A 54972-nucleotide genomic window follows, 5' to 3' on the forward strand; every position below is an offset into this window, starting at 1 on the left:
AATTATAGACGTTTTGTTCGCAAATATCCGCGACTTTTTGAGCGATTTCTTTATACACTTTCCCTAAACGATGAGACTTGTCATACACAGATGGAGCAAAGTCTTCTTCATTCCAATCTGGTTGACTTAAAGGAAGCTGGCCTAATAGCTTGGTTTGAAGTTCTTCAGCTAATTTTTGACCGCCACCTTTTCCAAATACATATTCCTTCTCACCAGTCAACTTACTCTCAAAAAAGGACATGTTTTCAACCACTCCAATTACTTCATGATCCGTCTTCAATGCCATTGCGCCGGCTCTTGCTGCAACGAATGCTGCAGTTGGATGTGGAGTCGTAATAATAACCTCTTTACAAGATGGAAGCATCGAATGAATATCTAACGCAATGTCACCTGTCCCTGGAGGTAAATCTAATAATAAATAATCTAATTCTCCCCATTCAACTTCTGTAAAGAAGCTTGTCAACATTTTACCAAGCATGGGGCCACGCCAGATAACTGGTGAATTATCCTCAACAAAGAATCCCATTGAGATTACTTTAACCCCTAATCTTTCTACAGGAATAATACGTTCTCCTTGTACCGTAGGACGCTGTGTAATCCCCATCATATCCGGAACGCTAAATCCGTAAATATCAGCGTCAATTAAACCTACTTTTTTTCCTAAACGTGCTAGAGATATCGCTAAATTTACAGAAACCGTTGATTTCCCTACGCCACCCTTACCACTCGCAACTGCGATAAATTGCGGAGGGTTAAGACTCGTAAGTAAGTTACCATCGTTCTTTTGCTCAGCGCGAAATGGTGCTAATTCTTCAGGAGTAAATTCAATAAAGCGAATTCCTACTGTTGCAGCACCAATTTCTTTTAGTTTTTCAACGATAGTTGATTGTAATGAAAGTTGTTCGCTCGTACCTGTTTTAGCTACAGCAACTTTTACACTAATATGCTTTTTCTCTTCTTTGATTGAAATTTCTTTAATTGCATCTGTTTCGTTTAATGATCTGTTTAAAAACGGATCTACAATTTCCCCTACTGCATCTTTTACCTGTTGTTCCGTAAGCATATTCCCACCACCATGTTAAAAGTCATTTTCCACTTTTAGTATACCATACTCTAATACATACAAGGTTACATGTTACCCTATTTTGCTTTTTCACCTGCAAAATAGCGACTTACTCCTTCATAGATAGATTCTGATACCTTTTGCTGATACTTTTCAGTTTCTAACAGCTCACGTTCAGAAGGATTGGATAAAAACCCGACTTCAACTAAGGCACCCGGTGGATCTGCATGCTTTAATAAGTAGAGAGTTTGCATGACTTTAGCTTCTCTTGTTGTGTTCTCTAGGTTTGCTTTTAGTTCATTTTGAATTAACTTCGCTACTTGTTCATTCTCTTTTAAAGAACCATGGTAAAACGTTTGAGCACCTCTCCAAGCTGGAGATGGAATAGCATTAAGATGTATGGTTAAATACAAATCTGCATTTGATTCATTAATGATATCAAGTCGCTTTTTTAAATCTTCAACCTTACGCCTGCTATATCCTTTTGTTTCTTTTTTAGCTAAATCCTTGTCTGTTTCTCGCGTCAATATCACTAAAGCACCTTGTTCTTGAAGGTAATCTCTGAGTTCAAGTGACATTTTTAACGTAATATCTTTTTCCAACGTTTCTTTTCCACCAACAGCTCCACCGTCAGGACCTCCATGACCAGGGTCAATTACAATGATTTTCCCGCTTAGAGGCAAAGAGAAAGAGCCTGACGATATCTTGGTACCAAATTGATATTGAATGATAAATGCAATAACAACAAACGCTAATAGCCCGCTTATAATTTTTACTTTAGACAAAAAATCCCCTCCCATTCCCACATACCTATTTACTTCTATATGGGACAAGGGGGCAATTTATGATTATTTTTCAACTAAGGCGAAGACGATGTCTACGAATACCCGTTTCGTATCCTTCATTCCACCACTCTTCTACATAAGACTGGCACAGATAATAAAGGCTGTCCTTAGAAACTTCATTTGAAGCGGAACATAGTACTTCAAATAGCGTGTCTGCTAACAGTTTCTCTTCATTTACACTGCGCAGCTTTGATTGTTCTGCTGTTTCTCCCCAAGTGAAAAACTTACTTGTTCTTGCTCCTAGCAAAAACGATTCGATAGCAATATCCATACAGTACTCTTCAACGTGGTATTCGCTCATCACATGCCACTGAAAAATAGGTCGGAATGTTTTATCAGCTTTTCTGTGTAGTTCCTCAATGGACAAATCTCGTAAGATTTTGCGCTCATACTTCATTTCTTTTTCGTATCGCTTCTCTTTAAACGTGTTCGCTTCATACATAAATATGCAAGACTCCTTTTTCTCATATTGTCTACACAACCTGTAATCTCATTCATTAAAAGCTAAGACAATATAAAAAAACCCTCGGTCTTTGAGACCAAGGGCTGAAACGATAATAGAAATTAACGTTTTGAGAACTGAGGTGCACGACGAGCGCCTTTAAGACCGTATTTTTTACGTTCTTTCATACGAGCGTCACGAGTTAATAGGCCAGCGCGTTTTAATGTTACGCGGTATTCTGGATCAGCTTCTAATAAAGCACGAGAAATACCGTGACGGATAGCACCAGCTTGACCTGCGTAACCTCCACCATCAACGTTTACAAATACGTCATAGTTACCTACAGTTTCAGTTAAAGCAAGTGGTTGCTTTACTACTTCACGTAGTGCAGCGAATGGGATGTACTCTTCGATTTCACGACCGTTAATTACAACGCGACCGTTACCTGGTACTAAACGTACACGAGCAACAGAGCTTTTACGACGACCAGTTCCATAATATTGTACCTGTGCCAAGATAATAACCTCCTTATTAATTATCCGCGAAGTTCGTAAACTTCTGGTTTTTGAGCTTCATGTGGATGTGTGTTACCAGCATATACATGAAGTTTTTTGAACATTTGACGACCTAAGCTACCTTTTGGAAGCATGCCTTTGATTGCTAATTCAAGCATTTTTTCAGAGTAGTTAGTACGCATTTCTAATGCTGTACGTTGCTTTAAACCACCTGGGTGCATGCTGTGACGGTAGTAAATCTTGTCAGTTAATTTCTTACCTGTTAATTCGATTTTCTCAGCATTGATAAGGATAACGTTATCACCAGTATCAACGTGTGGTGTAAAAGTTGGTTTATGTTTACCGCGTAAGATAGATGCTACTTCACTAGCAAGACGACCTAAAGTTTTACCTTCAGCATCAACAACATACCATTTACGCTCTACTTCGTTTGCTTTCGCCATGAAAGTTGTACGCATGAGTTTCCCTCCTAATTTTCATCAATAATAAAATTATTTCAACCTTATATTTCAACACGATTAATTTCCGGGGCTAACCGTGGGGTTAAAATACATACCATATGATATATTATATGTTTACACTACTAATGTCAAGAAAATGTTACACCAGGTTTAGTTGTCATAGAAAACTTGCCACAAATAGAGCCCTTCCGCCGGAGCTGTTTTCCCCGCTAAAGGCCGTGATTTGCTCTCTAATACTGCTTTTATATCAACAGGATCTATTTTACCTTGTCCTACATCTAACAATGTACCAACAAGAATACGTACCATATTGTATAAGAAGCCATTTCCCTTAAACGTAAGTACAAGTTGGTTACCCTCTTCGACCAAATCTATATTATAGATTGTCCGCACCTTATCTTCCACTTCTGTTTTTGCAGAACAAAAACTCGTAAAATCATGAGTGCCGATGAGATAATGACTTGCTTCTTTCATCTTCATGTAATCAAGCTTATAAGGATAGTGGTATGCATAATAACGAGTGAAAGGATTGCGATTTTCCTGCCTATCAATATAATAACGATACTCTTTCGCCTTCACATTGAAACGAGCGTGAAACTCAGAATCGACTTCACTTACATACTTAATTACAATATCATCTGGGAGCATTGAATTCAATGCTTTTTTCCACTTATTGAGTGGAATATTTAGGTCTGTATCAAAGTGAATAACTTGACCTTCAGCATGAACCTGTGCATCCGTTCGACCAGATGCATAAATGGTTATTTTCCTTTTATGCATCTGTGTTAAAACCTTCTCTATTTCACTTTGAACTGTTCGTTTCTCCGGCTGTACCTGATACCCAGCAAAAAGAGAACCATCATACGCCACGATACATTTTAAGCGTTTCATTTTTTTCACCAAACCAGTTTAATTTCGAATAAATAATAGACCCACGGCTAAACAAACGAGCGTAATCAGCATAATGGTATCAGCTGCTCCCCAGGTTAGCTGTCGATACTTTGTACGCCCTTCTCCCCCTCTATATCCTCTAGCCTCCATTGCAATGGCTAGCTCTTCAGCTCGCTTAAACGAGCCAATAAAAAGTGGGACAAGCAACGGAACTACTGCTTTTAGTCGATCCATAATAGGTCCGCTACTAAAGTCGACACCACGAGCTGTTTGAGCCTTAATAATTTTATCTGTTTCATCCATTAAAGTAGGAATAAAGCGTAATGATATAGACATCATTAATGCTAGTTCATGAACAGGGAATTTTAGCTTCTTTAAAGGGCCTAGTAAACTCTCAATACCATCTGTTACTTGAATTGGCGTTGTTGTTAACGTCAGCAAAGTGGTAATTAAGATTAAAAATAAAAAGCGCAGAGATATTAATAAACCTTGAATAACTCCACCTTGATGGACAGATAAGAAGCCTAATTCAAGCAAGACAGGTCCTTCTTTAGTCATAATGATATGCAAGATAAACGTAATAATAATAATCCATATAACCGGCTTTAAGCCTCGTAGGATAAATGAAAATGGAACCTTGCTCATAAAGACCAACAGGGCTGTATAGGCTCCTAGTAACACATAACCACCTGCATTATTAGCCAGGAAAACGATTAGGATATAAGCAAATACGAGTAAAAGCTTAGCTCGAGGGTCCATTCTATGAACAACTGACTCCCCCGGGGCATACTTCCCTATAATCATGGAATTCATCATGGCTTCTCACCCTTTAACATTAATCCTTGTACCTGCTGAATAACCTCTTGAAAAGTGAGGGGAACCTGATTATCTCTACGCTTGAATTTTTCTTGTAGCTTTAAGGAGAAACGAAGCGTCTCGGGAACCTGTAGTCCGTATTCATTTAATTTCTCATATTGACTGAATACTTCTTTAGGCGTACCTTTAATAGCAATAGTTCCTTTATTCATAACCAAGACTTCATCTGCATACATTGCAGCATCTTCCATGCTATGAGTAACCAGAATTGTTGTAAGGCCCTTTTCTTTATGAAGCGTATAAAGCATATCCATAATCTCTTTTCGACCTCTTGGATCTAAACCTGCTGTTGGTTCATCTAAAACAAGAACTTCAGGTTCCATTGCTAAAATTCCAGCAATAGCTACCCTTCTCATTTGCCCTCCACTCAAATCAAATGGAGAACGCTGCAACATATCTTGTGATAGGCCTACTAATTCAATTAGCTCTCTTGCTTTTTTCTGTGAATCTTCCAAGCTTGCTCCGTAATTCATTGGCCCAAAGCATATATCCTTCTCAATTGTTTCTTCAAACAGCTGATGCTCTGGAAACTGAAAAACGACTCCTACCTTTTGACGAATCGGCTTTAATTGCTTTTCCTTACGGTTAGATTCTATGGTACGAGCTCCGATTGTAATGGAGCCAGACGTAGGCTTTAAGAGAGCATTTAGATGCTGAATAACCGTTGATTTACCAGAACCCGTATGCCCGATTACTGCTAGAAACGTCCCAGATTTAATAGTGAGGTTTAAATCATGGAGCGCCATGCGTTCAAAAGGAGTATTTAGTTGATAACGATGCTCTACGTCTTTGAATATAATGTCCATAGTTCGTTCACCAAGTCCTCATCCGTTAAATGAATTTTTGATAGCGGAATGCCTAAAGATGCAATCTTTTCACTTAGCTTCACTGAAAATGGTAAGTCCAAGCCAATTCTCGTTAACTCAGAGCCTAAAGCAAAAATTTCCCTAGGTTCTCCACTCGCAAAAACTTTTCCTTTGTTTAAAACAATTACACGATCAGCCATAGCTACCTCATCTAAATCATGAGTAATGGAAATAACCGTGAGTTTTTTTTCTTCTTTTAATTTTCGAACAGTTTCAAGTACTTCGGTTCTACCTATCGGATCTAACATTGAAGTAGCTTCATCTAAAACAATAATATCTGGCTGGACTGCTATAATACCTGCAATAGCCACACGCTGCTTTTGGCCTCCAGATAAGGAATGTGGCTCTTGATTAACATAATCGCTCATATTGACGAGCTGAAGAGCTTCAGGAATACGCTGAGCCATTACCTCGTATGGAATACCGTTATTCTCTAAGCCAAATGCAATATCGTCTTGTACAGTAGAGCCTACAAATTGGTTATCAGGGTTTTGAAACACCATTCCAATCTGTTTACGAATTTCCCAGATAGTATCAGCATCAAGAAACGTATCCATCACTTTAACACATCCAGATTCCGGAAGAATCAAACCATTTAAAATTTTTGCCAGCGTTGATTTACCCGAGCCATTATGCCCCGCAATTGCCAACCATTCACCTTTATAAGCAGAGAAACTAATTTGATCGAGTGTTAGATCATCATTTGACTCATAGCGAAAACATAAATTCTTTACTTCAAGTGATGTCTCTTTCAACGTAACGATCCCTCTAATCTTTACTCTTCATATAAAAAGGTTGAAGAGTTAATGGTATAAAAAAAGGGCAACGACTAGTTTCAAACTGTCTCGCCCTTTTCCACATGTATAAATTATTAAACTAATTCAATGATAACGACTGGAGCACCGTCACCACGGCGTGGTCCAACTTTTAAGATACGAGTGTAACCGCCTTGGCGATCTTCATATCGAGTAGCGATATCGCTGAATAGTTTTTGTAATGCGCTTTGGTTAGCTTCTTCGTTAGCTACTTCATTACGGATGTAAGCTGCAGCTTGACGACGAGCATGTAAATCTCCACGTTTACCTAAAGTAATCATTTTTTCAACAGTTGAACGTAACTCTTTAGCGCGAGCTTCAGTAGTTTGGATACGCTCGTTGATGATTAAATCAGTTGTTAAATCACGAAGAAGCGCCTTACGTTGTGCGCTTGTACGACCTAATTTACGGTAAGACATGTGAGGTCCCCTCCTTTGTTAAGTAGTTAAACAGATTAATAAGATATCAATCGTCTTTACGTAAGCCTAAGCCCAGCTCTTCAAGTTTAGCTTTCACTTCTTCTAAAGATTTGCGGCCTAAGTTACGAACTTTCATCATATCTTCTTCTGTTTTGTTAGCAAGCTCTTGTACAGTGTTAATGCCTGCACGTTTTAAGCAGTTATAAGATCGAACAGATAAATCTAGTTCCTCGATAGTCATCTCAAGAACTTTTTCTTTCTGATCTTCTTCTTTTTCTACCATAATCTCTGCTTTTTGGGCTTCATCAGTTAAGTTAACAAAGATGTTTAAGTGCTCAGTTAAGATCTTTGCACCTAAAGCTACTGCTTTTTCTGGCTCGATGCTTCCATCAGTCCATACATCAAGTGTTAACTTATCATAATTCGTCATTTGCCCCACACGAGTATTTTCTACATAATACGAAACACGCGTAACAGGAGTATAAATAGAATCAATTGGAAGAACTCCAATTGGTTGGTCTTCACGCTTGTTTGCATCGGCAGGATTATAACCTCGACCAGTGCGAGCAGTTAGTCTCATACGGAAATGAGCATCTGATTCAAGTGTAGCAATATGAAGATCTGGATTTAGAACTTCAATATCACTATCTGCTTGAATATCAGCAGCCGTGACAGTACCAGGACCTTTAACATCAATCTCAAGAGTTTTCTCTTCATCAGAGTAAATCTTTAACGCCAATTTCTTAACGTTTAAAATGATGTTTGTTACATCTTCAACAACCCCAGGGACTGTTGAGAATTCATGTAATACACCTTCAATTTGAATAGATGTTACAGCTGCACCAGGGAGTGAGGATAATAGGATACGACGTAAGGAGTTACCCAAAGTAGTACCATATCCACGCTCAAGTGGTTCGACGACGAATTTACCGTACTTTCTATCATCGCTGATTTCTACCGTTTCGATTTTTGGCTTTTCAATCTCTATCATAATAAACCCTCCTTCAAAACGTCGAAACCTCGGCTAGACTGAGTCTTCTCAAGGCCTAACCGAAATTCCCTATTAGACAGTTCCCGAATGTGCACAACAAATGAAAAAACATTTCGTTGCATGAATAAATTCTATACCATCATCATTATCGACAATTGTACAGAATCTATACATATTAATTATACACGACGACGTTTTGGCGGACGGCATCCGTTATGAGGAACAGGAGTAACATCTTTAATAGCTGTTACTTCTAAACCTGCAGCTTGAAGAGCACGGATAGCAGCTTCACGACCTGCACCAGGTCCTTTTACTGTTACTTCTAAAGTTTTCATACCATTGTCCATTGATACTTTAGCAGCTGTTTCAGCAGCCATTTGAGCAGCAAATGGAGTAGATTTACGAGAACCTCTGAAGCCAAGTGCACCTGCACTAGACCAAGCGATCGCATTACCGTGAACATCTGTAATAGTTACGATAGTGTTGTTGAACGTAGAACGAATGTGAGCAACACCAGATTCAATATTCTTTTTCACGCGACGTTTACGTGTATTAGTTTTACGTGCCATCTGTTAATGACCTCCCTTACTAATTATTTCTTCTTGTTCGCTACAGTACGGCGTGGGCCTTTACGTGTACGAGCATTGTTTTTACTGTTTTGACCACGAACTGGTAAACTACGACGGTGGCGGATACCACGGTATGAACCAATCTCAATTAAACGTTTGATGTTTAAAGAAACTTCACGACGAAGATCGCCTTCTACTTTATAGCTATCTAAAATATCACGAATTTTACCTAATTCTTCTTCTGTTAAGTCACGAACGCGAGTATCTTCAGAAACTCCAGCTTCAGCTAGAACTTTTTCAGCAGTTGGACGACCAATACCGAAAATGTATGTTAAAGAAACGACTACGCGTTTGTCACGAGGAATATCAACACCAGCAATACGTGCCATGTGAACAGTGCACCTCCTTATGATTAACCTTGTTTTTGTTTATGCTTAGGGTTTTCACAAATTACCATTACTTTCCCTTTTCTGCGGATTACTTTACATTTTTCGCAGATCGGCTTTACCGATGGTCTGACTTTCATGTTTCATACCTCCTTGATAGTACGGAGTGCATAGGTTTTATTTGAAACGGTACGTAATTCTACCGCGAGTTAAATCGTATGGTGATAATTCTACAGTTACTTTGTCACCAGGTAAAATGCGAATGAAGTGCATACGAATCTTACCAGATACATGAGCAAGTACTGTATGACCATTTTCTAATTCTACCTTGAACATTGCATTAGGTAAAGTCTCTAGGACTGTACCTTCTACTTCAATTACATCGTCTTTTGCCATTAAAGTGCTCTCCTTTCTTTGCAACAGTAACAAGCTATCATTAATTGACTTAAAAAGAACCTGTTCTGAACATCCGGAGATCGTAATCATTAAATTCAAGATGGATCACGTTTGTAATATACATCTTTACCATTTTAACAGCAATTCAGACGAAAAACGAGCATCGTGAATTTAGATAATTACTGTTTAACTGTCCAGTGCATCTAGCGAGGAATGGATAGAGATAACCTTAACTACCAACTACAGCGTTGTTAGAATTTCATATCCCGTCTCAGTGATTGCAATTGTATGTTCGAAATGCGCACACATCTTTCCGTCGACTGTTACAACAGTCCAGTTATCAGATAATGTTTTGACATATCGAGTTCCAGCGTTCACCATTGGCTCTACTGCCAACACCATGCCTGGACGTAGACGCGGTCCTTTATTTGGTGGACCATAATGTGGAATCTGCGGATCCTCATGTAAATCTTGGCCAACACCATGACCAACATATTCTCTTACAATTGAAAAGTTTTGAGATTCTGCATACGTTTGAATAGCATGTGAAATATTCGATAATCGATCGCCGGGCTTAGCTTGCTCTAAGCCTTTATAAAGAGATTGCTCTGTGACATCTAGAAGCCGTTGATTTTCTTCTGAAATCTTTCCAACTCCGTACGTCCAAGCAGAATCACCGTGATAGCCATTGTATTTAGCACCAATATCAATGCTGATGATATCTCCTTCTTGCAGCTTTCTGTTTCCTGGAATACCATGAACTAATTCTTCGTTTACAGAAGCACAAATACTACCGCGAAAACCATTATACCCTTTAAAAGACGGAATTGCATCATGTTGACGAATAAATTTTTCAGCAATTGCATCCAATTCTTCCGTCGTAATACCAGGTTGAATATGTTTTTTTAACTCTTGATGAGTTAAAGCTACAATTTTCCCTGCTTCACGCATGATTGCAATTTCACGCGGCGTCTTGCAAATGATCATTGCTTGACTCCCCCGAGTAAATTACGGATGTCGTCAAATACAACGTTAATGTCTTGATTACCATTAATATTGCGTAAATAACCTTTTTCTTCATAGAAATGAAGTAATGGTTTTGATTGTTCAACGTTAACTGAGAGTCTAGTTGAAACAGTTTCCTCATTATCATCTGCACGCTGGTACAGCTCTCCCTCACACTTGTCACAAACGCCTTCTTTAGCAGGAGGGTTGAATACAAGGTGGTAAGTAGCTCCACAGTCTTTACAAATGCGACGCCCTGTAAGGCGTTCCATAAGGATACTTTCATCTACATCAATATTAATAACATAATCAATCTTTTTGTTTAATTCTTCTAAGATTGTTTCAAGAGCGTCTGCCTGTGCTACTGTTCTTGGGAATCCATCAAGTAAAAAGCCATTTTCACAATCTTGTTTGTTTAAACGTTCACGAACAATACCGATTGTTACTTCATCTGGTACAAGATTACCTTGATCCATAAATGATTTAGCTTTTAAGCCTAGAGGCGTTCCTTCTTTAATTGCAGCTCGGAACATATCTCCTGTTGAGATATGAGGGATATCGTAATGCTCAACGATCTGTTCTGCTTGAGTACCTTTCCCAGCACCAGGAAGGCCCATTAACACTAAATTCATTTTTTGCTTCCCCCTCAGTATCTATCTGTTTAATGGGAAAGCAAGCTGCTTCCCACTAAACCCTTTATTTAATAAACCCTTTATAATGTCGTTTCACTAATTGACTCTCAAGCTGTTTCATTGTCTCAAGAGCTACACCGACAACGATTAACAAACTAGTACCACCAATCTGTGCAGACTGAGGTAAATTTGCAACCTGGATAAAAATCACTGGTAGTACAGCAATTAACGCAAGGAAAATTGAACCGATTAATGTTAAGCGGTACAACACTTTTGTTAAATATTCTTGTGTGCTTTTACCAGGGCGAATACCTGGAATGTATCCACCTTGCTTCTTCAAGTTTTCTGCTACTTGCTCTGGGTTAACCTGAACAAATGTATAGAAATATGAGAAAGCAATGATTAACGCAACATATACTATCATACCAATTGGCTGAGTATAGTCAAACGTCTTTTGAATCCAATCTGTCACATCATTCGGACCGAAGAATGATGCAATCGTTGGTGGAGTAATAATGAATGAAACTGCAAAGATAACAGGAATAACCCCAGCAGCATTTACTTTTAACGGTAAATGTGTGGACTGACCACCAGTAGGATTACGACCGGCTGAACCCTTTGCATATTGAATAGGTATTTTTCGTAAAGCTTGTTGGAAATAAATAACACCAACTACAATAGCTAATACAGCAAGTGCAATTAAAACAACTGTCACAATACGAATAAATAACTGATCCCCAACATCTTCGAATTGCTGAGCGTAGATCTGGTTGAGTGTTGTAGGGATCCCAGCAGCGATACCAGCAAAGATAATGATGGAAATACCATTACCGACGCCTTTCGCTGTAATCTGTTCGCCTAACCACATTAAGAACGCTGTTCCTGCCGTTAGTACGACAGCAATTAAAAGATAAGTAGCGACTCCGGGATTAGCAATTAATTGCCCACCCGACATATTGTTAAATCCTATAGACATACCTAATGCCTGGATAAATCCAAGCACAATTGTTCCGTAACGAGTTACTTGGGCAAGTTTACGACGCCCAACCTCTCCTTGCTTTGACCATTCTGTAAACTTAGGTACAACATCCATCTGCAATAATTGAACGATGATGGATGCTGTAATATAAGGCATAATGCCCATTGCAAGTATAGAGAAGTTTTGAAGAGCCCCACCGCCAAATGTATTTAGAACTCCAAATACATTTAACTCGTCTTGCAACTTCAGTACATCCGTATTAACACTAGGTACAGGAATAAAAGTACCAATTCGGAAAATAACTAACATTAACAATGTGAAAAAGATTTTTTGTCTAATTTCACGTACGCGCATTAAATTGGAGATTGTTTGAAACATTATTAGATCACCTCTGCAGTTCCGCCAGCAGCTTCAATAGCTTCTTTAGCAGATGAGGAGAACTTAGCAGCTTTAACAGTTAGCTTAGTAGATAATGTACCGTTACCAAGCACTTTAATACCAGCCTTCTCTTTGCTTACTAAACCAGTTTCAATTAATAGTTCTGGTGTTACTTCAGTTCCATCTTCAAAACGATTTAAAGCTTCAAGGTTAACAATCGCATACTCTTTGCGATTGATGTTAGTGAAGCCACGTTTTGGAAGACGACGAAATAAAGGCGTTTGACCACCTTCGAATCCAGGTCTTACGCCACCGCCAGAACGAGCGTTTTGCCCTTTGTGACCTTTACCTGAAGTCTTTCCGTTACCTGAACCAGTACCACGACCTACACGATTACGCACTTTACGTGAACCTGCAGCTGGTTGTAATTCATGAAGTTTCATTCCGGAGCACCTCCTTAGAGTGACAATTTATAATTATTGCTCTTTTACTGTAACAAGGTGAGCTACTTTGTTAATCATACCGCGAATTGCAGGATTATCGTCTTGAACGACAGTTTGGTTTACTTTACGTAAGCCAAGTGTACGAACAGTTACACGTTGATCTTCTGGACGACCAATTACGCTACGAGTGAGGGTAATTGCTAATTTGTTTGCCATTCTGTGTCCCTCCTTATCCTAACAGTTCTTCTACAGACTTACCACGTAGTTTTGCAACTTCTTCTGCACGTTTTAGGTTAGCTAAACCGTTAAGAGTTGCACGTACCATGTTAATTGGAGTATTTGAACCTAAAGATTTAGATAGAATATCACTTACGCCAGCTAATTCTAATACCGCACGAACTGGACCACCAGCGATAACTCCCGTACCTTCAGAAGCAGGTTTCAAGAAAATTTGACCTGCACCAAATTGTCCAAGGATTTCGTGTGGAATTGTAGTACCAACCATAGGTACAGTGATTAAGTTTTTCTTCGCATCTTCAATTGCTTTACGGATTGCATCTGGTACCTCTTGTGCTTTACCAGTACCAAATCCAACATGACCGTTTTTGTCACCAACTACTACTAAAGCAGCAAAGCGGAAACGACGTCCACCTTTAACAACTTTAGCTACGCGGTTAACGGTAACAACACGTTCTTCAAGCTCTAATTTATTTGGATCAATACGACGCATGATTTTCCCTCCTTTTACAATTAGAATTGTAATCCAGCTTCACGAGCAGCGTCAGCTAAAGCTTTTACGCGACCATGATATAAATAACCGCCACGATCGAATACTACTTCTTTCACGCCATTTTCTACTGCGCGTTTAGCAACTAATTCGCCAACTTTTGTAGCAGCTTCAACGTTACTAGTACTTTCTAAAGAAAGATCTTTATCTAAAGTAGACGCACTAGCGATTGTTACTGAATTTAAATCGTCAATGACTTGTGCATAAATATGTTGGTTAGAACGGTACACGTTTAAACGTGGACGAGTTGCAGTACCAGACAATTTAGCACGAACACGAGCATGTCTTTTCTTACGAACTTTGTTCTTATCTTGCTTCGTGATCATTTCGGTCACTCCTTTCTTTTACCTAACTGGCATTACTTCTTAGCAGTTTTACCTTCTTTACGACGAACATATTCACCTTCATAACGAATACCTTTACCTTTGTAAGGCTCTGGTGGGCGAACGTCACGGATATTTGCAGCTAATGCACCTACACGCTCTTTATCGATACCTTTAATAACAATTTTAGTTTGAGAAGGAACCTCAACTTCGATACCTTGCTCTGGAGTGATCTCAACTGGATGAGAGTATCCAACACTCAATACTAATTTGCTACCAGATTTTTGCGCACGGTAACCAACACCGACTAATTCTAAACCACGTTCGAAACCATTTGTAACACCTTCAACCATGTTACCTAATAGGCTACGAGTAGTTCCGTGAAGAGCACGGTGCTCCTTGTTGTCGCTAGGACGAGTTACAACTAATACGTTATCTTCAACTTTGATTTCAATCTCAGGGTGGAATGTACGAGTCAATTCACCCTTTGGCCCTTTTACAGTTACAGTGTTGTTTTCGTTTGTAACTGTAACACTTGCAGGAAGTTCTAAAGGCTTTTTACCAACACGTGACATAACTTACACCTCCATTCACTTTAAAAACTTATTACCAAACGTATGCTAATACTTCTCCACCTGTTTGTTTTTGACGAGCTTCTTTGTCAGTTAAAACACCTTGAGAAGTAGAAACGATTGCAATTCCTAAACCGTTAAGTACACGAGGTACTTCGTTTGTTTTTGCATATACACGTAGACCAGGTTTACTGATACGTTTTAAGCCTGTAATTACACGCTCATTGTTTGCACCGTATTTTAAGAAGATACGGATGATACCTTGTTTGTTATCTTCGATGTATTCTACATCACGCACAAAACCCTCACGCTTAAGGATTTCTGCAATTTGCTTCTTAATGTTTGAAGCAGGAACTTCGATTTTTTCATGACGAACCATGTTCGCATTGCGGATACGAGTTAGTAAATCTGCAATAGGATCAGTCATTACCATATTAATTTACCTCCTTCCCAAACTTGGGTTTTACCAACTAGCTTTTTTAACACCAGGAATTTGACCTTTATAAGCAAGCTCACGGAAACAAATACGGCAAAGCTTGAATTTACGTAGTACTGAGTGTGGACGTCCACAACGTTCGCAACGTGTGTACTCTTGTACTTTGAACTTCTGCTGGCGTTTTTGCTTCGCAATCATTGATTTTTTAGCCACATTTTCGCCTCCTCTGCTTAACGTTGGCAGTTATTACTTCTGGAATGGCATACCGAACTGAGTTAAAAGCTCACGAGCTTCTTCATCAGTGTTTGCTGTTGTAACAATAACGATATCCATACCACGAACTTTACTCACTTTATCATAATCGATCTCTGGGAAGATCAATTGCTCTTTAACACCTAATGTGTAGTTTCCACGACCATCAAATGCTTTTTTAGATACTCCACGGAAATCACGTACACGTGGAAGTGAAACTGAAACTAATTTATCGAAGAACTCATACATGCGCTCGCCGCGTAAAGTTACTTTAGCACCGATTGGCATACCTTCACGTAGACGGAAACCTGCAATAGATTTCTTAGCACGAGTTACGATAGGTTTTTGACCAGTGATTTCTGCTAATTCTTCAACAGCGTTATCTAAAGCTTTTGAGTTAGAAACAGCTTCACCGATACCCATGTTAATAACGATCTTTTCGATCTTTGGCACTTGCATTACAGATTCATAATTAAACTTGCTCACTAGAGCAGGTGTAATTTCTTTTGTAAATTTCTCTTTAAGACGGTTCATGTGAACTATACCTCCCTTCACATTTCAATAATTATTTATCTAAAGTTTCACCAGATTTTTTTGCTACACGTACCTTTTTGCCGTCGATTACTTTGTAACCAACACGTGTTGGCTCACCAGATTTCGGATCTAATGGCATTACGTTAGATACGTGGATAGGTGCCTCTTGGCTAACGATTCCACCTTGTGGATTTACTTGAGAAGGTTTAGAGTGTTTTTTCACTACGTTTACGCCTTCTACAAGTACACGGTTTTTCTTTGGAAAAGCAGCAAGTACTTCGCCTTGTTTGCCTTTATCTTTACCAGAGATAACCACTACTTTGTCGCCCTTTTTTACATGCATCCTATTCGCACCTCCTTAAAAGGCATTTTGTTTTTATTCATTAATATATAATTAGATAACTTCTGGAGCTAAAGATACGATCTTCATGAAGTTGTTGTCACGTAATTCACGAGCAACTGGTCCAAAGATACGAGTACCACGTGGACTCTTATCGTCACGGATGATTACGCAAGCATTTTCGTCAAAACGGATATATGAACCGTCGTTACGACGAACACCGCGTTTTGTACGTACTACTACTGCTCTAACAACGTCACCTTTTTTAACAACGCCTCCTGGTGTTGCTTGTTTCACCGTACAAACGATAACATCACCAATATTAGCTGTCTTACGACCAGAACCACCTAATACTTTGATAGTAAGTACTTCACGCGCACCAGAGTTGTCTGCAACTTTTAAACGAGATTCTTGTTGAATCATGTACGAAACCTCCCTTCGGATGAATCATTCTTATCCGATCTGTCTTTCACTATTAGATAATAACAGCTTCTTCTACAACTTCTACTAGACGGAAACGTTTAGTAGCTGATAACGGACGAGTTTCCATGATTTTCACGATATCGCCCACTTTAGCTGTGTTATTCTCATCGTGAGCTTTGAACTTTTTTGAGTACTTTACACGTTTACCGTAAAGCGAATGCTTTTTGTATGTTTCTACAAGAACAGTAACAGTCTTATCCATTTTGTCAGAAACTACGCGGCCAGTGTAAACTTTACGTTGATTGCGTTCACTCATTCTGAAAGCCTCCTCTCAGACTTATTATTTATTAGCAGCGATCTCTCTTTCACGAACTACAGTCTTCATGCGAGCAATCGCTTTGCGTACTTCGCGAATACGAGTAGTATTCTCTAATTGTCCAGTCGCTAATTGGAAACGAAGGTTGAATAACTCTTCTTTTAAAGCTTTAACTTTTTGTTCAATTTCGGCAGTGGTAAGGTCACGAATTTCATTAGCTTTCATTAGATTCACCACCAATTTCTTCACGTTTTACAAACTTACACTTTACTGGTAGCTTGTGAGCTGCTAAACGTAATGCTTCACGAGCAACTTCTTCAGATACGCCTGAGATTTCAAACATTACTTTACCAGGCTTAACAACAGCTACCCAACCTTCAGGTGCACCTTTACCAGAACCCATGCGCACTTCTAGTGGTTTAGCAGTATAAGGTTTAGAAGGGAAAATTTTAATCCATACTTTACCGCCACGTTTCATGTAACGAGTCATAGCGATACGAGCAGATTCGATTTGACGGTTTGTAATCCAAGAAGCTTCTAAAGCTTGTAAACCGAACTCACCGAAGTGTACTTCAGTACCACCTTTTGCACGTCCTCGCATTTTTCCGCGGTGTTCGCGACGATATTTAACGCGTTTTGGCAATAACATTATTATTTTCCTCCTTCCTCAGATTTCTTTTTAGTAGGAAGGACTTCTCCACGATAGATCCATACTTTCACGCCAAGCTTACCGTAAGTTGTATCTGCTTCAGCATGAGCATAATCGATATCAGCGCGAAGTGTATGAAGTGGAACTGTACCTTCACTATAGTATTCAGAGCGAGCAATGTCAGCTCCGCCTAGACGACCAGATACCATTGTTTTGATACCTTGTGCACCAGCACGCATTGTGCGTTGAATTGATTGCTTTTGCGCACGACGGAATGATACACGATTTTCAAGTTGACGAGCGATGTTTTCAGCAACAAGCTTAGCATCTAAGTCAGCTCTTTTAATTTCTAAAATGTTGATGTGTACACGCTTGCCTGTTAATTGGTTAAGAGCTTTACGAAGTGCTTCAACTTCAGTACCACCTTTACCAATTACCATACCAGGTTTTGCAGTGTGGATCGTTACGTTTAAACGGTTAGCAGCACGTTCGATTTCTACTTTAGAAACAGCTGCATCGTTAAGACGTTTAGCGATATATTCACGTACTTTTAAGTCTTCATGTAATAAGTCAGCATAGTCTTTACCAGCGAACCATCTTGATTCCCAATCACGGATGATGCCGACGCGTAGACCAACTGGATTTACCTTTTGACCCATGAATTATCCCTCCTTCTTTTCTGATACCACGATTGTAATGTGGCTTGTGCGTTTGTTAATTTGGCTTGCACGACCTTGAGCACGTGGACGGAAACGTTTTAAAGTTGGACCTTCGTCAACAAAAACTTCAGAAACAACTAAGTTGTTAGCGTCCATTTCATAATTGTGTTCTGCATTGGCAATAGCAGATTTTAATAGTTTCTCAACAACCGGAGAAGCAGCCTTAGGCGTGTGAAGTAGCACTGCTAATGCTTCACCCACTTGCTTACCTCGAATTAAATCTACAACTAAACGAACTTTACGAGGAGCAATACGTACTGTTCTCGCAACAGCTTTAGCTTGCATTTAAAAGCCTCCTCTCATATTAGCGTCTTGTTTTCTTATCGTCACTTGCGTGACCTTTATAAGTACGAGTTGGTGCGAATTCACCAAGTTTATGACCTACCATATCTTCAGTTACATAAACAGGTACATGTTTACGACCGTCATATACAGCAATAGTGTGACCAATGAATTGAGGAAAAATAGTTGAACGACGAGACCAAGTCTTAACAACTTGTTTGCTGTCTGTTTCATTTAACTTCTCAATTTTATTAATTAAGTGTCCATCAACAAAAGGTCCTTTTTTTAAGCTGCGACCCATAAGTGAACCTCCCTTCGTGATTGTTCTACGGTTCGCTTGAACCGTAGCTCAATCCCGTTATTTTTTACGACGACGAACGATAAATTTATCGGATTTATTTTTCTTCTTACGAGTTTTAAATCCAAGTGTTGGTTTGCCCCATGGACTCATTGGAGACTTACGTCCGATAGGTGAACGTCCTTCACCACCACCGTGTGGGTGATCATTAGGGTTCATTACAGAACCACGAACAGTTGGACGAATACCTAACCAACGAGAACGACCAGCTTTACCAATGTTGATTAGTTCGTGTTGTTCATTACCTACTTGACCTACAGTAGCGCGGCAAGTAGCTAGGATCATGCGAACTTCACCAGAAGTTAAACGTACTAATACGTATTTACCTTCTTTACCAAGTACTTGTGCAGAAGCACCCGCTGAACGTACTAATTGTCCACCTTTACCTGGTTTTAATTCGATGTTGTGTACTACTGTACCAACAGGAATGTTTGCTAGTGGAAGAGCGTTACCTACTTTAATGTCAGCTTCAGTACCTGACATAACTTCCATACCTACTTTAAGGTTTTTAGGAGCAAGAATGTAACGTTTTTCACCATCAGCATAATTGATTAATGCGATGTTTGCTGAACGGTTTGGATCATACTCGACTGTAGCAACGCGTCCAGGTATTCCATCTTTATCACGTTTAAAGTCGATGATACGGTATTGACGTTTGTGCCCACCACCTTGGTGACGAACAGTGATTTTACCTTGGTTGTTACGACCACCTTTGCGTGTAACAGGTGCAAGTAACGATTTTTCTGGTTTGTCAGTAGTGATTTCAGCGAAATCTGAAACCGACATACCACGACGACCATTTGAGGTTGGTTTGTACTTTTTAATCGCCATCTCAATTTCCCTCCTTCTCTATTAATCTTAAGCTTCGAAGAATTCGATTTCGTTGCTTTCTTGAGTTAGCGTTACTACCGCTTTACGACGACGGTTTGTAAGACCGCTATAACGACCTACACGTTTGAATTTACCTTTGTAGTTCATGATGTTTACTTTTTCAACTTTTACGTCAAAGATTCTTTCGATCGCATCTTTAACTTCAGTTTTATTAGCTTTTACATCAACTTCAAAAGTGTATTTCTTCTCAGTCATTAAGTCTGTTGAACGTTCTGTAATTACGGGGCGCTTAATAATATCACGAGGATCTTTCATTATGCAAGCACCTCCTCTACTTTTTCAACTGCGTCTTTAGTGATTACAAGCTTATCGTGATTAACAACGTCTAATACGCTTAATCCGTTAGCTGTAACAACTGTTACACCAGGAATGTTACGTGCTGAAAGTGCAACATTTTCGTTAAGATCAGCAGTTACTACTAATGCTTTGCGCTCTACTGTTAGGTTTTTAAGAACTGCTACCATCTCTTTTGTTTTTGGAGCATCAAAAGATAAAGCTTCAAGTACAACAATGCTGTTATCTTGAACTTTTGTAGATAAAGCAGACTTAATAGCTAAACGACGAACTTTTTTAGGTAATTTGTAGCTATAGCTTCTTGGAACTGGACCAAATACTACGCCACCACCACGCCATTGTGGAGAACGGATAGATCCTTGACGTGCACGACCAGTACCTTTTTGACGCCATGGCTTACGACCACCACCACGTACTTCAGAACGATTTTTTACTTTAGAAGTACCTTGACGCATCGCTGCACGTTGCATGATGATTGCATCAAAAAGTACTTTGTTATTAGGTTCGATACCGAATACGGCATCTTGTAATTCGATTTCACCAACGTTTTTACCGTCTTGGTTAAACAATGCTACTTTTGGCATTGGTTATTCCTCCTTTCTCGAAGAATTATTATTTAGATTTAACCGCAGATTTCACAGTTACTAGAGATTTTCTAGCTCCTGGCACGTTACCTTTTACTAATAAAAGGTTGCGTTCTACGTCAACTTTTACGATTGATAAGTTTTGAACTGTAATGCGCTCTCCACCCATGCGTCCTGGTAATAATTTACCTTTGAATACGCGGTTTGGAGCAACAGGACCCATTGAACCTGGGCGACGGTGGTAACGAGAACCGTGAGACATTGGTCCACGAGATTGTCCGTGGCGTTTAATAGCACCTTGGAAACCTTTACCTTTTGAAACTCCTGTTACATCGATTACATCGCCTTCTGCGAAAATATCAACCTTGACTTCTTGACCAACTTCATATTCTGAAGCGTTCACTCCGCGTAACTCACGGATGAAGCGCTTAGGAGCAGTATTAGCTTTAGAAGCGTGTCCTTTAGCAGGTTTGTTAGATAATTTCTCACGAATATCTTCAAAACCTAATTGGATTGCTTCGTAACTGTCTGTCTCAGCGTTTTTAACTTGAAGAACTACGTTTGGAGTAGCTTCAATTACTGTTACAGGGATTAAATCACCGTTTTCAGCGAATACTTGAGTCATACCGATCTTTCTTCCTAAGATTCCTTTGGCCATTAGTCACACCTCCTAAGTATGTCTTCATTCTTTATTTTAAATTAAAGTTTAATTTCGATATCTACACCAGATGGTAAATCTAAACGCATTAATGAATCAACAGTTTGTGGTGTTGGATTCACGATATCAATTAAGCGTTTATGCGTGCGCATTTCGAATTGCTCACGAGAATCTTTATATTTGTGCACAGCACGTAGAATTGTATAAACTGATTTCTCAGTTGGTAACGGAATCGGACCAGATACTGTAGCGCCAGAGCGTTTAGCAGTTTCTACGATTTTCTCAGCTGATTGATCAAGAATTCTGTGATCGTATGCTTTTAAACGAATGCGAATTTTTTCTTTTGCCATTATTTTCCCTCCTTTTTCGCCTATCTTTCTAAATAGACATTCTCCGCGGAAATTTCCCCACACTCGCCATGGCAAAGCGGCCGGGTGTGTCGGCAACCTTCCGCATCATCGCAGTCAAAGACCAACATTCTTATTGTACTAAAAATGGGTCGGTATTGCAACAGTCTTTTATATAAAATATAAAACTTTTTTTCTGTTGCGCACTTTTTTCATTATATATAAAACAAATACACAATGCAAGTGTAATCATAAATTCTCTATTTACCTTTTATGACCAAAAAAAAGAAGCAGGAAATCCTGCTTCTTTTTTAAAGAGTAAAAGATTACTCAGTGATTGTAGCTACAACGCCAGCGCCTACTGTACGTCCACCTTCACGGATTGAGAATTTAGTACCTTCTTCAATCGCGATTGGAGCAATAAGTTCAACAGTCATTTCGATGTTGTCGCCAGGCATTACCATTTCTACGCCTTCTGGTAAGTTACAAATACCAGTTACATCAGTTGTACGGAAGTAGAACTGAGGACGGTAGTTGCTGAAGAATGGAGTGTGACGTCCACCTTCTTCTTTAGAAAGAACGTATACTTCAGCTTTGAATTTAGTGTGTGGAGTGATTGTACCTGGTTTAGCTAGTACTTGTCCACGTTGGATATCTTCACGAGAAACACCGCGAAGTAAAGCACCGATGTTGTCACCAGCTTCAGCATAGTCAAGAAGCTTACGGAACATTTCTACACCAGTTACAGTAGTAGATTTTGATTCTTCAGCTAAACCGATGATGTCTACAACGTCACCAACTTTAACTTGTCCACGCTCAACACGACCAGTAGCAACTGTACCACGACCAGTGATTGAGAATACGTCCTCAACTGGCATCATGAATGGTTTTTCAGTGTCACGCTCTGGAGTTGGGATGTACTCATCAACAGCGTCCATAAGCTCGATGATTTTAGCTTCCCAATCAGCATCTCCTTCAAGAGCTTTAAGAGCAGAACCTTTGATTACCGGTACATCGTCACCTGGGAAGTCGTATTCAGAAAGAAGGTCACGTACTTCCATTTCTACTAATTCAAGTAACTCTTCGTCGTCTACCATGTCACATTTGTTTAAGAATACAACTAGGTATGGAACACCTACTTGACGAGAAAGAAGGATGTGCTCACGAGTTTGTGGCATTGGGCCATCAGCAGCAGATACTACTAAGATACCGCCATCCATTTGTGCAGCACCAGTGATCATGTTTTTAACGTAGTCAGCATGTCCTGGGCAGTCAACGTGTGCATAGTGACGAGTGTCAGTTTCATACTCAACGTGTGCAGTTGAGATTGTGATTCCACGCTCGCGCTCTTCTGGAGCAGCGTCGATCATGTCATAAGCCATAGCTGCACCTTTACCGCTTTTCTTAGCAAGTACAGTAGTGATAGCAGCTGTTAAAGTTGTTTTACCATGGTCAACGTGACCAATTGTACCAATATTGGCATGTGTTTTTGAACGGTCGAATTTTTCTTTACCCATTCGTAACGCCTCCTTAATTTCTTATAATGTAAATTTATGAGGCCGTGAAAAGGAATCAACTCCACTTTCACAGCGTACATAAGTAGTTATACTTTAATAAAGAGTGAAAATCAATTATTCACCTTTATTTTTTTTAATAATTTCTTCTGAAATAGACTTTGGTACTTCTTCATAATGATCAAAGTGCATTGAGTAGTTTCCACGACCTTGAGTATTAGAACGTAATGCAGTTGCATAACCAAACATTTCAGAAAGTGGTACGAATGCGCGTACTACTTGAGCGTTTCCGCGAGCTTCCATACCTTCTACACGTCCACGACGAGAAGTGATGTCACCCATGATGTCACCTAAGTACTCATCAGGAATTACAACTTCAACTTTCATCATTGGCTCAAGAATAACTGGGTTACATTTTGAAACTGCGTTTTTAAGTGCCATAGAAGCAGCAATTTTAAACGCCATCTCACTTGAGTCAACGTCATGGTAAGAACCGTCTACTAAAGCAGCTTTAACATCGATTACTGGGTAACCTGCTAATACACCGTTTTGAAGTGCATCTTCAAGACCAGCTTGAACTGCAGGGATGTATTCACGTGGAACTACACCACCAACAATTTTGTTTTCGAATTCGAAGCCTTTACCTTCTTCGTTCGGTTCAAACTCAATCCAAACGTGACCGAATTGTCCACGACCACCAGATTGACGTGCAAATTTACCTTCAACTTTCGCAGAACCGCGGAAAGTTTCACGGTATGCTACTTGAGGAGCACCAACGTTAGCTTCTACTTTGAACTCGCGACGCATACGGTCAACGATGATATCTAAGTGAAGTTCACCCATACCAGAGATGATGATTTGACCAGTCTCTGTGTTAGTTTCCGCACGGAAAGTTGGATCTTCTTCTTGTAGTTTTTGAAGAGCAGTTGTCATCTTATCTTGGTCAGCTTTTGACTTAGGCTCAACAGATAATGAAATAACTGGCTCTGGGAACTCCATAGACTCAAGAATAACAAGATTCTTTTCATCACATAAAGTGTCACCAGTAGTAGTATCTTTCAAACCTACAGCAGCAGCGATATCTCCAGCATATACAGCTGAAATCTCTTCACGAGAGTTAGCATGCATTTGTAGGATACGTCCTACACGCTCACGCTTACCTTTTGTAGAGTTCTGTACATAAGAACCAGAGTTAAGAATTCCAGAATATACGCGGAAGAATGTTAATTTCCCTACGTATGGATCTGTCATTACTTTAAACGCTAAAGCTGAGAATGGAGCGTCGTCGCTAGATGGACGTACAACTTCTTCATCAGTATCAGGAGTGATACCTTTGATTGCTGGTACATCTGTTGGAGCTGGTAAGTAATCTATTACCGAGTTCAACATTAATTGTACACCTTTGTTTTTGAACGCTGATCCACAAAGAACTGGGAAGAATTCAACGTCACAAGTACCTTTACGGATAGCAGCTTTTAGTTCTTCAACGCTAAGCTCGCCTTCTTCAAGATACTTCATCATTAATTCTTCATCAAGTTCTGCAGCAGCTTCTACAAGTTTAGCATTATATTCTTCAGCTAATTCTTTGTATTCTTCTGGGATCTCAATTTCTTGAATATCAGTTCCTAGGTCATTACCGTAGTGGTAAGCTTTCATTTCCACTAAGTCAATGATTCCCGTGAATTGATCTTCAGCACCGATTGGCAATTGGATTGGGTGAGCATTTGCACCTAAACGATCATGAATCGTTTTAACAGAGTACAAGAAGTCAGCACCGATTTTATCCATTTTGTTTACGAATACTACACGCGGTACACCGTATGTAGTAGCCTGACGCCATACAGTTTCTGTTTGAGGCTCAACACCAGATTGAGCATCAAGAACTGCCACCGCACCATCAAGTACACGAAGTGAACGTTCAACTTCTACAGTGAAGTCTACGTGTCCAGGAGTATCGATGATGTTAACACGGTGACCTTTCCAAGAAGCAGTTGTTGCAGCAGACGTGATTGTAATACCACGCTCTTGCTCCTGCTCCATCCAGTCCATTTGGGAAGCTCCTTCATGAGTTTCACCAATTTTATGGATACGACCAGTATAATAAAGAACACGCTCAGTTGTTGTTGTTTTACCAGCATCAATATGAGCCATGATACCAATATTACGAGTGTTTTCTAAGGAGAACTCTCTTGCCATGTTAGGTATTTCTCCTTCCATATTATAATTATAATTAGTTTTTTAAGTTGATTCGTTAAAAGATTACCAACGGTAGTGAGCAAACGCTTTGTTCGCTTCTGCCATTTTATGAGTATCTTCACGTTTCTTAACTGCAGCACCAGTGTTGTTAGCTGCGTCAAGGATTTCGTTAGCTAAACGCTCTTCCATCGTTTTTTCTCCACGAAGACGAGCATAGTTTACTAACCAACGAAGACCTAGAGTTGTACGACGCTCTGGACGTACTTCTACAGGAACTTGGTAGTTAGAACCCCCTACACGGCGTGCTCTAACTTCTAATACAGGCATGATGTTTTTAAGAGCTTGGTCGAATACTTCCATAGCTTCTTTACCACTGCGCTCTTGTACTAGATCGAATGCTCTATAAAGAATAGCTTGTGATTTACCGCGCTTTCCATCAAGCATCATTTTGTTGATTAAGCGTGATACAAGCTTTGAATTGTAAATTGGATCTGGTAATACGTCTCTCTTTGCAACAGGACCCTTACGTGGCATTCTAATTTCCTCCTTTCACTTATGAGAATAATTCTATTTGTTGTTTATATTATTTTTTAGCTGCTTTTGGTCGCTTAGTACCATATTTAGAACGACCTTGCATACGGCCATCCACACCAGCAGTATCTAACGCACCACGTACGATATGGTAACGTACCCCTGGTAAATCTTTTACACGTCCACCGCGGATAAGTACCACGCTGTGTTCTTGTAAGTTGTGACCAATACCTGGGATATAAGCAGTAACCTCGATACCGTTAGTTAAACGTACACGAGCATATTTACGAAGAGCCGAGTTCGGTTTCTTCGGTGTCATAGTACCCACACGTGTACATACACCACGTTTTTGTGGAGAAGATTGGTTAGTTTGAGCTTTTTTAAAGCTGTTGTAACCTTTGTTTAAAGCAGGTGAGTCAGATTTTTGAACCTTGCTCACACGACCTTTACGGATTAGTTGATTAATAGTAGGCATTTAAATTTCCTCCTTTCAGCTTTTGTAAGACCACACATCCAGGTGGTTCATTTTTTAGCAAAAAACAAAGTTTTTGAACACTAGTCCAAAAACGTGTTAACTAATAATTGCAACAGCTGCCGCATCTACTTCTATTCCACAAGCTTTTCCAAGCTCTTTCATAGAGTTAACAAAACTGTAAGGGGTGTTTTCTTGCACAGCAACTTTCACTACCAAGTCGGTAATGTAGGTGTCTGCATTATCCGCAAGTATAACTTCCTTTACAATTCCTTTTTTTAAAGCTTTCACTGTCTGCTTAGTTCCTACAATAATATGATCAGCCTGTGATACTTTTTCATAAGACATTATCATATCCTCCAAAGCAACAGGTAGTTTATAGGAGCACCTTTGATATAGTATCATTCCCTAGAATGGATGTCAACTGCACGATGCAGTTTTTTTAAAAAAACATCCATTCTAGAAAAATGACTACTTATTAATCGATTGTTACTGGCTCTTCAACCTGATTTTTAACTGGTTCAGCATTACGATATCTATTCATACCAGTACCAGCAGGAACAAGTTTACCAATAATAACGTTCTCTTTAAGACCTAATAGTTCATCACGTTTTCCTTTAATAGCTGCATCTGTAAGAACACGAGTAGTTTCTTGGAATGATGCTGCTGATAAGAAGGAATCCGTTTCAAGAGATGCTTTTGTGATACCAAGTAGTACAGGTCGACCAGTAGCTGGACGATTGCCCTCTAGTAACACTTTTTCGTTAGCATCAGTGAATTGGTGAATATCTAATAGTGAACCTGGTAATACATCTGTATCTCCAGAATCCATTACTCTCACTTTACGAAGCATTTGGCGTACCATTACTTCAACGTGCTTATCACCAATTTCTACCCCTTGCATACGGTATACTTTTTGTACTTCACGTAGCAGGTATTCTTGAACAGCAGTGATATCTTTTACTTTTAATAACTCTTTCGGATCAATTGAACCTTCTGTTAACTCTTGACCACGAGCAATCTCTTGGCCTTCAGCTACCTTCAAGCGTGCACTGTAAGGAGCTGTGTAAGAGCGTGTTTCAATGTCACCTTGAACTGTAATTTCATGCTGACGGTCACGTCCTTCAGTAATTGAAGTAACGGTACCTTCGATTTCTGAAATAACAGCTTGGCCTTTAGGGTTACGAGCTTCAAAGATCTCTTGGATACGAGGTAAACCTTGAGTGATGTCATCTCCGGCAACCCCACCAGTATGGAATGTACGCATCGTTAACTGTGTACCTGGCTCACCGATTGATTGAGCAGCGATAATACCAACTGCTTCACCAACTTCAACTTCTGAACCAGTTGCCAAGTTACGTCCGTAACATTTTTTACATACTCCATGACGAGTGTTACAAGTAAACGCAGAACGAATCCATACTTCTTCAACACCAGCATTTACAATTTCTTCAGCTAGATCTTCTGTAATTAATTCATTTTCTGCTACAAGTACTTCGTTTGTTTCTGGATGAACAACAGTTTTACGTGCATAACGTCCAATTAGACGCTCATCCAGCTTTTCGATTTCCTCCGTGCCTTCTTTGATTGCAACAGCCAAGATTCCTCGGTCTGTACCGCAATCATCATCACGAACGATAACATCTTGAGCCACATCAACAAGACGGCGAGTAAGATAACCTGAGTCAGCTGTTTTAAGGGCTGTATCAGCAAGACCTTTACGCGCACCGTGAGTAGAGATAAAGTATTCTAATACTGTTAAACCTTCACGGAAACTTGATTTGATTGGTAACTCGATGATACGTCCAGACGGGTTAGCCATCAGACCACGCATACCAGCAAGCTGCGTGAAGTTAGATGCGTTACCACGGGCACCAGAGTCACTCATCATAAAGATTGGATTTCGTTTATCTAAGGATTCCATCAGCTTACCTTGGATAACGTCTTTCGCACTACTCCAAATTGAGATTACGCGATCATAACGCTCATCTTCAGTAATTAAACCACGACGGAATTGTTTTAGAACATTATCTACTTTAGCTTGCGCTTCTTGTAAGATAACTTCTTTTTCACCTAATACAACGATATCTGCTACACCAACTGTAATACCAGCTTTAGTAGAATATTTGAAACCTAAGTCTTTCATGCGATCAAGCATTTTAGACGTTTCAGTAATCTTAAAGCGTTTGAATACTTCAGCAATGATATTACCTAAGATTTTTTTCTTAAATGGTGCAATTGCAGGTTGATTTTTAATGAATTCTTTTACGTCAGCACCTTTTTCAACAAAGTATTTATCCGGTGTCTTAACTTCAAGGTTTTCTCTTGTTGGTTCGTTAATATACGGGAATGATTCCGGTAAGATTTCGTTAAATACAAGCTTACCTACAGTCGTCACTAACAATTGTTGATTTTGTGCTTCAGTAAATGTTTGGTTATTTAAAGAACCAGCGTATACACCAACACGAGTATGTAAATGTACATATCCGTTTTGGTATGCCAGCAACGCCTCATTTGTATCTTTAAATACCATACCTTCACCCACTGCGTCTTCACGCTCAAGTGTTAAGTAGTAATTACCTAATACCATATCTTGAGATGGTGTAACAACTGGTTTACCATCTTTTGGATTCAGGATGTTTTGCGCTGCTAACATTAAGATGCGCGCTTCTGCTTGTGCTTCTGCAGATAACGGTACGTGAACGGCCATTTGGTCACCATCAAAGTCCGCATTGTATGCTGTACATACAAGTGGATGTAGACGGATTGCACGACCTTCTACTAATGTAGGTTCAAACGCTTGGATACCAAGTCTGTGAAGCGTAGGTGCACGGTTTAACAGAACTGGATGCTCTTTAATAACCGATTCTAATACGTCCCATACTTCAGGTTGAACGCGCTCGATTTTACGTTTCGCACTCTTGATGTTATGAGCTAAACCACGCTCAACTAACTCTTTCATAACAAACGGCTTAAATAGTTCTAACGCCATTTCTTTTGGTAAACCACATTGATACATCTTTAAGTTCGGTCCTACAACGATTACAGAACGCCCAGAGTAGTCAACACGTTTACCCAGTAAGTTTTGACGGAAGCGTCCTTGCTTACCTTTTAACATATGTGAAAGAGATTTTAACGGACGGTTACCAGGACCTGTTACAGGGCGCCCACGACGACCGTTATCGATTAAAGCATCTACAGCTTCTTGAAGCATACGCTTTTCGTTTTGAACGATAATGCTAGGAGCTCCAAGATCTAGTAAACGTTTTAAGCGGTTGTTACGGTTAATTACACGACGATATAAATCATTTAGGTCAGAAGTTGCAAAACGTCCACCATCTAATTGAACCATTGGACGAAGTTCCGGTGGGATAACCGGTAAAACATCTAAGATCATCCAAGAAGGCTCATTACCAGAGTGACGGAAAGCTTCCAACACTTCTAAACGCTTAATTGCACGTGTACGACGTTGACCTTGAGCAGTTTTAAGCTCTTCTTTTAGAGCATCTACTTCTTTGTCAAGATCGATGTCTTGTAATAATTTCTTAACAGCTTCCGCACCCATCGCTGCATGGAAAGTTTTTCCATACTTTTCACGATATGCACGATATTCTTTTTCAGATAATAGCTGTTTCTTTTCAAGCGGTGTATCACCAGCATCTGTTACAACATATGAAGCAAAATAGATAATTTCCTCTAGCGCACGAGGGGACATGTCTAAGACAAGTCCCATGCGGCTAGGGATACCTTTGAAGTACCAAATATGTGAAACAGGTGCAGCTAGTTCAATATGTCCCATACGTTCACGACGTACTTTTGCTCTTGTTACTTCTACTCCACAGCGGTCACATACTACGCCTTTGTAACGAACGCGTTTGTATTTACCACAGTGGCACTCCCAGTCCTTTTGTGGACCAAAGATGCGCTCACAAAACAAACCATCTTTTTCAGGTTTTAATGTACGATAGTTGATCGTTTCCGGTTTTTTTACCTCACCGTATGACCAAGAGCGAATTTTATCTGGCGAAGCTAGACCAATTTTCATATACTCAAAGTTATTTACATCTAGCAAGGAGCCTACCTCCCTTTTAATCTACAGGTTTTTTCCCTTAACGTGCGTATACTTTTATATGAAAGTAATTCCTTACTCTTTGATAACAGGGTCTTTTTGACCTTCAGAAATTCCTTCTGGTTCTATATCAGACATAATAGATTCGGATTGTTGTTCTTGATCATCCTCTGAATCTACAATGTCAATCTCTTGCTCATCAGCTGAAAGCATTTTTACATCCATACCTAAACTTTGTAATTCTTTAATTAATACTTTGAATGATTCAGGTATACCTGGCTCTGGAATATTTTCGCCTTTTACGATGGCTTCATATGTTTTCACACGACCAACAACATCATCCGACTTCACAGTTAGAATCTCTTGTAGCGTATAAGCAGCACCGTATGCTTCCAGCGCCCATACTTCCATCTCTCCAAAACGTTGTCCACCAAATTGCGCTTTACCACCTAATGGCTGTTGGGTAACAAGTGAATATGGTCCAGTAGAACGTGCGTGAAGCTTATCGTCTACCATGTGAGCAAGTTTAATCATGTACATAATACCTACTGATACACGATTATCGAAAGGTTCACCTGTACGACCATCGTATAATACAGTTTTCGCATCACGTGACATGCCTGCCTCTTCAATCGTCGCCCAAACATCTTCTTCACGAGCACCATCAAATACTGGAGATGCAACATGAATTCCAAGTTTACGAGCCGCCATACCTAAATGAAGCTCTAATACTTGCCCGATGTTCATACGAGAAGGTACCCCTAGTGGGTTTAACATGATATCGATTGGAGTTCCATCTGGTAAGTAAGGCATATCTTCCTCTGGTAAAATACGCGAGATTACACCTTTGTTACCGTGACGACCGGCCATTTTGTCACCTTCAGAAATTTTACGCTTCTGAACGATATACACGCGAACAAGTTGGTTTACACCTGGTGGTAACTCATCGCCATCTTCACGATTGAAGACTTTAACATCAAGGATAATTCCGCCTCCACCATGTGGTACACGTAATGAAGTATCGCGAACCTCACGTGCTTTTTCACCAAAGATTGCATGTAATAAGCGCTCTTCAGCTGTTAGTTCCGTAACACCTTTAGGCGTTACTTTACCAACTAAAAGATCACCATCTTTAACTTCGGCACCAATGCGAATGATACCACGCTCATCTAGGTTACGAAGAGCATCTTCACCCACGTTTGGAATATCACGTGTAATTTCTTCTGGTCCTAGTTTCGTATCACGAGACTCAGACTCATATTCTTCAATATGAACAGAAGTATATACATCGTCTTTTACAAGACGTTCACTCATGATAATAGCATCCTCATAGTTATATCCGTCCCAAGTCATGAAACCTACTAAAACGTTACGTCCTAATGCAAGCTCTCCTTTTTCCATAGAAGGGCCGTCAGCTAGGATTTCACCTTTTACAACTTCATCGCCAACTGAAACAATTGGACGCTGGTTGTAGCAAGTACCTTGGTTCGAACGAACAAACTTAAGAAGCTTGTATTTATCTAAGTTACCTTTAACTTTTTGCCCGTCTACCTCTTCATAACGACGAACAAAAACTTGTTTTGCTTCCACGCGCTCAACAACACCAGGGTGCTTACAGATAACTGCAGCTCCTGAGTCTTTACCAGATACATATTCCATACCTGTTCCAACAAGTGGCGCTTCTGGGTTTAACAACGGTACTGCTTGACGTTGCATGTTGGCACCCATTAATGCACGGTTTGAGTCATCATTCTCTAAGAATGGAATACAAGCTGTTGCCGCGGATACTACTTGCTTTGGTGATACGTCCATGTAATCTAAACGATCACGACGGATAACTGTATTTTCACCACGGAAACGGGCTACAACATTTTCATCTAAGAAAGAACCATCTTCACCTAAGCGCGCATTCGCTTGAGCAACTACATAGTTATCTTCTTCATCAGCAGTTAAGTAATCAATTCTCGACGTAACTTTACCTGTTTCAGGATCAATACGACGATATGGCGTTTCAATAAAGCCGAATTTATTTACTTTTGCATAAGAAGATAATGAGTTAATTAACCCAATGTTTGGTCCCTCAGGCGTTTCGATTGGACACATACGACCATAGTGAGAGTAGTGAACGTCACGAACTTCGAATCCAGCACGCTCACGAGTCAAACCACCTGGTCCTAATGCAGACAGACGGCGCTTATGTGTCAATTCAGCTAACGGGTTTGTTTGGTCCATGAACTGAGAAAGCTGAGAGCTACCAAAGAATTCTTTAATAGCAGCAATTACAGGGCGAATATTGATTAACTGTTGAGGAGTAATTGTGTTCGTGTCTTGAATAGACATTCTCTCACGCACAACACGCTCCATACGAGATAAACCAATACGGAATTGGTTTTGCAACAATTCCCCTACAGAACGAAGACGACGATTTCCTAAATGGTCGATATCATCTGTATCCCCTACTTGGTGAAGTAAATTAAAGAAGTAGCTAATTGATGCTAGAATATCAGCCGGTGTAATATTCTTTACTTCTTCTGTCACGTAAGCATTACCGGAAACTGTAATAACTTTCTCTCCATCCGGATCGTTTGGAGCATAAATCTTGATAGATTGTAACGTGACATTGTCTTCTAAAACTCCGCCAACTGGGCTATAAGTTTTGAAGTTTACTCCACTTTCAAGCATTGGAATTAAGCGATCTAATGTACGACGATCAATCATTGCACCTTTTTCAGCAATAATTTCACCCGTTTCATGATCAACTAATGTTTCTGCTAATTTTTGATTAAACAAACGATGTTTAATATGAAGCTTTTTATTAATCTTGTAACGACCAACGTTTGCTAAATCATAGCGCTTTGGATCAAAGAATCGAGATACAAGCAATGATTTTGCATTTTCTACAGTTGGTGGCTCACCTGGACGTAAGCGCTCATAGATTTCTAGTAGCGCTTTTTCTGTACTTTCCGTGTTATCTTTTTCAAGCGTGTTACGGATGTACTCATTATCTCCAATTAGATCAATAATCTCTTGGTCTGAACCAAAACCTAACGCACGTAACAGTACTGATACTGGAAGTTTACGAGTACGATCAATACGCACATAAACGACGTCTTTTGCATCAGTTTCATATTCTAACCATGCTCCACGGTTTGGAATAACAGTAGCTGTATATCCCTTTTTACCATTTTTATCTACTTTTCCACTGTAGTAGACGCTTGGTGAACGTACCAATTGTGATACGATAACGCGCTCAGCACCGTTAATAACAAACGTACCAGTTTCCGTCATCAATGGGAAATCACCCATAAACACATCTTGGTCTTTTACTTCACCTGTTTCTTTATTAATTAAACGCACCTTAACACGAAGAGGTGCTGCATAAGTTACATCACGTTCTTTAGACTCTTCTACTGAATACTTTGGCTCACCTAAGCTGTAGTCAATAAATTCTAGTGATAAATTACCAGTAAAATCATCGATTGGAGAAATATCCTGGAACATTTCTCGTAATCCTTCATCTAAAAACCATTGGTATGAAGCCGTTTGAATCTCGATTAAGTTTGGTAATTCTAGAACCTCACTGATACGAGCATAACTTCTGCGCTGGCGGTGGCGTCCATACTGAACTAGTTGACCTGTCAACTGATTCACCCCTCAAATCAAGCGTTATTATTCAAGACATATAATAAACTATTGTTTATTATTGAACAAAAGAAAAATGGTTTCTTTAAATAGAAAACCACAATTTCATAAAACGTACTATTGATTTTATTAGTTTTTCCATACATTCTCAAATTATACGTGCAATTTTATGTATAACAGAGGCCTATATGGAATATTTATATATTGGCATTTTATAATGCTAACATACTAAAAAATATTAGTCAACATTTTTTAGCACGTATGATATAATAGCCTTTTTTCTTTTCTACTACCTCTACTTCTTCAAATAGAGACTCTAGTTTCATTAAAGCGGAAGGAGCTCCCTGTTTCTTTTGAATCACGACCCATAATTCACCTTGTTCAACGAGATGGCTATATGCCCCTTCAAGAATTTCGTGTACAATTTTTTTACCAGCACGAATTGGTGGGTTCGTAAGAATAGTAGAGAAATGATCAATTTTCACATTGCTATAGCAAGAGCTCTGATAAATTTGAACATTATCAATCCCATTAGCTTTTGCATTCTTTTCTGATAAAGCTAATGCGCGCTCGTTAACATCAACCATATGCACTTGCTCATCCGGATGAAGTTTAGCCATCGCTAAACCGATAGGACCATATCCACAGCCGACGTCTAGAATAGGACCTTTTACGTTATTAACCTCAAAGCTGTCAATTAGCACTCGAGAACCAAAATCAACTTCTTTTTTAGAGAAAACACCATGATCGCTAGTGAAACGAAAAGATTGTCCTCGAAGTTCAAACGAAAATGTCTCTTCATTACTGCTAGCCGATGGTGTGTTTGAAAAATAGTGTTCTGTCAACTGAACTCCTCCTTCTAAAAGGCATCCTCTAATACTATAAACGAATAGAGAAACAGAAGCAAAAAAGCTCGCTTGAATAAGCGAGCTTTTTCATATCAAATGTTAAGTAATAATTACTTAACTTCTACAGAAGCGCCAACTTCTTCAAGTTTAGCTTTTGCTTCTTCAGCTTCTTCTTTAGAAATACCTTCTTTAAGAGCTTTTGGAGCGTTATCAACGATTTCTTTAGCTTCTTTTAAGCCAAGACCAGTGATTTCACGTACTACTTTGATAACTTTGATTTTTTGGCCGCCAGCACTTTCAAGTACTAGGTCAAATTCAGTTTTCTCAGCAGCAGCTTCACCAGCAGCACCGCCAGCTACAGCTACAGGAGCAGCAGCAGTTACGCCAAATTCTTCTTCAATTGCTTTTACTAAATCGTTAAGTTCTAAAACAGTCATATTTTTAACTGCTTCAATGATTTGTTCTTGAGTCATTGTTAATTTCCTCCTTGTGATTGTGTTATATATAACAGACTAAATTATGCACCTTGTTCTTCTTTTTGATCTGCCACAGCTTTTGTAGCAAGAGCAAGGTTGCGGATTGGAGCTTGAAGAACGCTAAGTAACATAGAAAGTAAGCCTTCGCGAGATGGAAGTTCAGCAATAGCTTTAATTTCATCAACAGTTGCTACATTACCTTCGATAACACCAGCTTTAATTTCTAACGCTTCGTGTTCTTTAGCGAAGCTGTTAAGAATTTTAGCTGGAGCAATAACGTCTTCTCCACCAAATGCAATTGCGTTTGGACCAACTAGCGCTTCGTTAAGGCTGTTTAGTTCAACCTTTTCTACAGCACGGCGAGTTAAAGTGTTTTTGTATACTTTGAACTCAATTCCCGCGTCACGTAATTGCTTACGAAGTTCAGTTACTTCAGCAACATTTAACCCACGGTAGTCAACTACGATTGCTGATCCACTTGCTTTAAGCTTGTCAGCAATTTCATCAACAACTTGTTTCTTTTGTTCAATTACGTTGCTCATTTTTACACCTCCTGTAGATTTCCTTCCGTACACTCATACAAGGTGCAAATAAAACACCTCCATGACAACTAAGACATGGAGGTGTTATAAGCGAATCAGAACGTTCACTAATTTATCACACACACCTCGGTAGGAAATTAAGCCTTACAGGCACCTACTGTCTACGGTACAAATGTTATTTTTTTAACAACATTATCTATTGTAATCAGTTGGACTCAGAAAGTCAACACCAATTTATTTCCAATAATTAGTTAGCTGCGCTGAAAGTTGCGATATCAACTTTGATACCAGGGCCCATAGTTGAAGATACAGCTAAGTTCTTCATATATGTTCCTTTTGCAGCTGCAGGCTTAGCTTTTTGCATAGTTTCGAAGATTGTAGTGAAGTTTTCAATTAACTTGCTATCTTCGAATGATACTTTACCGATTGGTACGTGGATGTTACCAGCTTTATCAACGCGGTATTCTACTTTACCAGCTTTGATTTCATTAACAGCTTTCTCAACATCGAATGTTACAGTACCAGTTTTAGGGTTTGGCATTAAGCCTTTTGGTCCTAATACACGACCAAGTTTACCAACTTCACCCATCATGTCTGGTGTAGCAACGATTACGTCAAATTCAAACCAACCTTGTTGGATTTTGTTGATGTAATCAGAATCGCCAACGTAGTCAGCTCCAGCAGCTTCTGCTTCTTTCGCTTTCTCACCTTTAGCAAATACTAATACACGTTGAGTTTTACCAGTACCATTTGGAAGTACTACTGCACCACGAATTTGTTGGTCAGCTTTCTTAGGGTCAACGCCTAAACGGAATGCTACTTCAACAGTTGCATCAAATTTAGTTGTGTTTGTTTTCTTTACTAATTCAATTGCTTCTTGAACTGAGTAAGCTTGTGTACGATCTACAAGCTTCGCAGCTTCAACGTACTTTTTACCTTTTTTAGCCATTTTGTTTTCCTCCTTATGTGGTATTAACGGAATAACCTCCCACTAATAAAGGTTGCGAAACGGAAGCTATCCCTATCTCGCAACCTTCTAACACCTAATCATTTGGGATTAGTCTTCAACTACGATTCCCATGCTACGTGCTGTACCTTCTACCATACGCATTGCAGACTCAACGTTAGCAGCGTTTAGGTCAGGCATTTTTGTTTCAGCAATCTCACGTACTTTGTCACGCTTGACTGTTGCAACTTTATTACGGTTTGGTTCACCAGAACCTGACTCAATACCAGCCGCTTTCTTAAGTAATACAGCAGCAGGTGGAGTTTTCGTAATAAATGTAAATGAACGGTCTTCAAATACCGTAATTTCAACAGGAATGATTAAACCAGCTTGATCAGCTGTGCGAGCGTTAAATTCTTTACAGAATCCCATGATGTTAACACCGGCTTGACCTAATGCAGGACCAACTGGTGGTGCTGGGTTTGCTTTACCAGCAGGAATTTGTAATTTTACAAGTTTAATTACTTTTTTAGCCACGAGACACACCTCCTTAAGTCCGTGATGTGGTAATAGGGCGATGCCCTCCCACTCCAAGTTCTTTATATATAAAATAAAGAAATAGTTGTTTTAGTCTCAAGATTGAGACATACTGACTTATGAAATATTAACATTAAAACAGATGAAATGCAAGGTTTTAAAAGTTATATTTTTTCAATTTGTGTAAACTCTAACTCAACAGGTGTTTGACGTCCGAACATATCAACATGAACTTTAATTTTGCGCTTGTCCGTATCAATTTCTTCGATTGTGCCTTCAAAGTTCGCAAACGGACCTTCTTTAACTAGAACCGTTTCTTTTAACTCAAAGTCAAATTCAGCATGACTTTCATCCATACCCATTTGCTTTAAAATCATTTCTACTTCTTCTGGTAATAGAGGTGTCGGTTTAGAACCTGAACCGGCTGACCCAACGAAACCTGTTACACCAGGAGTGTTACGTACCACGTACCATGAATCATCTGTCATAATAATCTCTACTAACACATAACCTGGAAATACTTTCTTCTTTGTTATCTTTTCTTTATTGTTTTTAATTTCTCTTTCTTCTTCTTCAGGTACCACCACGCGGAAGATTTTATCTTGCATGCCCATTGTTTCTACACGCTTTTCTAAATTCGTCTTTACTTTATTCTCATACCCTGAATAAGTATGAACAACATACCAATTTTTCTCCATTTTTGAGGACGTAATGTCCTTCCCTCCCAGCTTCCTATAAAGTGTTCAAGTATCTATTGCACAGAAGATGAACTAGAACCTTCACCTGTTCTAGTTCATATCATTCTCAAAACAAATTAAAAAACCCGTACCCGGGCTTTTTAAGAAGAAATCATCATTTAGTTTCATTATACCATGATTATCATTAAATTATTCAAGGGATTAAACGAATCAATGATGAGATTCCATAATCGACAACTGCGAAAAAGACGGTCATGAAAATAACTGTAGAAACAACTGTAATTGTATAGCGAACTAGTTCATTTCGTTTAGGCCAGCTGACCTTCTTCATTTCACGACCAACGTCACGCAAAAATTTCCCTACACGGTTCATGTTTGTAACCTCCATTAAAATAAAAGGGGTATTAATCTGTGCAGCTTTTTAATCTATTTTGTTTCACGATGCTGGACATGTGAGTTGCAAGATTTGCAAAACTTCTTCATCTCTAAACGAATGTTGCTTTGCTCTGTACTTTTCATCGTTGTATAGTTGCGACTACCACATTCTACACATGCCATTACAACTTTTTTACGCATTTTGTTAGCCACCTATATAAGTGATAATGTCTATAAGAAAGTATCACACACTTTCTTCCTGTGTCAATACAGGCTACGTGGTAATTTCACGGATTTCTAAGTAGCGCTCTAGCTTACGTTTAACTCGCTGCAACGCATTATCGATTGATTTTACATGGCGGTTTAGATCTTCTGAGATTTCTTGGTAAGAGCGACCGTCTAAATACAATACGAGTACTTTTCTTTCTAAATCACTCAAAAGCTCTGCCATCTTTAATTCAATATCATCGAACTTTTCTCTATTAATCAAGAGTTCTTCTGGGTTCATGACCTTGGTTCCCGAAATAACATCTAGCAATGTTCGATCAGATTCCTCATCGTAAATAGGCTTGTCCAACGACACATAAGAATTTAGCGGAATATGCTTTTGTCTTGTAGCCGTTTTAATCGCTGTGATGATTTGCCTGGTAATACATAGTTCAGCAAACGCTTTAAATGAAGTAAGTTTATCTTCTCTAAAGTCACGAATAGCTTTATATAACCCTATCATGCCTTCTTGAATAATATCTTCTCTATCTGCCCCTATTAAAAAGTACGACCGTGCTTTAGCTCGAACAAAATTCTTGTACTTGTGAATCAAATACTCTAATGCATCAATGTCACCTTTATGCACAAGCTCGACAACTTCTTCATCTTCTTGTTGTTCGAAATGAGCATGAAGTTTTCTTCCATAGTTATCGCCCATATCGATCCCCCTGACCGCACAGTAGATAGAAATATTATACAGTAGCTAATTCTCCACCGTCAACAGCCTCACTTCTCGCCGCGTCTCCATTTTTCGAAAATTTCAGCAACTCCGTCAGGCAATTTAATCCTTGCCGCTGGCTTTTGCGTTTGAATGGACTTTACTTCAATTTTGATAAATCTCTCAATCTCTTGAATTTCATTATACAATTCCCGGGCGGATTTCCGTAATGCTCCTTGACCAAATATCGCCCACTGTTCAGTAAAATCTGATGTCGCAACATGGACCTGTGTCGCTACGTTATTTAAATCTTGAGCCAATTTTTCAATATACTCATCAGCTGTTTCATTTTCACGTGTAAAAACGACTTCAATTTTATAGTTATGAGCTTTCTTTTCAATTCCTTGAACCATATGTGCGTCAAATACCACAATGACGCGGTAGCCTGTATAAGCTTGGTACTCAGCAAGCTTTTCAATAAGCAAATCTCGGGCTCCCGCTAAATCATGGTCACGTAGATTTCGTAAGTTAGGCCATGCACCAATCATGTTATAACCATCTACTAATAAAATATCCATTTTATCTTCCTAATGGGTGACGTTTACGATACACTTCATACATCAATAAACTTGCTGCTACTGATGCATTTAAGGATGTTACGTGACCAACCATCGGAAGCCTTACTAAAAAGTCACACTTTTCTCGAACAAGGCGACTCATTCCTTTACCTTCACTTCCAATAACTAAAGCTAGTGGCATTGTACCATCTAAGTTTCGATAGTCATCGCTTTCTTTTGCATCTGTACCAGCTACCCATACTCCCCTTTCCTTTAATTCATCAATAGTGCGAGCTAAGTTCGTTACGCGAGCAACTGGAATATGTTCAATAGCTCCAGTTGATGATTTAGCTACAGTTGATGTCAACCCCACAGATCTGCGCTTTGGAATAATAATCCCGTGAGCACCAACTGCATCTGCCGTTCTCATAATTGAACCTAAGTTGTGCGGGTCTTCTAACTCATCTAGTACTAAAAAGAAAGGATCTTCATTTTTTTGTGCTGCTTTTTCAAACAGTTCATCAATTTCAGCATATGAATACGCCGCAACTAGAGCTAATACACCTTGATGCGTGCCTTGAACCATTTGTTCAATTTTCTTTTTAGGCACATACTGGACTAATACGCCGTTTCGTTTAGCAAATTTCACAATTTCTCCCATGGATCCCCCCTGAGAGCCCTCTGCAATCCATAACTTGTTAATTTCTCTTTCTGATTTTAATGCTTCTAATACGGCATTTCGTCCGATAATATAATCCTGCTGCTGCATATTAATTTCCTCCCTCTCCTTCAAAAATGAAAGAGATTGCTTTTGTAATAATTTCCTGAGCACGCTCATGGTTACCCAATAAGTAATGATAGCCAACTAACGCTTCAAACGCTGTGCTATAGCGGTACGTTTGTACATCCGTGTTTTTAGGAACTGTGCCTGATTTTGCATTACGTCCTCTTCTTAGCACCGCTAGCTCTTCATCATCTAAGAACTCAATTTCTTTAAAATGATAGACAATCTGAGCTTGAGCTTTAGCTGAAACATATTTTTTCGCTTTGTTATGAAGCTGGTTAGGGCGTACTGTCCCTAACCCAAGCAAATGTTTCCTTACATGCAAGTCGAATACTGCATCACCCATATAAGCTAATGCTAGGCTATTCAACTGCTTCACATCTAACTTTTTTTCAGTCATTAAACAATCATCCTCTTTTCCAACGCGTTCCTTGAGCCGTGTCCTCTAAAATAATATTCTTAGCTTTTAATTCATCGCGAATCTGATCAGCTAATTTAAAGTCACGGTTTTTACGAGCATCAATTCGCTGTTGAATGAGATTTTCAATTTCCTCATCTACTAATTCTTGAGCGTCAAATGTTAAGCCTAAAGCTCCACCTAATTGGTTAAATTCATTAATGAATGCTTCAATTACTTCTTTTGATGTTGTCTTTTCGAGTAGATATACATTTGCTTGCTTAGCCAGTTCGAATAGCACTGAAATAGCATTTGCTGTATTAAAGTCATCATCCATCTCTTTAATAAAACTGTTATGAAGCTCATCAATGTTAGTTAGCCATTCTGAATTACCGTCGTTTAAGTCTGTTGCTGCCTCTAAACGGTGCTTTAAGTTCACATAAGCTGTTTGTAAACGCTCATAGCCTTTTCGAGTATTTTCAAGGATTTCTTCGTTATAATTAATTGGGTGACGGTAATGTACTGATAGAATAAAGAATCTTAATAGTGATGGGTCGTGCTTTTGAATGATGTCGTGTACAAGTACAAAGTTTCCTAATGACTTCGACATTTTTTCGTTATCAATATTAATATAACCATTATGCAACCAATATTTCGCAAATGTCTTACCCGTCAATGCTTCAGACTGTGCAATTTCGTTTTCATGATGAGGAAACGATAAGTCCTGACCGCCGGCATGAATGTCGATTGTATCTCCTAAGTATTTACGAGCCATCGCTGAGCACTCGATATGCCAACCTGGTCTTCCTTGCCCCCATGGACTATCCCATGCAATTTCACCATCTTTTGCCGCTTTCCATAACGTAAAGTCTAACGGATCTTCTTTCTTTTCTCCAACTTCAATACGAGCACCTGATTGCAGCTCATCAATTGATTGATGTGAAAGCTTTCCGTAACCTTCGAACTTTCTTGTGCGGTAATAAACGTCTCCATCTGACTCATATGCATAGCCTTTTTTAACTAGCTCATCAATAAAATCAATAATAATATCCATATTCTCTGTTACGCGAGGATGTATAGTCGCATGTTTGCAGCCAAGTGCTGTCGTATCCTCAAAATAAGCGTTAATAAATCGTTCTGCAATCGTTGGTACATCTTCACCCAGCTCTTTAGCTGCTCGAATTAGCTTGTCATCAACATCTGTGAAGTTTGACACATATTGTACTTCATACCCTCTAAACTCTAGATAGCGACGCACTGTATCGAATACAATGGCGGGTCTTGCATTTCCAATATGAATATAGTTATAAACAGTTGGACCACAGACATACATTTTAACCTTATTTTCCTCTAAAGGTGTAAACACTTCTTTTTGACGAGTTAATGTGTTATATAGCTTAATTGTCATGATAAATCTTCCCTTCTTTGAGCTGCTTGATTTCTTGTTGTAGTTCGCTTAATTGATGTTCAAGCTGCTTGAATCGCTCTGCATCTGGATCTGGTAAATCCTGATGATTTAAATCTTTAATACGAACTCCATTTTGAATGACGACTCGACCTGGTATTCCCACAACTGTTGAATTCTCAGGAACATCATTCAAGACAACCGACCCGGCACCAATTTTTGAGTTTTCGTTAATGGTAATGGACCCTAAAACTTTAGCACCCGTTGCAATAAGAACGTGGTCTTTAATCGTTGGATGACGTTTTCCTTTTTCTTTTCCCGTACCGCCTAAAGTTACTCCCTGATAAACCGTGACATTGTCTCCTATTTCGCAAGTCTCTCCAATTACGATTCCCATTCCGTGGTCAATAAAAAAGCGTCGTCCTATTTTTGCCCCCGGATGAATTTCAATTCCTGTAAAGAAGCGACTAACCTGTGAAATTACACGTGCTAAAAAGAACCATTTGCGTTTAAACAACGCGTGAGCTAAACGATGTGACCAAATAGCATGGAGCCCAGAATACGTTAAAATAACTTCGATGTAGCTCCTAGCAGCAGGATCTTGTTCAAATATCACCTCAATATCCTCTTTTAACATCTTTATCACCTTTTTCACCCCCCATTTTTTATAAAAAAAACGTCTCTGTGTCAACTGACACAGAGACGTTTCTTATACGCGGTTCCACTCTGCTTGAGTGCAGATACGCACTCCAACTCATCTCGTGTAACGGCGATACCCGCTCCTGCTTACTAACCTCAGTTTTCAACAGAAGTCTCTAAGGTGCATTTCAATAGGTATACGCATAGATTACTTTCAGCCGATGGTAATCCTCTCTAAAAAAGCGATAGCCTATTTACTTCTCCTTATCAACGATTTCAATATATATTAACTATATGGGTTTTAAACCAATTTGTTAACCAGAAACTTTTGCTAGACGAGCTAAAACTGTTGCTTTACCAAGTAGCGAAATAGCTTTTGGTAATTCTGGTCCATGTGTTTCACCCGTTGTAGCTACACGAATTGGCATAAATAGCTTCTTACCTTTATGACCTGTTGCTTTTTGAACAGCTTTTGTTGCTGCTTTAATCTCTTCGGGACTAAAAGTCTCCATTGCTTCAATTTCCGTTGCAAAAGCTTGCAATACCTCTGGCACCTGCTCTTCTGCAAGTACAGCTTTCGCTTCTTCATTATACTCAATTTCTGTTTTGAAGAACATTTCTGTTAGCTCCACGATTTCTGCACCGTAGCTCATTTGTTCTTGATAAAGGGCAATTAGTTCTTTTACCCACTTCGTTTGTTCTTCCGTCATTTGTTCTTCTACACGCCCAGCTTTTACGAGATGAGGAAGAGATAGATCTACAACTTCATCTAAATCAAGCTGCTTCATGTATTGATTGTTCATCCAACGAAGTTTATTCGTGTCAAATAATGCTGGTGATTTAGATAAACGAGCAGGATCAAAGATTTCAATAAATTGCTCTTTTGAGAAGATTTCTTCTTCCCCTACAGGTGACCATCCAAGCATTGCAATAAAATTGAACAGAGCTTCAGGTAAGTAACCTAATTCTTTATACTGCTCGATAAATTGGATAATGGACTCGTCACGCTTACTTAGTTTGCGACGACTTTCATTTACAATTAATGTCATATGTCCAAATACAGGCGGCTCCCAACCTAACGCATTATAAATCATAATTTGCTTTGGTGTATTTGAAATATGATCATCTCCACGTAAAACGTGCGTCATTTCCATTAGATGATCATCAATAGCTACAGCATAGTTATAAGTAGGCGTGCCATCTTTTTTCACGATAACATAGTCACCGATACCGTCGGATTCAAATGCTACTTCGCCTTTAACAATATCGTTGAACTTCACTACCGTACCCGTTGGAACTCGGAAGCGAATGCTTGGCTTGCGACCTTCTGCTACTAATTCTTTTTGCTGCTCTTCTGTTAAGTTACGGCATTTGCCTGAGTAGCGTGGCATTTGACCATTTTCAGTCTGCTCTTCACGTTCTTTTTCTAATTCTTCTTCTGTACAGTAGCAATAGTAAGCTGCACCTTTTTCTAATAGTTCGTCCGTATATTTTTGGTAAATTTCTGTACGTTCGGATTGACGATACGGGCCGTATTCTCCACCGATATCAATACTTTCATCCCAATCAATGCCTAACCACTTTAGATAGCGAAGCTGGCTTTCTTCTCCACCTTCAATGTTACGCTTTTGATCTGTATCTTCAATACGAATAATGAACTTACCGTTTTGATTGCGAGCAAATAAATAATTAAATAAAGCTGTTCGTGCGTTTCCGATATGAAGGTGCCCAGTTGGACTCGGTGCATAGCGAACGCGTACTTCTTTTGACATAAGTAGGATAACCTCCAGTTTATTTTACGTAAGTATGTAATTTATTATTTTTCGACATTATTAATTTTATCACCAAATGTAATTCTGTTAAAGACTCTGGGTTATTTTTGATATACTAACACCGCGGCTTGTGAAGCAATTCCTTCTTCACGACCAGTAAAGCCTAATTTTTCTGTCGTCGTTGCTTTAACATTAATCTGTGACACTTCAGCGTCTAATAGTTCGGCAATACGCTCTCGAATTGGCTGGATGTACGGTGCCATCTTAGGTTTCTGTGCAATAATTGTACAATCTACATTACTGAGCGCATAACCTTCTGCTTTCACTAGCTTCCACACATGTTGTAAAAGCTTAGCTGAATCTGCATCTTTAAACTCTGGATCCGTGTCTGGAAAATGCTTTCCAATATCCCCTTGAGCTATTGCTCCTAACAGTGCATCGGCAATCGTATGCAGAAGTACATCAGCATCAGAATGTCCCAGTAATCCTCTCTCATATGGGATTTCAATCCCTCCAATGATTAATGGACGTCCCGTTGCAAATTGATGAACGTCAAATCCTTGTCCAACACGTATATTCATTTCCTTCACCTCTTAGTTGTTTTGTTCCAACTTTGTTAAAATAGCTTCTGCATAAATTAAGTCTTCTGGTGTTGTTAATTTTATATTATCGTAGTCTCCTTGTACAATTGCTACTTCCTGACCTAGCTGTTCCACTAAGCTTGCATCATCTGTTCCTAGATAACCGTTTTCTTTTGCTACGTTATGAGCTCTTTGAATGGTAGACGAAAGAAAAGCTTGTGGGGTTTGAATAGACCACAAGCTAGAGCGTTCAATCGTTTCCACTACGATGTTGTTTTCTACTTTCTTAATCGTCTCTTTAACAGGAACGCCTAAAGTTGCCGCTTCTTTAACTGCCGCTTCTTCTACAAGTTTGTGGATATGGTGATGCTTCACAAATGGTCTAGCACCATCATGTATAAGAACCACATTAGACAGCTTAATGGCTTTCAACCCATTATACACGCTATGTTGGCGCTCTTGACCACCCGACACCACTGCCGTAACTTTACGCATCGGATATTGCTCTAAAAGTGATGTAATATCCTCTAGTTCTTGGTCATTAATAACTAAAATAATGCTATTACATGTATGATCAGTTTCAAATATATTTAGCGTATGAACAAGAAGAGGTACATTTCGAATTAATAGAAATTGCTTATTTCGCCCTGCTTTCATTCGCTTACCTTGTCCTGCTGCTAAAACAATTACATCGTATTGCATGTTCCTTCTCCCTTATAGCTGAAAATTAGAGGGCTTTTTCTAAGAGCTTAGGCTTAGCAAAAATCATTCGACCAGCTGATGTTTGAAGTACGCTTGTCACAAGTACATCGATTTGCTTACCGATATAGTTTCGGCCTTCTTCTACAACAATCATTGTACCATCGTCTAAGTAGGCAATACCTTGATTGTGTTCCTTACCGTCTTTAATGACAAGTACATTCATTTCTTCTCCTGGTAAAACAATTGGTTTGACTGCGTTTGCTAAGTCATTAATATTTAAAACCCCTACATTTTGCAGTTCGCATACTTTATTTAAATTAAAATCATTTGTCACGACGAGACCCGAAGTAACTTTTGCCAACTTTACAAGTTTACTATCTACTTCTTGAATATCTTCAAAATCACCTTCGTAAATCTCTACCTTCATAGACAATTCCTTTTGAATTCGATTTAAGATATCAAGACCTCGACGACCTCTATTGCGCTTTAAAACATCTGATGAGTCTGCGATATGCTGAAGCTCTTCTAACACAAATCGAGGAATGACAATGGTTCCATCTAAAAAACCAGTTTGACATATATCTGCAATACGTCCATCGATAATAACGCTTGTATCTAAAATTTTTAAAGACTGCAAGGATTGATTATTCTCTTGCTCTTCTTCCGAACCTTTTTTCTTACCAATACGAGTAGGTATCGAAAAAACATTGACCAACTCATCTCTCTTTTTAAACCCTACTTGAAAGCCTAAGTAACCTAATAAAATACTTAAAAAGATTGGTAAAACTGTACTAACTACCTGCAGCTGAATTTTCCCAAGGAACGTACCAACTAAATAGGCAACAATTAACCCTAATATTAAGCCTAAACTCCCAAATAAAACATCTGTTACCGGTGCCTTTACAAGAGACTCTTCGATGCGGCGAATAAAGCCTACAACATAATCTACTAACCAGAATGTTATGACAAAAAAGAGAATTGCACCTAAAGGGGCGTGAATGTATGACTTGTCTAATAATGCAATATCTTTTAGACTTAATAATTCAATAAGTTCTGGGATAAGAAAGATTCCTAATGTACCACCTGTTATGATAAAAAACAATTGAACAAAACGTTTTAACACGCCATCACCTCCTTTTATCATTATAAACAGTTTACAATGATTGAAACCTTTTATTTAATTGAAAACATAATTTGTAAACAAAATGTCCCTCTATTAGTATTTTCACAATATCCTAATCAAGATTAAAAAGTCAATTAATATCCTAGAGCTGACGGTTTAGCAAGTGTTGTTCCTTCAGTCGCTTTAGTCCTTGTTGAATTTTACGAGCACGTATTTCACCGATACCCTCTACTTCATCAAGCTCCTGAACAGTTGCATCTGTAATAGCCTTGAGGTCGCCTAATTCTTCAATTAAGTTCTCGATAATAATAGACGGTAGTCGCGGAATTTTATGAAGCATTCGATATCCTCTCGGAACAACTCCCTCTTCAAAGCTCGTATAAATTGGATAACCCATTAGCCGTAAGAGAGTTTGGTCATCTAGCAATACATTATTAGATGGCTGTTGCATCTTTTCAATTACTTTTGTTGGCTCTACGCTTGTATCATACATATAATCTTTCATTAACAAAATTGCTTCTTCTTCTAAGTGAGACAACAATTCATTCATCTGCAGACGAATTAATCGCCCTTCTGTTCCTAACTCCCTAATATAACTTAAAATTTCGTTTTTAATTCGCAATACCATCTCAATGCGATGCAAAGATTGTAACACGTCTGTATGAGTTACTTGTTCTTCAAACTCTAAAGCACTTAGGCTATTGATGGAATCATCTAAAACTGCTTTATATTTCTCCAACGTGCCAAGCGCTTGGTTCGCTTTTGCTAAAATAACGCTAATGTCTTTTAATACATATTGAGAAGAGTCTTTATACAGCGTAATAACATTTCGACGCTGTGAAATAGCAATAACCAGTACTCCTGATTGCTTGGCAACCCGCTCTGCTGTACGATGTCGCATACCGGTTTGCGAAGAAGGAGTAGATGGATCCGGCATTAATTGAGCATTTGCAAATAAAATTTTACTACCACTGTCATTTAAGATAAGCGCTCCATCCATTTTAGCCAACTCATATAAGTGAGCTGGTGTAAATGCACAATTAATTGAAAACCCTCCATCTACCATCTTTTTCACTTGATCATTGTACCCGATTACAATTAACCCGCCGGTCTTAGCTCTTAATACATTTTCAATACCATCGCGAAAAGGGGTTCCAGGAGCCACAAATTCTAGAATATCAGAGATTTGCTTTTGCTCTGTTATCTTTTCATCATTCATTCTTTTTAACCTCCTAACGTGTACTGTAACGCTTCTGACACAGTGGACACCCCTACTACGTCAATGCCTTCTGGTATTTTCCAACCACCTAAGTTTTTTTCAGGAACAATGATTCGCTTAAATCCTAATTTCACAGCTTCTTGCACTCGTTGTTCAATGCGAGACACTCTTCGAACCTCACCTGTTAATCCAACTTCTCCTACTACTACGTCTGTAGGGTTTGAAGGTGCATCTTTAAAACTCGATGCAATGCTAACCGCAACCGCCAAATCAATAGCTGGCTCATCTAACTTTACCCCACCTGCTACTTTTAAGTACGCATCTTGATTTTGCAACAGTAATCCTACTCGCTTTTCTAACACTGCCATAATAAGCGAGACACGGTTATGATCAAGTCCTGTAGACATTCTTCTAGGATTTCCAAAGCTTGTTGGGCTAATAAGTGCTTGTAACTCTACCAATACGGGACGAGTACCCTCCATCGAAGCCACAACGACAGAACCAGCTGCACCTTGAGATCGTTCTTCTAAAAAGATTTCAGATGGGTTGAGCACTTCCTCTAGACCACTTTCCTTCATTTCAAAAATACCCATTTCGTTTGTTGAACCAAAGCGGTTTTTTACTGCTCTTAAAATCCGGTACGTATGGTGGCGTTCTCCTTCAAAATACAAAACACTGTCTACCATATGTTCAAGTAACCTTGGACCTGCAATAGACCCTTCTTTGGTAACATGACCTACAATAAAAATAGCTATGCCGTTTGTTTTTGCAATTCGCATTAACTCTGCTGTACACTCGCGTACTTGAGAAACACTTCCGGGCGCTGATGTAACGTCACCGTGATAAATTGTTTGAATTGAATCAATGATAACAAGTTCTGGATTCATACTTGAGATAGCTTCTGTGATTGACTCTAAGTTTGTTTCTGCATGCACATACAAATCTTCCGCTTTAATACCTAAGCGATCTGCTCTTAGCTTTGTTTGCTTTGTTGATTCCTCACCAGATATATAAAGCACCTTATGCTTGTTCATAGCTAACTGAGCTGAAGTTTGTAGCAACAAAGTTGATTTACCAATACCAGGATCTCCCCCAATTAAGACTAGTGATCCTCTAACAATCCCTCCACCTAAAACACGGTTTAGCTCGGGTGACTTTGTATATATCCTTGGTTCAGTCGTTGATTCAATATTCGTAATGGATTGAGGCTTTTGCACCTTTGTAGACGTTGCGCCAGAAAAAGCTCCTCCTCGCCTTGAAGACTTTGTCTCTTCAATTTCTTCCACCATTGAATTCCAACTGCCACAGCCAGGACACTTTCCCATCCATTTAGCCGATTCATACCCACAATGTTGACATGAAAACTTTGTTTTTCTTTTACTCATTATTTAGTATAATCTCCTCGTTCTTTATAAAAGTCCTTGATGCTATTGTACACTATCTTTACATTGTAAATAAAAAATGGAGGCATACGTATTTTGTCGTATGCCCCACATGTTCTTAATTCTTTAGCTAATACTGCTCGGTGAAGATGACTTGACTGTAAAGTTTTCACCTTCTACATCTAACGTTACCTTTTGACCTTTTTGAATGACGCCTCTTAATAACTCCTCAGATAAACGATCTTCAACATGCTTTTGGATTGCTCGACGTAGAGGACGCGCCCCATACTCTGGGTCAAACCCTTCTTCTGCAATCTTATCAATTGCTGCCTTTGTTAATTCCAATTCAATTTCTTGTTCTTTTAAGCGTCTAGTTAATTGATCAGCCATTAGCTTTACAATTTCAGCTAGATGCGGTTTCTCTAACGAATGGAACACAATAATCTCATCAATACGGTTTAGGAACTCTGGACGGAAAGCACGCTTCATCTCACTCATAACTTTCCCTTTCATATCCTTATAATCCTGACCCTCTGCTTCAACCGTAAATCCAAGATGCTTGTTACGTTTTAACGTATCTGCACCAACATTTGAAGTCATGATTAGAATTGTGTTTCTGAAATCTACAGTGCGACCTTTTGAATCAGTTAAGCGTCCGTCTTCTAAAACTTGTAATAAAATGTTAAATACATCCGGATGCGCTTTTTCAATTTCATCTAGTAATACAACAGAGTATGGCTTTCTTCTAACTTTCTCCGTCAACTGGCCACCCTCATCATATCCAACGTAGCCTGGAGGAGAACCTACTAAGCGAGAAGTCGAGTGTTTTTCCATATACTCTGACATATCAATACGAATCATCGCATCTTCGTCACCAAACATTGATTCAGCTAAAGCACGAGCAAGCTCTGTTTTACCTACACCAGTTGGTCCCAAGAAAATAAATGAGCCTATTGGACGTTTTGGATCTTTCAAGCCTGCTCTTGCGCGACGAACAGCTTTTGCCACTGCTTTTACAGCTTCTTCTTGGCCAATGACACGAGAGTGTAAAATCTCTTCCATGTTTAGTAAACGCTCTGATTCTTCCTGAGCCAATTTCGAAACCGGCACTCCAGTCCAGCTAGATACAACCATCGCGATGTCTTCTACTGTAACAGCTGAATTCTCTTTACCTTGCTCTTGTTTCCAAGCTTTTTTAGTTTCTTCTAATTCTTCTCTTAAGCGTTGTTCTGTATCACGTAATGATGCAGCCTTTTCAAACTCCTGACTTTGGACAGAAGCATCTTTTTCATTTCGGATTGACTCTAGCTTCTGCTCTAACTCTTTCAAATTAGGCGGCGTCGTAAATGAACGTAAGCGAACTTTTGAACCAGCTTCATCAATTAAATCAATTGCTTTATCTGGTAAAAAGCGATCTGAGATATAACGGTCAGATAATTTTACTGCTTGTTCAATAGCTTCATCAGAAATTGATACGCGGTGATGAGCTTCATAACGATCTCTTAAGCCTTTTAAAATTTGGATAGATTCGTCTAGGGTTGGCTCATCAACTTGAATTGGCTGGAAACGACGCTCTAAAGCTGCATCTTTTTCAATATATTTTCGGTATTCATCTAAAGTAGTGGCACCAATACATTGTAATTCACCGCGTGCTAAAGATGGTTTTAGAATGTTTGAAGCATCAATTGCCCCTTCTGCACCACCAGCACCGATTAATGTATGCAGCTCATCAATAAATAGAATGATATTACCGGCTTGACGAATTTCATCCATTACTTTTTTCAAACGATCTTCAAATTCACCACGATATTTTGTTCCAGCAACTACGGTTCCCATATCTAGGGTCATAACGCGCTTATCTCGAAGAATCTCCGGCACTTCGTTGTTAACAATTTGCTGTGCTAATCCCTCTGCGATTGCTGTTTTACCCACACCTGGTTCACCGATAAGAACTGGGTTATTCTTTGTACGACGACTCAACACTTCAATAACACGCTGAATTTCCTTGCTACGCCCAATAACTGGATCTAGACTTCCTTCACGTGCTACCACTGTTAAATCACGAGCTAAACTATCAAGGGTTGGTGTATTTGCATTCGAAGTTCCACCACCTTGATGACTAGAAGCAGCTTCGTTACTACCTAACAGGTGCAATACTTGTTGACGAGCTTTATTTAAGCTCACTCCTAAATTATTAAGTACACGAGCAGCTACGCCTTCACCTTCACGAATTAATCCAAGTAAAATATGCTCAGTTCCCACATACGAATGACCTAATTTTCTTGCTTCATCCATTGAAAGTTCAATTACTTTTTTAGCGCGAGGTGTATAATGAATTGTTTGAGTTAACTCTTGACCTCTTCCAATAAGAGCTTCGACTTCTTTTTGAATTTTTTCTGTGCTTAACCCTAATGCAGATAATGCTTTTGCAGCAATACCGTCACCTTCACGTACAATACCTAATAAAATATGTTCAGTTCCAATATTGTTATGTCCAAGTCGTAAAGCTTCTTCTTGTGCTAACGCTAATACTTTTTGTGCACGCTCTGTAAATCTTCCAAACATCATACGGCTGTCACCCTCCACGTTAATCTATATTTTTAATATTACTAAGGCGATCTCTAATTAAGGTAGCTCTTTTAATATCTCGTTCATGGGCATCTAACGCAGAGCCTGAATACTGTTGTAAAAAGCCTGGCTGCGTCATAATAATGAGTTCATTCAAAATATTTTTGGATATGTTTGTAATATAACCTAAGTCAATCCCTAATCGAACATCTGACAAGCACTGAGACGCTTCTTTAGATTCAATTATGCGACTATGAGCTAATACTCCATATGAGCGATGAACGCGATCTTCTAACTCCAAATGAGACGTTTTAAGTAATGCATCTCTGGCAGATCTTTCTTGAGCAATTAATTGTGTTACAACACTATTCAAGTCTGACACAATATCAGCTTCAGATTTTCCTAACGTAATTTGGTTAGAAACTTGAAAGATATTACCTAATGCTTCGCTACCCTCTCCGTAAATTCCTCTTACAACTAAACCTAATTGATTAATTGCAGGAATAATTCGATGAATTTGACGAGTCATAACCAATGCAGGTACATGCATCATAACCGAGGCACGAAGCCCTGTACCAACATTCGTTGGGCAACTCGTTAAATAGCCTCTTTGTTCATCAAAAGCGTAGTCCACGCGATTTTCAATCCAATTATCTACTTCATTAGCTCGTTCTAATGCTTCGGATAATTGAAGACCTGGAAATAAACATTGTATGCGTAAATGATCTTCTTCATTAACCATAATACTTAAATCTTCTTGCTTTGATAAATAACAAGCCCCTGAATTAGATTCAGATAATTGAGGACTGATTAAATGCTTCTCCACCAGTACTCGTTTCTCCAGTGGCTTTAACTCACTCATTTTTAGAGAAGATAATTCACACTCTTCCATTTTCCTTATTTCTTCAAACACTTGATCAAAATTGTTTACAATTTCATCAGCTTTTTCTTTTACTAACATTGTAGGAAAAAGAAAATTTGTTAAATTTCTAGCTAGACGAATTCTGCTGCTTAGTACAATATCAGAGTCCGGTGCTTCTTGTTTCATCCAAGAGCTTACGGGATTTGTGAAGAATAGTTCAGACATGCGGCTATATCTCCTTTCCCGTAGAGTTATTGATTTTTTTCTCTAATAAGCGAATTTCATCTCGAAGCTCTGCAGCTTTTTCGAATTCTTCTTTTTCAATATACTCCTTTAAATTCAATCTCAGAGCCTGTAATTCCTTTTTTAAATGAAGATTACTTCCAATTCTCTTTGGAATTTTACCATGATGTAAATAATTCCCCCCATGTAACCTCTTCAAAAACGGAACAAGTGGTTGTTCAAAGGTTTCATAGCAGTTTGAACAGCCAAACCGACCAACTTTAGAAAATTGATGATACGTCATTCCGCATGTAGGGCAACGTAGTGGTTCATTTTTAATTGTATTCGGACCTGTAGCAGAAGGTTCAAAATTTAATAGTCCTGCTAATAGACTATTAATTGAAAAGCCTTGCTGAGATGATATAGAAAATACATCCCCACTCTCTGCAGCGCATTGTTCGCAAAGGTGTGCTTCTGTCTTATTCCCATTCACTACATTCGTAAAATGAAGTGTTGCAGGTCGAATCTCACATTGCTGACAAATCATGCAACCATCTCTCCCTGTCTACATAAAATCAATTCAATTAGCGATACCTTAATGAATTCAACATAGCTTTTAGTAATTTCGCTCGAAGTTCATCACGATATGGTAGCTCAAGGTCAATAACAGATCGATGAATAACGCTAAGCATTATCTTAGCTTCTCGCTCCGTAATAACTTTTTCTCCAACTAACCTAAAAATGACGCTTTCAGCATATGACTGTGAAATTTGAGATTCGATAAGATCGATGACTTGTTGAAATAAATGAGAAGCATTATGAGTTCGGACTTTAGCAATTCTGATAAAGCCACCTCCACCTCTCTTACTTTCAACCACATAACCTCTTTCAATCGTAAAGCGCGTATTAATAACGTAATTGATTTGAGATGGAACACATTGAAACTGATCTGCAATTTCGCTACGTTTAATCTCAACAATTTCTCTGTCACTTAATTCAAGCACTTCTTTTAAATACTGTTCAATGATGTCAGAGATATTTGGCACGTTGCACCCTCCTTCTGACTTTGACTATATTTGACCTTATTAAATTAAATATAAAAGGAAATGAAAAAAATTTCAACTATGTAGTTTGATAAGTTTTGCCTTACTTTTATGATTTCCACTAAAATAAGGTTCAAAACGTCATTTATTGAAATTAATGAGAAATAAAAAAAGGACTAGCTATAAGCTAATCCTTTTAAATAATATG

70 protein-coding genes and 2 other annotated features are annotated in these 54972 nt (G+C 39.0%); all 70 genes read right to left on the bottom strand.

The window, feature by feature from the left end; genetic code table 11:
• Positions 1–1063, bottom strand: a 1063-nt coding sequence (salA, locus tag BFL01S_RS02255) for an iron-sulfur carrier protein/transcriptional regulator SalA (RefSeq protein WP_025909760.1), incomplete at its 3' end; no start/stop codon positions are given.
• 77 nt (positions 1064–1140) lie between these two features.
• Positions 1141–1848 carry an N-acetylmuramoyl-L-alanine amidase CwlD gene (gene cwlD / locus BFL01S_RS02260; RefSeq protein ID WP_025909759.1) on the bottom strand — a complete coding sequence of 236 codons (708 nt, stop codon included), beginning with the start codon at positions 1846–1848 and terminating at the stop codon, positions 1141–1143.
• A 70-nt stretch (positions 1849–1918) separates the two neighbouring features.
• A complete protein-coding gene (locus tag BFL01S_RS02265) occupies positions 1919–2350 on the bottom strand; it encodes a DUF2521 family protein (RefSeq protein WP_025909758.1) in 432 nt (143 codons plus the stop codon).
• Positions 2351–2472: 122 nt separating this feature from the next.
• Positions 2473–2865 (bottom strand): 30S ribosomal protein S9, encoded by a 393-nt coding sequence (gene rpsI, locus BFL01S_RS02270; protein ID WP_025909757.1) that lies wholly within the window; start codon positions 2863–2865, stop codon positions 2473–2475.
• 20 nt (positions 2866–2885) lie between these two features.
• Positions 2886–3323, bottom strand: a complete 438-nt coding sequence (gene rplM, locus BFL01S_RS02275; RefSeq protein ID WP_025909756.1) for a 50S ribosomal protein L13 — start codon at positions 3321–3323, stop codon at positions 2886–2888.
• A 153-nt stretch (positions 3324–3476) separates the two neighbouring features.
• Positions 3477–4217: a tRNA pseudouridine(38-40) synthase TruA gene (gene truA / locus BFL01S_RS02280; protein WP_025909755.1), complete on the bottom strand. Its 741-nt coding sequence runs from the start codon at positions 4215–4217 to the stop codon at positions 3477–3479.
• 18 nt (positions 4218–4235) lie between these two features.
• Complete coding sequence (locus BFL01S_RS02285; protein ID WP_061784774.1) at positions 4236–5033, bottom strand: energy-coupling factor transporter transmembrane component T family protein; 798 nt, start codon at positions 5031–5033, stop codon at positions 4236–4238.
• The gene (locus BFL01S_RS02290; RefSeq protein WP_025909753.1) at positions 5030–5899 is read right to left on the bottom strand and encodes an energy-coupling factor ABC transporter ATP-binding protein; all 870 of its coding nucleotides are present in this window, start codon (positions 5897–5899) and stop codon (positions 5030–5032) included. The genes BFL01S_RS02285 and BFL01S_RS02290 overlap by 4 nt, the downstream gene beginning before the upstream one ends.
• Positions 5875–6714 carry an energy-coupling factor ABC transporter ATP-binding protein gene (locus tag BFL01S_RS02295; RefSeq protein ID WP_025909752.1) on the bottom strand — a complete coding sequence of 280 codons (840 nt, stop codon included), beginning with the start codon at positions 6712–6714 and terminating at the stop codon, positions 5875–5877. Before BFL01S_RS02295 ends, BFL01S_RS02290 begins: the two co-directional genes overlap by 25 nt.
• A gap of 116 nt (positions 6715–6830) precedes the next feature.
• Entirely contained in the window at positions 6831–7193 is a 363-nt protein-coding gene (gene rplQ / locus BFL01S_RS02300) for a 50S ribosomal protein L17 (RefSeq protein WP_025909751.1), read from the bottom strand.
• 46 nt (positions 7194–7239) lie between these two features.
• A complete protein-coding gene (locus BFL01S_RS02305; RefSeq protein WP_013054952.1) occupies positions 7240–8184 on the bottom strand; it encodes a DNA-directed RNA polymerase subunit alpha in 945 nt (314 codons plus the stop codon).
• Between the two features lie 179 nt (positions 8185–8363).
• Complete coding sequence (gene rpsK / locus BFL01S_RS02310; RefSeq protein WP_025909750.1) at positions 8364–8753, bottom strand: 30S ribosomal protein S11; 390 nt, start codon at positions 8751–8753, stop codon at positions 8364–8366.
• A gap of 23 nt (positions 8754–8776) precedes the next feature.
• Positions 8777–9142 carry a 30S ribosomal protein S13 gene (gene rpsM / locus BFL01S_RS02315; protein ID WP_025909749.1) on the bottom strand — a complete coding sequence of 122 codons (366 nt, stop codon included), beginning with the start codon at positions 9140–9142 and terminating at the stop codon, positions 8777–8779.
• A gap of 23 nt (positions 9143–9165) precedes the next feature.
• A complete protein-coding gene (gene rpmJ, locus BFL01S_RS02320) occupies positions 9166–9279 on the bottom strand; it encodes a 50S ribosomal protein L36 (RefSeq protein ID WP_003156543.1) in 114 nt (37 codons plus the stop codon).
• Positions 9280–9316: 37 nt separating this feature from the next.
• Positions 9317–9535: a translation initiation factor IF-1 gene (gene infA, locus BFL01S_RS02325; RefSeq protein ID WP_025909748.1), complete on the bottom strand. Its 219-nt coding sequence runs from the start codon at positions 9533–9535 to the stop codon at positions 9317–9319.
• Between the two features lie 240 nt (positions 9536–9775).
• On the bottom strand, positions 9776–10522 hold the full coding sequence (map, locus tag BFL01S_RS02330) for a type I methionyl aminopeptidase (protein ID WP_025909747.1): 747 nt from the start codon (positions 10520–10522) through the stop codon (positions 9776–9778).
• Complete coding sequence (locus BFL01S_RS02335) at positions 10519–11172, bottom strand: adenylate kinase (RefSeq protein ID WP_025909746.1); 654 nt, start codon at positions 11170–11172, stop codon at positions 10519–10521. The genes map and BFL01S_RS02335 overlap by 4 nt, the downstream gene beginning before the upstream one ends.
• Before the next feature lie 64 nt (positions 11173–11236).
• The gene (gene secY / locus BFL01S_RS02340; protein ID WP_025909745.1) at positions 11237–12529 is read right to left on the bottom strand and encodes a preprotein translocase subunit SecY; all 1293 of its coding nucleotides are present in this window, start codon (positions 12527–12529) and stop codon (positions 11237–11239) included.
• Between the two features lie 2 nt (positions 12530–12531).
• Positions 12532–12972, bottom strand: a complete 441-nt coding sequence (rplO, locus tag BFL01S_RS02345; protein ID WP_025909744.1) for a 50S ribosomal protein L15 — start codon at positions 12970–12972, stop codon at positions 12532–12534.
• A gap of 33 nt (positions 12973–13005) precedes the next feature.
• Entirely contained in the window at positions 13006–13188 is a 183-nt protein-coding gene (gene rpmD / locus BFL01S_RS02350; RefSeq protein ID WP_025909743.1) for a 50S ribosomal protein L30, read from the bottom strand.
• A gap of 13 nt (positions 13189–13201) precedes the next feature.
• Complete coding sequence (gene rpsE, locus BFL01S_RS02355) at positions 13202–13702, bottom strand: 30S ribosomal protein S5 (RefSeq protein ID WP_025909742.1); 501 nt, start codon at positions 13700–13702, stop codon at positions 13202–13204.
• Between the two features lie 20 nt (positions 13703–13722).
• Entirely contained in the window at positions 13723–14085 is a 363-nt protein-coding gene (gene rplR, locus BFL01S_RS02360) for a 50S ribosomal protein L18 (protein WP_025909741.1), read from the bottom strand.
• 32 nt (positions 14086–14117) lie between these two features.
• Complete coding sequence (gene rplF, locus BFL01S_RS02365; protein WP_025909740.1) at positions 14118–14657, bottom strand: 50S ribosomal protein L6; 540 nt, start codon at positions 14655–14657, stop codon at positions 14118–14120.
• Positions 14658–14688: 31 nt separating this feature from the next.
• Entirely contained in the window at positions 14689–15087 is a 399-nt protein-coding gene (rpsH, locus tag BFL01S_RS02370) for a 30S ribosomal protein S8 (protein ID WP_025909739.1), read from the bottom strand.
• A gap of 30 nt (positions 15088–15117) precedes the next feature.
• Positions 15118–15303, bottom strand: a complete 186-nt coding sequence (locus BFL01S_RS02375; RefSeq protein WP_025909738.1) for a type Z 30S ribosomal protein S14 — start codon at positions 15301–15303, stop codon at positions 15118–15120.
• A 33-nt stretch (positions 15304–15336) separates the two neighbouring features.
• Complete coding sequence (gene rplE / locus BFL01S_RS02380) at positions 15337–15876, bottom strand: 50S ribosomal protein L5 (RefSeq protein ID WP_061784775.1); 540 nt, start codon at positions 15874–15876, stop codon at positions 15337–15339.
• A gap of 31 nt (positions 15877–15907) precedes the next feature.
• Positions 15908–16219, bottom strand: coding sequence for a 50S ribosomal protein L24 (gene rplX / locus BFL01S_RS02385; protein ID WP_025909736.1), 312 nt, complete (start codon positions 16217–16219; stop codon positions 15908–15910).
• A gap of 51 nt (positions 16220–16270) precedes the next feature.
• Positions 16271–16639, bottom strand: coding sequence for a 50S ribosomal protein L14 (rplN, locus tag BFL01S_RS02390; protein WP_025909735.1), 369 nt, complete (start codon positions 16637–16639; stop codon positions 16271–16273).
• Between the two features lie 52 nt (positions 16640–16691).
• Positions 16692–16955: a 30S ribosomal protein S17 gene (rpsQ, locus tag BFL01S_RS02395; protein ID WP_025909734.1), complete on the bottom strand. Its 264-nt coding sequence runs from the start codon at positions 16953–16955 to the stop codon at positions 16692–16694.
• A gap of 24 nt (positions 16956–16979) precedes the next feature.
• On the bottom strand, positions 16980–17180 hold the full coding sequence (rpmC, locus tag BFL01S_RS02400; protein ID WP_025909733.1) for a 50S ribosomal protein L29: 201 nt from the start codon (positions 17178–17180) through the stop codon (positions 16980–16982).
• Complete coding sequence (rplP, locus tag BFL01S_RS02405; protein ID WP_025909732.1) at positions 17170–17604, bottom strand: 50S ribosomal protein L16; 435 nt, start codon at positions 17602–17604, stop codon at positions 17170–17172. The genes rpmC and rplP overlap by 11 nt, the downstream gene beginning before the upstream one ends.
• Before the next feature lie 2 nt (positions 17605–17606).
• The gene (gene rpsC, locus BFL01S_RS02410; protein WP_025909731.1) at positions 17607–18263 is read right to left on the bottom strand and encodes a 30S ribosomal protein S3; all 657 of its coding nucleotides are present in this window, start codon (positions 18261–18263) and stop codon (positions 17607–17609) included.
• 3 nt (positions 18264–18266) lie between these two features.
• On the bottom strand, positions 18267–18608 hold the full coding sequence (rplV, locus tag BFL01S_RS02415) for a 50S ribosomal protein L22 (RefSeq protein ID WP_025909730.1): 342 nt from the start codon (positions 18606–18608) through the stop codon (positions 18267–18269).
• A gap of 19 nt (positions 18609–18627) precedes the next feature.
• Positions 18628–18906, bottom strand: coding sequence for a 30S ribosomal protein S19 (gene rpsS, locus BFL01S_RS02420; protein WP_025909729.1), 279 nt, complete (start codon positions 18904–18906; stop codon positions 18628–18630).
• Positions 18907–18963: 57 nt separating this feature from the next.
• Positions 18964–19794, bottom strand: a complete 831-nt coding sequence (gene rplB, locus BFL01S_RS02425) for a 50S ribosomal protein L2 (RefSeq protein WP_025909728.1) — start codon at positions 19792–19794, stop codon at positions 18964–18966.
• A 27-nt stretch (positions 19795–19821) separates the two neighbouring features.
• On the bottom strand, positions 19822–20109 hold the full coding sequence (rplW, locus tag BFL01S_RS02430) for a 50S ribosomal protein L23 (protein ID WP_061784776.1): 288 nt from the start codon (positions 20107–20109) through the stop codon (positions 19822–19824).
• Positions 20109–20732 (bottom strand): 50S ribosomal protein L4, encoded by a 624-nt coding sequence (gene rplD / locus BFL01S_RS02435; protein ID WP_025909726.1) that lies wholly within the window; start codon positions 20730–20732, stop codon positions 20109–20111. Before rplD ends, rplW begins: the two co-directional genes overlap by 1 nt.
• A 28-nt stretch (positions 20733–20760) precedes the next feature.
• Positions 20761–21390 (bottom strand): 50S ribosomal protein L3, encoded by a 630-nt coding sequence (gene rplC / locus BFL01S_RS02440; RefSeq protein WP_025909725.1) that lies wholly within the window; start codon positions 21388–21390, stop codon positions 20761–20763.
• 41 nt (positions 21391–21431) lie between these two features.
• Complete coding sequence (gene rpsJ / locus BFL01S_RS02445; protein ID WP_061784777.1) at positions 21432–21740, bottom strand: 30S ribosomal protein S10; 309 nt, start codon at positions 21738–21740, stop codon at positions 21432–21434.
• A gap of 323 nt (positions 21741–22063) precedes the next feature.
• Positions 22064–23254 carry an elongation factor Tu gene (gene tuf, locus BFL01S_RS02450; protein ID WP_025909723.1) on the bottom strand — a complete coding sequence of 397 codons (1191 nt, stop codon included), beginning with the start codon at positions 23252–23254 and terminating at the stop codon, positions 22064–22066.
• 114 nt (positions 23255–23368) lie between these two features.
• Complete coding sequence (gene fusA, locus BFL01S_RS02455) at positions 23369–25447, bottom strand: elongation factor G (protein WP_025909722.1); 2079 nt, start codon at positions 25445–25447, stop codon at positions 23369–23371.
• Between the two features lie 63 nt (positions 25448–25510).
• Positions 25511–25981 (bottom strand): 30S ribosomal protein S7, encoded by a 471-nt coding sequence (gene rpsG, locus BFL01S_RS02460; RefSeq protein ID WP_013054923.1) that lies wholly within the window; start codon positions 25979–25981, stop codon positions 25511–25513.
• A gap of 49 nt (positions 25982–26030) precedes the next feature.
• Complete coding sequence (gene rpsL / locus BFL01S_RS02465) at positions 26031–26453, bottom strand: 30S ribosomal protein S12 (protein WP_025909721.1); 423 nt, start codon at positions 26451–26453, stop codon at positions 26031–26033.
• A gap of 96 nt (positions 26454–26549) precedes the next feature.
• Positions 26550–26798 carry a 50S ribosomal protein L7ae-like protein gene (locus BFL01S_RS02470; RefSeq protein ID WP_025909720.1) on the bottom strand — a complete coding sequence of 83 codons (249 nt, stop codon included), beginning with the start codon at positions 26796–26798 and terminating at the stop codon, positions 26550–26552.
• A 130-nt stretch (positions 26799–26928) separates the two neighbouring features.
• Complete coding sequence (gene rpoC, locus BFL01S_RS02475) at positions 26929–30522, bottom strand: DNA-directed RNA polymerase subunit beta' (protein WP_025909719.1); 3594 nt, start codon at positions 30520–30522, stop codon at positions 26929–26931.
• 72 nt (positions 30523–30594) lie between these two features.
• Complete coding sequence (gene rpoB / locus BFL01S_RS02480; RefSeq protein WP_025909718.1) at positions 30595–34161, bottom strand: DNA-directed RNA polymerase subunit beta; 3567 nt, start codon at positions 34159–34161, stop codon at positions 30595–30597.
• 242 nt (positions 34162–34403) lie between these two features.
• Positions 34404–35006 carry a class I SAM-dependent methyltransferase gene (locus BFL01S_RS02485; protein ID WP_061784778.1) on the bottom strand — a complete coding sequence of 201 codons (603 nt, stop codon included), beginning with the start codon at positions 35004–35006 and terminating at the stop codon, positions 34404–34406.
• A gap of 113 nt (positions 35007–35119) precedes the next feature.
• Complete coding sequence (gene rplL, locus BFL01S_RS02490; protein ID WP_013054917.1) at positions 35120–35482, bottom strand: 50S ribosomal protein L7/L12; 363 nt, start codon at positions 35480–35482, stop codon at positions 35120–35122.
• Positions 35483–35526: 44 nt separating this feature from the next.
• Complete coding sequence (gene rplJ, locus BFL01S_RS02495; RefSeq protein ID WP_025909716.1) at positions 35527–36027, bottom strand: 50S ribosomal protein L10; 501 nt, start codon at positions 36025–36027, stop codon at positions 35527–35529.
• Positions 36028–36068: 41 nt separating this feature from the next.
• Positions 36069–36212 (bottom strand) — a sequence feature (ribosomal protein L10 leader region).
• A gap of 62 nt (positions 36213–36274) precedes the next feature.
• A complete protein-coding gene (gene rplA, locus BFL01S_RS02500) occupies positions 36275–36976 on the bottom strand; it encodes a 50S ribosomal protein L1 (RefSeq protein WP_025909715.1) in 702 nt (233 codons plus the stop codon).
• Between the two features lie 108 nt (positions 36977–37084).
• Positions 37085–37510 (bottom strand): 50S ribosomal protein L11, encoded by a 426-nt coding sequence (rplK, locus tag BFL01S_RS02505; protein ID WP_025909714.1) that lies wholly within the window; start codon positions 37508–37510, stop codon positions 37085–37087.
• A gap of 164 nt (positions 37511–37674) precedes the next feature.
• Positions 37675–38208, bottom strand: a complete 534-nt coding sequence (gene nusG / locus BFL01S_RS02510; RefSeq protein ID WP_025909713.1) for a transcription termination/antitermination protein NusG — start codon at positions 38206–38208, stop codon at positions 37675–37677.
• A 193-nt stretch (positions 38209–38401) separates the two neighbouring features.
• A complete protein-coding gene (gene secE / locus BFL01S_RS02515; RefSeq protein WP_025909712.1) occupies positions 38402–38581 on the bottom strand; it encodes a preprotein translocase subunit SecE in 180 nt (59 codons plus the stop codon).
• A 53-nt stretch (positions 38582–38634) separates the two neighbouring features.
• Positions 38635–38784, bottom strand: a complete 150-nt coding sequence (rpmG, locus tag BFL01S_RS02520) for a 50S ribosomal protein L33 (RefSeq protein ID WP_025909711.1) — start codon at positions 38782–38784, stop codon at positions 38635–38637.
• 73 nt (positions 38785–38857) lie between these two features.
• Positions 38858–39508, bottom strand: a complete 651-nt coding sequence (sigH, locus tag BFL01S_RS02525; RefSeq protein ID WP_025909710.1) for an RNA polymerase sporulation sigma factor SigH — start codon at positions 39506–39508, stop codon at positions 38858–38860.
• A 68-nt stretch (positions 39509–39576) separates the two neighbouring features.
• Entirely contained in the window at positions 39577–40086 is a 510-nt protein-coding gene (locus BFL01S_RS02530; RefSeq protein ID WP_025909709.1) for an NYN domain-containing protein, read from the bottom strand.
• A gap of 1 nt (position 40087) precedes the next feature.
• The gene (rlmB, locus tag BFL01S_RS02535) at positions 40088–40834 is read right to left on the bottom strand and encodes a 23S rRNA (guanosine(2251)-2'-O)-methyltransferase RlmB (protein ID WP_025909708.1); all 747 of its coding nucleotides are present in this window, start codon (positions 40832–40834) and stop codon (positions 40088–40090) included.
• Position 40835: 1 nt separating this feature from the next.
• Complete coding sequence (locus tag BFL01S_RS02540; RefSeq protein ID WP_061784779.1) at positions 40836–41249, bottom strand: Mini-ribonuclease 3; 414 nt, start codon at positions 41247–41249, stop codon at positions 40836–40838.
• 7 nt (positions 41250–41256) lie between these two features.
• Positions 41257–42654, bottom strand: a complete 1398-nt coding sequence (gene cysS / locus BFL01S_RS02545) for a cysteine--tRNA ligase (protein WP_025909706.1) — start codon at positions 42652–42654, stop codon at positions 41257–41259.
• On the bottom strand, positions 42644–43297 hold the full coding sequence (cysE, locus tag BFL01S_RS02550) for a serine O-acetyltransferase (RefSeq protein ID WP_025909705.1): 654 nt from the start codon (positions 43295–43297) through the stop codon (positions 42644–42646). Before cysE ends, cysS begins: the two co-directional genes overlap by 11 nt.
• A gap of 49 nt (positions 43298–43346) precedes the next feature.
• Positions 43347–43570, bottom strand: a binding site (T-box leader).
• Between the two features lie 34 nt (positions 43571–43604).
• Positions 43605–45062: a glutamate--tRNA ligase gene (gene gltX, locus BFL01S_RS02555; RefSeq protein ID WP_061784780.1), complete on the bottom strand. Its 1458-nt coding sequence runs from the start codon at positions 45060–45062 to the stop codon at positions 43605–43607.
• A gap of 101 nt (positions 45063–45163) precedes the next feature.
• Complete coding sequence (gene ispF / locus BFL01S_RS02560) at positions 45164–45643, bottom strand: 2-C-methyl-D-erythritol 2,4-cyclodiphosphate synthase (RefSeq protein ID WP_061784781.1); 480 nt, start codon at positions 45641–45643, stop codon at positions 45164–45166.
• A 12-nt stretch (positions 45644–45655) separates the two neighbouring features.
• The gene (gene ispD / locus BFL01S_RS02565; RefSeq protein WP_025909702.1) at positions 45656–46345 is read right to left on the bottom strand and encodes a 2-C-methyl-D-erythritol 4-phosphate cytidylyltransferase; all 690 of its coding nucleotides are present in this window, start codon (positions 46343–46345) and stop codon (positions 45656–45658) included.
• A gap of 25 nt (positions 46346–46370) precedes the next feature.
• On the bottom strand, positions 46371–47468 hold the full coding sequence (locus BFL01S_RS02570; protein WP_061784782.1) for a PIN/TRAM domain-containing protein: 1098 nt from the start codon (positions 47466–47468) through the stop codon (positions 46371–46373).
• A gap of 142 nt (positions 47469–47610) precedes the next feature.
• Entirely contained in the window at positions 47611–48687 is a 1077-nt protein-coding gene (gene disA / locus BFL01S_RS02575) for a DNA integrity scanning diadenylate cyclase DisA (protein WP_061784783.1), read from the bottom strand.
• A gap of 5 nt (positions 48688–48692) precedes the next feature.
• On the bottom strand, positions 48693–50072 hold the full coding sequence (gene radA, locus BFL01S_RS02580; protein WP_025909699.1) for a DNA repair protein RadA: 1380 nt from the start codon (positions 50070–50072) through the stop codon (positions 48693–48695).
• Between the two features lie 123 nt (positions 50073–50195).
• Positions 50196–52637, bottom strand: a complete 2442-nt coding sequence (gene clpC / locus BFL01S_RS02585; RefSeq protein WP_061784784.1) for an ATP-dependent protease ATP-binding subunit ClpC — start codon at positions 52635–52637, stop codon at positions 50196–50198.
• A 19-nt stretch (positions 52638–52656) separates the two neighbouring features.
• Positions 52657–53724, bottom strand: coding sequence for a protein-arginine kinase McsB (mcsB, locus tag BFL01S_RS02590; protein ID WP_025909697.1), 1068 nt, complete (start codon positions 53722–53724; stop codon positions 52657–52659).
• 4 nt (positions 53725–53728) lie between these two features.
• Positions 53729–54268 carry a protein-arginine kinase activator protein McsA gene (gene mcsA / locus BFL01S_RS02595; protein ID WP_025909696.1) on the bottom strand — a complete coding sequence of 180 codons (540 nt, stop codon included), beginning with the start codon at positions 54266–54268 and terminating at the stop codon, positions 53729–53731.
• Between the two features lie 37 nt (positions 54269–54305).
• Positions 54306–54767, bottom strand: coding sequence for a CtsR family transcriptional regulator (locus tag BFL01S_RS02600; protein ID WP_061784785.1), 462 nt, complete (start codon positions 54765–54767; stop codon positions 54306–54308).
• Positions 54768–54972: the final 205 nt, after the last annotated feature.

The organism is Priestia flexa NBRC 15715 (assembly GCF_001591565.1).
Taxonomy (GTDB): domain Bacteria; phylum Bacillota; class Bacilli; order Bacillales; family Bacillaceae_H; genus Priestia; species Priestia flexa.

Bases quoted from the DNA above. Each gene is read 5' to 3' on its own strand.
- rplM (WP_025909756.1), bottom strand. From the start codon at position 3,323: ATGCGTACAACTTTCATGGCGAAAGCAAACGAAGTAGAGCGTAAATGG.
- rplX (WP_025909736.1), bottom strand. From the start codon at position 16,219: ATGCATGTAAAAAAGGGCGACAAAGTAGTGGTTATCTCTGGTAAAGAT.
- rpsQ (WP_025909734.1), bottom strand. From the start codon at position 16,955: ATGAGTGAACGCAATCAACGTAAAGTTTACACTGGCCGCGTAGTTTCT.
- rpmJ (WP_003156543.1), bottom strand. From the start codon at position 9,279: ATGAAAGTCAGACCATCGGTAAAGCCGATCTGCGAAAAATGTAAAGTA.
- rpmD (WP_025909743.1), bottom strand. From the start codon at position 13,188: ATGGCAAACAAATTAGCAATTACCCTCACTCGTAGCGTAATTGGTCGT.
- sigH (WP_025909710.1), bottom strand. From the start codon at position 39,508: ATGGGCGATAACTATGGAAGAAAACTTCATGCTCATTTCGAACAACAA.
- rplQ (WP_025909751.1), bottom strand. From the start codon at position 7,193: ATGTCTTACCGTAAATTAGGTCGTACAAGCGCACAACGTAAGGCGCTT.
- ispD (WP_025909702.1), bottom strand. From the start codon at position 46,345: ATGCAATACGATGTAATTGTTTTAGCAGCAGGACAAGGTAAGCGAATG.
- rplC (WP_025909725.1), bottom strand. From the start codon at position 21,390: ATGGCCAAAGGAATCTTAGGAAGAAAGATCGGTATGACTCAAGTATTC.
- disA (WP_061784783.1), bottom strand. From the start codon at position 48,687: ATGAATGATGAAAAGATAACAGAGCAAAAGCAAATCTCTGATATTCTA.
- BFL01S_RS02530 (WP_025909709.1), bottom strand. From the start codon at position 40,086: ATGGATATTTTATTAGTAGATGGTTATAACATGATTGGTGCATGGCCT.
- rpsH (WP_025909739.1), bottom strand. From the start codon at position 15,087: ATGGTAATGACTGATCCTATTGCAGATTTACTAACTCGTATCCGCAAT.
- rplO (WP_025909744.1), bottom strand. From the start codon at position 12,972: ATGAAACTTCATGAATTACAACCAGCTGCAGGTTCACGTAAAGTGCGT.
- rplW (WP_061784776.1), bottom strand. From the start codon at position 20,109: ATGAAAGATCCTCGTGATATTATTAAGCGCCCCGTAATTACAGAACGT.
- secY (WP_025909745.1), bottom strand. From the start codon at position 12,529: ATGTTTCAAACAATCTCCAATTTAATGCGCGTACGTGAAATTAGACAA.
- rplV (WP_025909730.1), bottom strand. From the start codon at position 18,608: ATGCAAGCTAAAGCTGTTGCGAGAACAGTACGTATTGCTCCTCGTAAA.
- BFL01S_RS02470 (WP_025909720.1), bottom strand. From the start codon at position 26,798: ATGTCTTATGAAAAAGTATCACAGGCTGATCATATTATTGTAGGAACT.
- rpsS (WP_025909729.1), bottom strand. From the start codon at position 18,906: ATGGGTCGCAGCTTAAAAAAAGGACCTTTTGTTGATGGACACTTAATT.
- cysS (WP_025909706.1), bottom strand. From the start codon at position 42,654: ATGACAATTAAGCTATATAACACATTAACTCGTCAAAAAGAAGTGTTT.
- rpsL (WP_025909721.1), bottom strand. From the start codon at position 26,453: ATGCCTACTATTAATCAACTAATCCGTAAAGGTCGTGTGAGCAAGGTT.
- nusG (WP_025909713.1), bottom strand. From the start codon at position 38,208: ATGGAGAAAAATTGGTATGTTGTTCATACTTATTCAGGGTATGAGAAT.
- rpsJ (WP_061784777.1), bottom strand. From the start codon at position 21,740: ATGGCAAAAGAAAAAATTCGCATTCGTTTAAAAGCATACGATCACAGA.
- BFL01S_RS02265 (WP_025909758.1), bottom strand. From the start codon at position 2,350: ATGTATGAAGCGAACACGTTTAAAGAGAAGCGATACGAAAAAGAAATG.
- BFL01S_RS02285 (WP_061784774.1), bottom strand. From the start codon at position 5,033: ATGATGAATTCCATGATTATAGGGAAGTATGCCCCGGGGGAGTCAGTT.
- radA (WP_025909699.1), bottom strand. From the start codon at position 50,072: ATGAGTAAAAGAAAAACAAAGTTTTCATGTCAACATTGTGGGTATGAA.
- rplF (WP_025909740.1), bottom strand. From the start codon at position 14,657: ATGTCACGTGTTGGTAAAAAGCCTTTAGAACTTCCTGCAAGTGTTACA.
- rpsE (WP_025909742.1), bottom strand. From the start codon at position 13,702: ATGCGTCGTATTGATCCAAATAAATTAGAGCTTGAAGAACGTGTTGTT.
- rpsK (WP_025909750.1), bottom strand. From the start codon at position 8,753: ATGGCACGTAAAACTAATACACGTAAACGTCGCGTGAAAAAGAATATT.
- rpmC (WP_025909733.1), bottom strand. From the start codon at position 17,180: ATGAAAGCTAATGAAATTCGTGACCTTACCACTGCCGAAATTGAACAA.
- mcsA (WP_025909696.1), bottom strand. From the start codon at position 54,268: ATGATTTGTCAGCAATGTGAGATTCGACCTGCAACACTTCATTTTACG.
- tuf (WP_025909723.1), bottom strand. From the start codon at position 23,254: ATGGGTAAAGAAAAATTCGACCGTTCAAAAACACATGCCAATATTGGT.
- rplR (WP_025909741.1), bottom strand. From the start codon at position 14,085: ATGATCACGAAGCAAGATAAGAACAAAGTTCGTAAGAAAAGACATGCT.
- rlmB (WP_025909708.1), bottom strand. From the start codon at position 40,834: ATGCAGCAGCAGGATTATATTATCGGACGAAATGCCGTATTAGAAGCA.
- rpsG (WP_013054923.1), bottom strand. From the start codon at position 25,981: ATGCCACGTAAGGGTCCTGTTGCAAAGAGAGACGTATTACCAGATCCA.
- BFL01S_RS02540 (WP_061784779.1), bottom strand. From the start codon at position 41,249: ATGACTGAAAAAAAGTTAGATGTGAAGCAGTTGAATAGCCTAGCATTA.
- rplP (WP_025909732.1), bottom strand. From the start codon at position 17,604: ATGTTATTGCCAAAACGCGTTAAATATCGTCGCGAACACCGCGGAAAA.
- gltX (WP_061784780.1), bottom strand. From the start codon at position 45,062: ATGTCAAAAGAAGTACGCGTTCGCTATGCACCGAGTCCAACTGGGCAC.
- rplJ (WP_025909716.1), bottom strand. From the start codon at position 36,027: ATGAGCAACGTAATTGAACAAAAGAAACAAGTTGTTGATGAAATTGCT.
- ispF (WP_061784781.1), bottom strand. From the start codon at position 45,643: ATGAATATACGTGTTGGACAAGGATTTGACGTTCATCAATTTGCAACG.
- rplD (WP_025909726.1), bottom strand. From the start codon at position 20,732: ATGCCAAAAGTAGCATTGTTTAACCAAGACGGTAAAAACGTTGGTGAA.
- secE (WP_025909712.1), bottom strand. From the start codon at position 38,581: ATGAACCGTGTAGGGAAATTTTTGCGTGACGTTGGTCGTGAAATGAAG.
- BFL01S_RS02290 (WP_025909753.1), bottom strand. From the start codon at position 5,899: ATGGACATTATATTCAAAGACGTAGAGCATCGTTATCAACTAAATACT.
- rpsM (WP_025909749.1), bottom strand. From the start codon at position 9,142: ATGGCACGTATTGCTGGTGTTGATATTCCTCGTGACAAACGCGTAGTC.
- rplE (WP_061784775.1), bottom strand. From the start codon at position 15,876: ATGAACCGTCTTAAAGAGAAATTTACAAAAGAAATTACACCTGCTCTA.
- rpsC (WP_025909731.1), bottom strand. From the start codon at position 18,263: ATGGGTCAAAAGGTAAATCCAGTTGGTCTACGCGTCGGCATCATCCGT.
- mcsB (WP_025909697.1), bottom strand. From the start codon at position 53,724: ATGTCTGAACTATTCTTCACAAATCCCGTAAGCTCTTGGATGAAACAA.
- rplN (WP_025909735.1), bottom strand. From the start codon at position 16,639: ATGATTCAACAAGAATCTCGTTTAAAAGTTGCAGACAACTCTGGTGCG.
- BFL01S_RS02335 (WP_025909746.1), bottom strand. From the start codon at position 11,172: ATGAATTTAGTGTTAATGGGCCTTCCTGGTGCTGGGAAAGGTACTCAA.
- infA (WP_025909748.1), bottom strand. From the start codon at position 9,535: ATGGCAAAAGACGATGTAATTGAAGTAGAAGGTACAGTCCTAGAGACT.
- rplB (WP_025909728.1), bottom strand. From the start codon at position 19,794: ATGGCGATTAAAAAGTACAAACCAACCTCAAATGGTCGTCGTGGTATG.
- BFL01S_RS02305 (WP_013054952.1), bottom strand. From the start codon at position 8,184: ATGATAGAGATTGAAAAGCCAAAAATCGAAACGGTAGAAATCAGCGAT.
- rplA (WP_025909715.1), bottom strand. From the start codon at position 36,976: ATGGCTAAAAAAGGTAAAAAGTACGTTGAAGCTGCGAAGCTTGTAGAT.
- map (WP_025909747.1), bottom strand. From the start codon at position 10,522: ATGATCATTTGCAAGACGCCGCGTGAAATTGCAATCATGCGTGAAGCA.
- clpC (WP_061784784.1), bottom strand. From the start codon at position 52,637: ATGATGTTTGGAAGATTTACAGAGCGTGCACAAAAAGTATTAGCGTTA.
- rplL (WP_013054917.1), bottom strand. From the start codon at position 35,482: ATGACTCAAGAACAAATCATTGAAGCAGTTAAAAATATGACTGTTTTA.
- rpmG (WP_025909711.1), bottom strand. From the start codon at position 38,784: ATGCGTAAAAAAGTTGTAATGGCATGTGTAGAATGTGGTAGTCGCAAC.
- truA (WP_025909755.1), bottom strand. From the start codon at position 4,217: ATGAAACGCTTAAAATGTATCGTGGCGTATGATGGTTCTCTTTTTGCT.
- fusA (WP_025909722.1), bottom strand. From the start codon at position 25,447: ATGGCAAGAGAGTTCTCCTTAGAAAACACTCGTAATATTGGTATCATG.